This is a genomic window from Streptomyces dryopteridis, from assembly GCF_049606955.1.
Classification (GTDB): Bacteria; Actinomycetota; Actinomycetes; order Streptomycetales; family Streptomycetaceae; genus Streptomyces.
Window position 1 is genome coordinate 5,224,633 of the sequence record NZ_CP187113.1, and the last position, 55,833, is coordinate 5,280,465.

The 55,833-nt window shown below is 74.6% G+C and carries 54 protein-coding genes (1 of these 54 only partly in view); 39 read left to right on the forward strand and 15 right to left on the reverse strand.

Going from position 1 to position 55,833, the window contains the following annotated elements:
* From pafA to ACN20G_RS22435, 11 genes are all read left to right on the forward strand, one after another.
* Window positions 1–20, forward strand: the 3' end of a protein-coding gene (gene pafA / locus ACN20G_RS22385; RefSeq protein WP_424214594.1) for a Pup--protein ligase. It extends 1,342 nt beyond the left edge of the window; 20 of the gene's 1,362 nt are visible here — the last part of the coding sequence; its start codon lies off the left edge, out of view; its stop codon occupies window positions 18–20.
* Window positions 21–238: 218 nt separating this feature from the next.
* Window positions 239–1,183 carry an FKBP-type peptidyl-prolyl cis-trans isomerase gene (locus ACN20G_RS22390; protein WP_424214595.1) on the forward strand — a complete coding sequence of 315 codons (945 nt, stop codon included), beginning with the start codon at window positions 239–241 and terminating at the stop codon, window positions 1,181–1,183.
* Window positions 1,184–1,241: 58 nt separating this feature from the next.
* Window positions 1,242–1,619, forward strand: a complete 378-nt coding sequence (locus ACN20G_RS22395) for an FKBP-type peptidyl-prolyl cis-trans isomerase (protein WP_424214596.1) — start codon at window positions 1,242–1,244, stop codon at window positions 1,617–1,619.
* Window positions 1,620–1,819: 200 nt separating this feature from the next.
* A complete protein-coding gene (locus tag ACN20G_RS22400) occupies window positions 1,820–2,788 on the forward strand; it encodes a helix-turn-helix transcriptional regulator (RefSeq protein ID WP_424214597.1) in 969 nt (322 codons plus the stop codon).
* Between the two features lie 32 nt (window positions 2,789–2,820).
* Complete coding sequence (locus ACN20G_RS22405; RefSeq protein ID WP_424214598.1) at window positions 2,821–3,789, forward strand: helix-turn-helix transcriptional regulator; 969 nt, start codon at window positions 2,821–2,823, stop codon at window positions 3,787–3,789.
* A 94-nt stretch (window positions 3,790–3,883) separates the two neighbouring features.
* Window positions 3,884–4,132: a hypothetical protein gene (locus ACN20G_RS22410; RefSeq protein ID WP_424215638.1), complete on the forward strand. Its 249-nt coding sequence runs from the start codon at window positions 3,884–3,886 to the stop codon at window positions 4,130–4,132.
* A gap of 36 nt (window positions 4,133–4,168) precedes the next feature.
* Window positions 4,169–4,378, forward strand: a complete 210-nt coding sequence (locus ACN20G_RS22415; protein ID WP_424214599.1) for a hypothetical protein — start codon at window positions 4,169–4,171, stop codon at window positions 4,376–4,378.
* Window positions 4,379–4,531: 153 nt separating this feature from the next.
* The gene (gene tatA / locus ACN20G_RS22420; RefSeq protein WP_424214600.1) at window positions 4,532–4,822 is read left to right on the forward strand and encodes a Sec-independent protein translocase subunit TatA; all 291 of its coding nucleotides are present in this window, start codon (window positions 4,532–4,534) and stop codon (window positions 4,820–4,822) included.
* Between the two features lie 82 nt (window positions 4,823–4,904).
* Window positions 4,905–5,879, forward strand: coding sequence for a twin-arginine translocase subunit TatC (tatC, locus tag ACN20G_RS22425; RefSeq protein ID WP_424214601.1), 975 nt, complete (start codon window positions 4,905–4,907; stop codon window positions 5,877–5,879).
* Between the two features lie 218 nt (window positions 5,880–6,097).
* Window positions 6,098–8,935, forward strand: a complete 2,838-nt coding sequence (locus ACN20G_RS22430; RefSeq protein ID WP_424214602.1) for a DEAD/DEAH box helicase — start codon at window positions 6,098–6,100, stop codon at window positions 8,933–8,935.
* 108 nt (window positions 8,936–9,043) lie between these two features.
* Window positions 9,044–9,736: a TetR/AcrR family transcriptional regulator gene (locus tag ACN20G_RS22435; protein WP_424214603.1), complete on the forward strand. Its 693-nt coding sequence runs from the start codon at window positions 9,044–9,046 to the stop codon at window positions 9,734–9,736.
* Here the strand turns inward: ACN20G_RS22435 and ACN20G_RS22440 are convergent.
* From ACN20G_RS22440 to ACN20G_RS22455, 4 genes are read right to left on the reverse strand one after another with little or no spacing between them, the layout of a single operon-like run.
* Window positions 9,720–10,751, reverse strand: a complete 1,032-nt coding sequence (locus tag ACN20G_RS22440; RefSeq protein WP_424214604.1) for a pseudouridine synthase — start codon at window positions 10,749–10,751, stop codon at window positions 9,720–9,722. The two genes, ACN20G_RS22435 and ACN20G_RS22440, sit on opposite strands and share 17 nt — an antisense overlap.
* 42 nt (window positions 10,752–10,793) lie before the next feature.
* Window positions 10,794–12,377: a serine hydrolase gene (locus ACN20G_RS22445; RefSeq protein ID WP_424214605.1), complete on the reverse strand. Its 1,584-nt coding sequence runs from the start codon at window positions 12,375–12,377 to the stop codon at window positions 10,794–10,796.
* Window positions 12,378–12,437: 60 nt separating this feature from the next.
* On the reverse strand, window positions 12,438–13,295 hold the full coding sequence (locus ACN20G_RS22450; protein WP_424214606.1) for a siderophore-interacting protein: 858 nt from the start codon (window positions 13,293–13,295) through the stop codon (window positions 12,438–12,440).
* A gap of 43 nt (window positions 13,296–13,338) precedes the next feature.
* Entirely contained in the window at window positions 13,339–14,256 is a 918-nt protein-coding gene (locus tag ACN20G_RS22455; RefSeq protein ID WP_424215639.1) for a 5'-3' exonuclease, read from the reverse strand.
* Between the two features lie 229 nt (window positions 14,257–14,485).
* Here ACN20G_RS22455 and ACN20G_RS22460 point away from each other — a divergent pair, with 229 nt between their 5' ends.
* Window positions 14,486–15,100 carry a helix-turn-helix domain-containing protein gene (locus ACN20G_RS22460; RefSeq protein ID WP_424215640.1) on the forward strand — a complete coding sequence of 205 codons (615 nt, stop codon included), beginning with the start codon at window positions 14,486–14,488 and terminating at the stop codon, window positions 15,098–15,100.
* The gene (locus ACN20G_RS22465) at window positions 15,097–15,882 is read left to right on the forward strand and encodes a helical backbone metal receptor (protein ID WP_424214607.1); all 786 of its coding nucleotides are present in this window, start codon (window positions 15,097–15,099) and stop codon (window positions 15,880–15,882) included. Before ACN20G_RS22460 ends, ACN20G_RS22465 begins: the two co-directional genes overlap by 4 nt.
* 33 nt (window positions 15,883–15,915) lie before the next feature.
* Here ACN20G_RS22465 and ACN20G_RS22470 read toward each other — a convergent pair whose 3' ends face one another.
* Window positions 15,916–17,094 carry a TDT family transporter gene (locus tag ACN20G_RS22470; protein WP_424214608.1) on the reverse strand — a complete coding sequence of 393 codons (1,179 nt, stop codon included), beginning with the start codon at window positions 17,092–17,094 and terminating at the stop codon, window positions 15,916–15,918.
* Between the two features lie 70 nt (window positions 17,095–17,164).
* Between ACN20G_RS22470 and ACN20G_RS22475 the strand changes: the two genes are divergently transcribed.
* Window positions 17,165–18,130 (forward strand): LysR family transcriptional regulator, encoded by a 966-nt coding sequence (locus ACN20G_RS22475; RefSeq protein WP_424214609.1) that lies wholly within the window; start codon window positions 17,165–17,167, stop codon window positions 18,128–18,130.
* 22 nt (window positions 18,131–18,152) lie between these two features.
* Here the strand turns inward: ACN20G_RS22475 and ACN20G_RS22480 are convergent, their stop codons facing one another.
* From ACN20G_RS22480 to ACN20G_RS22490, 3 genes are all read right to left on the reverse strand, one after another.
* Window positions 18,153–18,893 (reverse strand): gamma-glutamyl-gamma-aminobutyrate hydrolase family protein, encoded by a 741-nt coding sequence (locus tag ACN20G_RS22480; RefSeq protein WP_424214610.1) that lies wholly within the window; start codon window positions 18,891–18,893, stop codon window positions 18,153–18,155.
* Between the two features lie 40 nt (window positions 18,894–18,933).
* On the reverse strand, window positions 18,934–20,391 hold the full coding sequence (gene eat / locus ACN20G_RS22485) for an ethanolamine permease (RefSeq protein WP_424214611.1): 1,458 nt from the start codon (window positions 20,389–20,391) through the stop codon (window positions 18,934–18,936).
* Between the two features lie 202 nt (window positions 20,392–20,593).
* On the reverse strand, window positions 20,594–21,340 hold the full coding sequence (locus ACN20G_RS22490; protein ID WP_424214612.1) for a FadR/GntR family transcriptional regulator: 747 nt from the start codon (window positions 21,338–21,340) through the stop codon (window positions 20,594–20,596).
* 145 nt (window positions 21,341–21,485) lie between these two features.
* On the opposite strand from ACN20G_RS22490, the gene ACN20G_RS22495 reads away from it, so the two are divergent.
* The 4 genes from ACN20G_RS22495 (at window position 21,486) to ACN20G_RS22510 (ending at window position 26,559) form a co-directional block, all read left to right on the forward strand.
* Window positions 21,486–22,862 carry a glutamine synthetase family protein gene (locus ACN20G_RS22495; protein ID WP_424214613.1) on the forward strand — a complete coding sequence of 459 codons (1,377 nt, stop codon included), beginning with the start codon at window positions 21,486–21,488 and terminating at the stop codon, window positions 22,860–22,862.
* An 11-nt stretch (window positions 22,863–22,873) separates the two neighbouring features.
* Entirely contained in the window at window positions 22,874–24,280 is a 1,407-nt protein-coding gene (locus ACN20G_RS22500; RefSeq protein ID WP_424214614.1) for an aldehyde dehydrogenase family protein, read from the forward strand.
* A gap of 3 nt (window positions 24,281–24,283) precedes the next feature.
* Complete coding sequence (locus ACN20G_RS22505; RefSeq protein WP_424214615.1) at window positions 24,284–25,099, forward strand: 3-oxoacyl-ACP reductase; 816 nt, start codon at window positions 24,284–24,286, stop codon at window positions 25,097–25,099.
* Between the two features lie 134 nt (window positions 25,100–25,233).
* Window positions 25,234–26,559, forward strand: a complete 1,326-nt coding sequence (locus tag ACN20G_RS22510) for a haloacid dehalogenase-like hydrolase (protein WP_424214616.1) — start codon at window positions 25,234–25,236, stop codon at window positions 26,557–26,559.
* Between the two features lie 69 nt (window positions 26,560–26,628).
* Here ACN20G_RS22510 and ACN20G_RS22515 read toward each other — a convergent pair whose 3' ends face one another.
* Window positions 26,629–27,834 (reverse strand): amino acid deaminase/aldolase, encoded by a 1,206-nt coding sequence (locus ACN20G_RS22515; RefSeq protein WP_424214617.1) that lies wholly within the window; start codon window positions 27,832–27,834, stop codon window positions 26,629–26,631.
* Between the two features lie 190 nt (window positions 27,835–28,024).
* Here ACN20G_RS22515 and ACN20G_RS22520 point away from each other — a divergent pair, with 190 nt between their 5' ends.
* Genes ACN20G_RS22520 through ACN20G_RS22530 form a run of 3 tightly spaced genes read left to right on the forward strand, consistent with a single transcriptional unit; the run spans window position 28,025 to window position 30,918 of the window.
* Window positions 28,025–28,930, forward strand: coding sequence for a hypothetical protein (locus tag ACN20G_RS22520; RefSeq protein WP_424214618.1), 906 nt, complete (start codon window positions 28,025–28,027; stop codon window positions 28,928–28,930).
* On the forward strand, window positions 28,927–30,153 hold the full coding sequence (mycP, locus tag ACN20G_RS22525; protein WP_424214619.1) for a type VII secretion-associated serine protease mycosin: 1,227 nt from the start codon (window positions 28,927–28,929) through the stop codon (window positions 30,151–30,153). The genes ACN20G_RS22520 and mycP overlap by 4 nt, the downstream gene beginning before the upstream one ends.
* Before the next feature lie 12 nt (window positions 30,154–30,165).
* Window positions 30,166–30,918 (forward strand): SseB family protein, encoded by a 753-nt coding sequence (locus tag ACN20G_RS22530; protein ID WP_424214620.1) that lies wholly within the window; start codon window positions 30,166–30,168, stop codon window positions 30,916–30,918.
* Between the two features lie 81 nt (window positions 30,919–30,999).
* Here the strand turns inward: ACN20G_RS22530 and ACN20G_RS22535 are convergent, their stop codons facing one another.
* Entirely contained in the window at window positions 31,000–31,359 is a 360-nt protein-coding gene (locus tag ACN20G_RS22535) for a DUF1844 domain-containing protein (RefSeq protein ID WP_424214621.1), read from the reverse strand.
* Between the two features lie 338 nt (window positions 31,360–31,697).
* Between ACN20G_RS22535 and infC the strand changes: the two genes are divergently transcribed.
* The 9 genes from infC to ACN20G_RS22580 all read left to right on the forward strand — a co-directional run bounded on the left by infC (window position 31,698) and on the right by ACN20G_RS22580 (window position 42,466).
* Window positions 31,698–32,399 (forward strand): translation initiation factor IF-3, encoded by a 702-nt coding sequence (infC, locus tag ACN20G_RS22540; protein ID WP_424214622.1) that lies wholly within the window; start codon window positions 31,698–31,700, stop codon window positions 32,397–32,399.
* A 102-nt stretch (window positions 32,400–32,501) separates the two neighbouring features.
* Window positions 32,502–32,696, forward strand: a complete 195-nt coding sequence (gene rpmI, locus ACN20G_RS22545) for a 50S ribosomal protein L35 (RefSeq protein WP_424214623.1) — start codon at window positions 32,502–32,504, stop codon at window positions 32,694–32,696.
* Window positions 32,697–32,792: 96 nt separating this feature from the next.
* Window positions 32,793–33,179, forward strand: a complete 387-nt coding sequence (gene rplT / locus ACN20G_RS22550; RefSeq protein WP_424214624.1) for a 50S ribosomal protein L20 — start codon at window positions 32,793–32,795, stop codon at window positions 33,177–33,179.
* 125 nt (window positions 33,180–33,304) lie between these two features.
* A complete protein-coding gene (locus ACN20G_RS22555; RefSeq protein WP_424214625.1) occupies window positions 33,305–34,165 on the forward strand; it encodes a TrmH family RNA methyltransferase in 861 nt (286 codons plus the stop codon).
* Window positions 34,166–34,218: 53 nt separating this feature from the next.
* Window positions 34,219–35,412, forward strand: coding sequence for an ATP-binding protein (locus ACN20G_RS22560; RefSeq protein ID WP_424214626.1), 1,194 nt, complete (start codon window positions 34,219–34,221; stop codon window positions 35,410–35,412).
* A gap of 179 nt (window positions 35,413–35,591) precedes the next feature.
* On the forward strand, window positions 35,592–36,719 hold the full coding sequence (gene pheS / locus ACN20G_RS22565) for a phenylalanine--tRNA ligase subunit alpha (RefSeq protein ID WP_424214627.1): 1,128 nt from the start codon (window positions 35,592–35,594) through the stop codon (window positions 36,717–36,719).
* Window positions 36,719–39,250: a phenylalanine--tRNA ligase subunit beta gene (gene pheT, locus ACN20G_RS22570; RefSeq protein ID WP_424214628.1), complete on the forward strand. Its 2,532-nt coding sequence runs from the start codon at window positions 36,719–36,721 to the stop codon at window positions 39,248–39,250. Before pheS ends, pheT begins: the two co-directional genes overlap by 1 nt.
* 209 nt (window positions 39,251–39,459) lie before the next feature.
* The gene (locus ACN20G_RS22575; protein ID WP_424214629.1) at window positions 39,460–40,752 is read left to right on the forward strand and encodes a PP2C family protein-serine/threonine phosphatase; all 1,293 of its coding nucleotides are present in this window, start codon (window positions 39,460–39,462) and stop codon (window positions 40,750–40,752) included.
* A gap of 361 nt (window positions 40,753–41,113) precedes the next feature.
* Window positions 41,114–42,466 (forward strand): transcriptional regulator, encoded by a 1,353-nt coding sequence (locus ACN20G_RS22580; RefSeq protein WP_424214630.1) that lies wholly within the window; start codon window positions 41,114–41,116, stop codon window positions 42,464–42,466.
* Between the two features lie 73 nt (window positions 42,467–42,539).
* Here the strand turns inward: ACN20G_RS22580 and ACN20G_RS22585 are convergent, their stop codons facing one another.
* Window positions 42,540–43,409, reverse strand: a complete 870-nt coding sequence (locus ACN20G_RS22585; protein ID WP_424214631.1) for a 3-hydroxybutyryl-CoA dehydrogenase — start codon at window positions 43,407–43,409, stop codon at window positions 42,540–42,542.
* Window positions 43,410–43,583: 174 nt separating this feature from the next.
* Here ACN20G_RS22585 and ACN20G_RS22590 point away from each other — a divergent pair, with 174 nt between their 5' ends.
* A complete protein-coding gene (locus ACN20G_RS22590; RefSeq protein ID WP_424214632.1) occupies window positions 43,584–44,879 on the forward strand; it encodes a glycoside hydrolase family 10 protein in 1,296 nt (431 codons plus the stop codon).
* 87 nt (window positions 44,880–44,966) lie between these two features.
* Here the strand turns inward: ACN20G_RS22590 and ACN20G_RS22595 are convergent, their stop codons facing one another.
* Window positions 44,967–45,926, reverse strand: coding sequence for a DMT family transporter (locus ACN20G_RS22595; protein ID WP_424214633.1), 960 nt, complete (start codon window positions 45,924–45,926; stop codon window positions 44,967–44,969).
* Between ACN20G_RS22595 and ACN20G_RS22600 the strand changes: the two genes are divergently transcribed.
* On the forward strand, window positions 45,925–47,352 hold the full coding sequence (locus tag ACN20G_RS22600; RefSeq protein ID WP_424214634.1) for a PLP-dependent aminotransferase family protein: 1,428 nt from the start codon (window positions 45,925–45,927) through the stop codon (window positions 47,350–47,352). The genes ACN20G_RS22595 and ACN20G_RS22600 overlap by 2 nt on opposite strands.
* A 43-nt stretch (window positions 47,353–47,395) precedes the next feature.
* Window positions 47,396–48,190 (forward strand): N-acetyltransferase, encoded by a 795-nt coding sequence (locus ACN20G_RS22605; RefSeq protein ID WP_424214635.1) that lies wholly within the window; start codon window positions 47,396–47,398, stop codon window positions 48,188–48,190.
* Here ACN20G_RS22605 and ACN20G_RS22610 read toward each other — a convergent pair.
* Entirely contained in the window at window positions 48,180–48,611 is a 432-nt protein-coding gene (locus ACN20G_RS22610) for a YybH family protein (RefSeq protein ID WP_424214636.1), read from the reverse strand. The two genes, ACN20G_RS22605 and ACN20G_RS22610, sit on opposite strands and share 11 nt — an antisense overlap.
* Before the next feature lie 90 nt (window positions 48,612–48,701).
* On the opposite strand from ACN20G_RS22610, the gene ACN20G_RS22615 reads away from it, so the two are divergent.
* The gene (locus ACN20G_RS22615; RefSeq protein WP_424214637.1) at window positions 48,702–49,130 is read left to right on the forward strand and encodes a winged helix-turn-helix transcriptional regulator; all 429 of its coding nucleotides are present in this window, start codon (window positions 48,702–48,704) and stop codon (window positions 49,128–49,130) included.
* Here the strand turns inward: ACN20G_RS22615 and ACN20G_RS22620 are convergent.
* A complete protein-coding gene (locus tag ACN20G_RS22620; RefSeq protein ID WP_424214638.1) occupies window positions 49,088–49,693 on the reverse strand; it encodes a hypothetical protein in 606 nt (201 codons plus the stop codon). The genes ACN20G_RS22615 and ACN20G_RS22620 overlap by 43 nt on opposite strands.
* 307 nt (window positions 49,694–50,000) lie before the next feature.
* On the opposite strand from ACN20G_RS22620, the gene argC reads away from it, so the two are divergent.
* The 5 genes from argC to ACN20G_RS22645 all read left to right on the forward strand — a co-directional run bounded on the left by argC (window position 50,001) and on the right by ACN20G_RS22645 (window position 55,033).
* Window positions 50,001–51,029 carry an N-acetyl-gamma-glutamyl-phosphate reductase gene (gene argC, locus ACN20G_RS22625; protein WP_424214639.1) on the forward strand — a complete coding sequence of 343 codons (1,029 nt, stop codon included), beginning with the start codon at window positions 50,001–50,003 and terminating at the stop codon, window positions 51,027–51,029.
* A gap of 77 nt (window positions 51,030–51,106) precedes the next feature.
* Complete coding sequence (gene argJ / locus ACN20G_RS22630; protein ID WP_424214640.1) at window positions 51,107–52,264, forward strand: bifunctional glutamate N-acetyltransferase/amino-acid acetyltransferase ArgJ; 1,158 nt, start codon at window positions 51,107–51,109, stop codon at window positions 52,262–52,264.
* Window positions 52,265–52,292: 28 nt separating this feature from the next.
* Window positions 52,293–53,264 carry an acetylglutamate kinase gene (gene argB, locus ACN20G_RS22635; protein ID WP_424214641.1) on the forward strand — a complete coding sequence of 324 codons (972 nt, stop codon included), beginning with the start codon at window positions 52,293–52,295 and terminating at the stop codon, window positions 53,262–53,264.
* Between the two features lies 1 nt (window position 53,265).
* Window positions 53,266–54,486, forward strand: coding sequence for an acetylornithine transaminase (locus tag ACN20G_RS22640; RefSeq protein ID WP_424214642.1), 1,221 nt, complete (start codon window positions 53,266–53,268; stop codon window positions 54,484–54,486).
* Between the two features lie 7 nt (window positions 54,487–54,493).
* Window positions 54,494–55,033 carry an arginine repressor gene (locus ACN20G_RS22645; RefSeq protein WP_424214643.1) on the forward strand — a complete coding sequence of 180 codons (540 nt, stop codon included), beginning with the start codon at window positions 54,494–54,496 and terminating at the stop codon, window positions 55,031–55,033.
* A 49-nt stretch (window positions 55,034–55,082) separates the two neighbouring features.
* Here the strand turns inward: ACN20G_RS22645 and ACN20G_RS22650 are convergent, their stop codons facing one another.
* A complete protein-coding gene (locus tag ACN20G_RS22650; RefSeq protein WP_424215641.1) occupies window positions 55,083–55,763 on the reverse strand; it encodes a L,D-transpeptidase family protein in 681 nt (226 codons plus the stop codon).
* Window positions 55,764–55,833: the final 70 nt, after the last annotated feature.

The following is a 55,833-nucleotide window of genomic DNA, read 5'->3' on the forward strand; positions in this document are numbered from 1 at the left end:
AGTTGATCGCCGGCATGTGACCGGTCGCCGGCGTGTGACCGGGGTCGTGTGCGGGTGGTGACGGGCGCGGTGCCCGGGTGGGGTTGACGCCCCGTCCGGGTGCCGCGCCCGTTTCGTGTGACGGTGGGGGTGGAGGGGTGGTGGAGACGGGGCCGGGCCGGGTTGGTTTCTCGTGTGGCGCGGTGTGTACGCCGTAGAGTGGCGAGGTCCGATGTGCCGTCTGAGATCTGAGGAACACGTGCGCCGAATTGCCGGCCTGCTTGTCGTCCCGCTGCTGCTGTTGTCCACGGCGGCCTGCGGTGGCGGCGACAAGGGCTCCGACTCCGCCCAGTCCAAGAACGGGCTGCCCGCCGTGACGGCGGGTGCCAAGTTCGGTGAGAAGCCGACCCTGGCCGCAGGGAAGGGGGACCCGCCGAAGGAGCTGAAGGTCGAGGTCCTCAGCGAGGGCAAGGGTCCCGCGCTGAAGAAGGGCGACGTGGCCCAGGTCAACTACCTGGGGCAGGTCTGGGACGGCAAGGAGCCGTTCGACCAGAGTTACGACCGGGGTACGCCCTTCGACGTGAACCTGGGCGCGGGCGCGGTCATCAAGGGCTGGGACCAGGGCCTGGAGGGTCAGAAGGTCGGCAGTCGTGTGGAGCTGGTGATTCCGCCGGAGCTGGGTTACGGGGCGCAGGGTTCGCCGCCGAAGATCCCGGCGAACGCGACGCTGGTGTTCGTGGTGGACATCGTGAAGGCGACGACCGTGCCGGCTTCGGCGAAGGGCAAGGAGGTCGCGCAGGAGAACAAGGACCTGCCGAAGGTGGGGACGAACACCGACGGCAAGGAGGTGTCCGTCACCGTTCCGAAGGGTGTCGAGGCGCCGACGAAGCTGGTGTCGAACTACGTGTTGGAGGGTGACGGCGCGGTCGTCAAGGACTCGGACAACGTGGTGGTGAAGTTCCACGGGAAGACGTGGAAGGACGACAAGACCTTCGAGAGCACGTACACCACGAACCAGACGGTGACGTGGCCGATGTCGCAGCTGACGGTCAAGGGGCTGAAGGCGGGGCTGACGGGCAAGAAGGTCGGCAGTCGGATCCTGTTGGTGATCCCGCCGGACCAGGGGTTCGGTGACAAGGAGCAGGGCACGATCCCGGCGAAGTCGACGTTGACCTTCAGCCTGGACATCCTCGCGGTGATGTAAGACTGTCCGGGTTGACGAAAATGACCGGTTGTCCGGTTCGTGGTTTGAGGAGCGGTACGTGAGCAGGAACATCGAGAAGCCCGAGATCGACTTTCCCGAGGGCGAGGCGCCGAAGGATCTCGAGATCGTCGACATCTGGGAGGGTGACGGCGCGGAGGCGAAGGCCGGCGCCACGGTCTCGGTCCACTACGTGGGCGTGGCCTTCTCCACGGGTGAGGAGTTCGACGCCTCGTGGAACCGCGGTTCCGCGCTGCAGTTCAAGCTGGGTGCCGGTCAGGTCATCTCCGGCTGGGACCAGGGCATCCAGGGCATGAAGGTCGGTGGCCGGCGCAAGCTGACCATTCCGGCGCACCTGGCCTACGGTGACCGCGGCGCGGGTCGCGCGATCGCGCCGGGCGAGACGCTGATCTTCGTCTGTGACCTGATGGCCGTCTGAGTCGTCCGGTGATCGTGGGGCCCCCGTCGTTCGGCGGGGGCCCCACGGCGTGTCCGGGGGTGGGTGCGGGCCGGGTCGCACACCGGGACGGACCGGCTTTTGTGCTCGCGGTTCGGGGCGGTACGGTCAACGGTCAACGAGTGTGTTGAGGTGTGCGCGTGCCCGAGGGGGGTGCGCGAGGGATGCGGGGAAGGGCGTCGATGGCGATTGCCAAGGCCGAGCGGCTGATGAACCTGGCCTTGTGCCTGTTGGACACGCGGCGTCCGTTGAGCAAGCGCGAGTTGCGCGGGTCCATCGAGGCGTACCTGGCGGCGGGCAACGACGAGGCCTTCAATCGGATGTTCGAGCGCGACAAGGACGATCTGCGCGAGTTGGGTCTCGTGATCGAGACCGTGGAGAACCTGGACGGGGAGATCGGTTACCTGGCGCGACGGGACAGCAACACGCTGCCGCCGATCGCGCTGGACACCGAGGAGGCGGCGGCGCTGACGCTGGCGGCGAAGGTGTGGCAGCAGGCGCGGTTGGCGGGGGCGGCCAGCGGGGCGTTGCAGAAGCTGCGGGCCGGTGGGATGCCGGAGTCGCAGGCGCCGGTGGAGGGCGCGGATCCGGTGCGGCACAGTGTGATCGAGCCCCGGATTCCGGTGCACGAGGCGGCGTTCGAGCCGTTGATGTTGGCGTGTCGGGACCGGCGGCCGGTGGTGTTCGACTACCGGCGGTCGAACGCGGCGCGGCCGGAGACCCGGCAGGTGGAGCCGTGGGCCTTGGAGTGCTGGCGGGGTCACTGGTACCTGGCGGGGCACGACCGGGACCGGGGTGCGGAGCGGGTGTTCCGGTTGTCGCGGATCACGGGTCGGGTGCGGGCCCGGCAGGGCGCGTACACGGCGGAGGTGCCGGACGTGGTGACGGTGCGCGAGACGGTGGCGGGCTGGGCCGGTGAGGGCGGTGAGCGGACGGCGCGGATCCGGTTGCGGGCCGGGGCGGGGTATCCGTTGCGGGCGAAGGCGGTGTCGGAGAAACCGGCCGGTGAGGGCTGGGACGAGCTGGAGATCCGGTACGGGCACGGTCTGGACGCGTGGCTGGTGGAGTTCGGTCCGGACGTGGTCGTGGTGGAGCCCGCGGACCTGCGGGCCGATGTGATCGACCGGCTGCGCGCCGTGGCCCGGGACTGACGAGACCGCCGAGAAAGGCAGGAGGGGAGACCATGGCCGTGAACGCCATCGATCAGACCCGTCGGATGCTGTCCCTGGTGACGTATCTGCGGGAGCGGCCCGGGGCGCACGTGGAGGACGTGGCGCGGGCCTTCGGGATCACCGTGGACGAGTTGATCTCGGACCTGGACGTGTTGCCGATGTGTGGCACCAGTTTTCGGGGCGGGGATTTGTTGGACATCGACACCGACGGGGAGCGCATCTGGTGGCGCAATCCGGAGGCGTCGGGGGAGTCGACGGCGGAGCCGTTGAGGCTGGCGGCGGACGAGGCGACGGCGTTGTTGGTGGCGGCGCGGGCGGTGGCGACGCTGCCGGGGCTGCGCGAGAGCGACCGGGACGCGCTGCTGCGGGCCACCGCGAAGCTGGAGGCGGCGGCCGGTGAGGTGGCCGGGGCCAGTGCGCGGTTGTCGGTGACCTTCGAGTCCGAGGGCGGGGTGTTCGCGGACGTGGACCGGGCGATCGCGGAGCGGCGTCGGATCTGGTTGCGGTACTACTCGCCGGCGCGGGACGAGCTGACCGAGCGGGTCGTGGATCCGATCCGGTTGTTCGCGGTGGGGCACACCTACCTGGAGGGCTGGTGTCGGCTCTCGGAGGACCGGCGCACGTTCCGTTTGGACCGGGTCGCGGAGATCAGGTTGCTGGACGAGCGGTCGGAGCCGCCGGCGCTGGAGCCTCGGGACCTGTCGGTGGGGCTGGTGCAGCCGGCCGCGGAGGACCCGGAGGTGGTGGTCGAGGTGGGGCCCGGTGGCCGGTGGGTGGCCGAGTACTACCCGTACGACAGTGTGGAGGAGCTGCCGGAGGGTGGGCTGCGGGTCGTGCTGCGCACCCCGGATCCGGCGGGGCTGCGCAGGCTGGCGCTGCGGCTGGGGCGGGAGGGGCGGATCGTGGCCCCGGCGGCCCTGGCGGCCAGTGCGCGGGACGCGGCCCGTGAGGCCCTCGCCGGGTACGGCGAGGACGCGTAGGGGCGGGGGCGCGGGGATGTCGGGAACCTCGGGTCCTTTCGGGGCGGCGCCGCCGCGGGCCGGGGTCGGGCCCGTCGTGCTGCCGCTGGCGGAGATGCCGTCGGCGGGGTCCGTGGCGGGCGCGGTGGTCGGGCCGGTCGTGTTCAAGGCGGCGTGTCCCTCGTGCGCGGCTCGATTCGAGCTGGAGGCGGGATCGCTGCGGCTGGCGATCGGGGCCGGTCGCAGCTCCACTTTCTACTCGTTCACGTGCCCGGAGTGCGGGAGCGCGGTGCGCAAACCGGCCGGGGAGCGGATCGTGGAACTGTTGACCGGGGGCGGGGTCAGCACGCTGCGCAGCGTGTGAGGAAGGGGCGGGGCGCGGACCCCGTAGGCTCGGGGCATGTTCTGGCCGATGCTCGCAGTCGCCCTGGGTTTCACCGGGTTCGCCGTCCTCGCCTTCTTCGCGGTGCGGCTCTTCGTGGAGGTCCGGCGGTTGTCCCGGACGGTCGCCGAGGCGGGGTCGCGGCTGACGGCCGCGGCCTCCGATCTTGAGCGGGCGGGTCGTGATCTGGCCCGAACGGCGGGTGTTCACGAGTCAAATGGAGGGTGAAGGGGCATGAAGTCCCGGCACCTCACGCACCCCGGGGGATTGCCGCACGTTTACCCCAGGGGGTTACGATCGTGAGCAGAGAGCCACCGGACATCCGTCCGAGTGGTCCCCGCGGACCCCACCGGTCGCCTCGGTGAAGAAGGAAGTCAGACAATGATCGGCAATCTGAAGCCTCTCGAAATCATTCTGATCATCGCCGTGATCCTGCTCCTGTTCGGTGCCAAGAAGCTTCCCGAGATGGCGCGCTCGCTGGGCAAGTCCGCGCGGATCCTCAAGAGCGAGGCCAAGGCGATGAAGAAGGACGGCGAGGCCGACACCCCGGCCCCCGCCCCGTCCGAGGAGCCGGCCCCGCAGGCCGCCGCGCCGCGCACCATCCAGGCCGCGCCGGGCGACGTGACCAGCGCGCGTCCGGTGTCCGAGCCGAACCGCACCGCCCAGGGCTGATCGGGCGGGCCGGGATCCGGCCCGTTCGCCATCGGCCACACATCACCCAGCGCCACCGGTGCGACGAGACAAGGATCGTGGGTTGCTCAGGTCTGCCCGCAAGCAGGGGAAAGAGAAGCCGGCCAAGGACGCCGAGGGGCGGATGCCGCTCCTCGACCACTTGCGCGAGCTGCGGAACCGGCTGCTGAAGTCGGTTCTCGCGATCCTGGTCGTGACGATCGTCGCGGCCTTCTACTACCGGCCGATCATCGACTTCCTGCTGCACCCGGTGCTGTCGTCGGTCGGGTGCGTGAACGGCGCGGTGGTGCAGCACAACGGCAAGCCCTGCGCCGAGATGACCACCAACAGCCTGATCGGGCCCTTCTCGATCGCGTTGAAGGTGGGCCTGGCCTCCGGCATGGTGCTCTCCGCCCCGATCTGGCTGTACCAGCTGTGGGCGTTCGCCGCGCCCGGCCTGCACCGCAACGAGAAGAAGTACGCCCTGGGGTTCGTGGCGATCGGTGCCCCGCTCTTCTTCGCCGGTGCGGTCCTCGCGTACCAGATCCTGCCGCAGACCTCCGCGATCCTGCTCGACTTCACGCCGGACAACGTGAAGAACCTGATCCCGGTGGACACCTATCTGGACCTGATGACCCGCATGGTCGTCGTGTTCGGTCTGGCCTTCGAGCTGCCGCTGCTGTTGGTGCTGCTGAACTTCACCGGGGTGCTGACGGCGAAGCGGCTCGGGTCCTGGTGGCGCGGGATGGTCGTGGGCATCACGATCTTCTCCGCGTTCGCCACCCCCACCGGTGACCCGCTGACGATGCTGTCGCTGGCCTCGCCGATCGTGGCCCTGTACTTCCTGGCCCTGGGCGTGTGCTGGCTCAACGACCGGCGGCGCCGGCGCAAGAACCCCGACGCCGATCTCGACGACGACGAGGCCAGTGACCTTGACCTGACCCCGTCGACGATCGGGACCACCGGCGCTCCCGCGCCCCGGGCCGTCGAGGGCGGCACGGTGCCCGGACAGGGACCCGGCTCGGAACGGCGCAGCATCGGCTACGACGACGTCACCTGACGCGCCTCGGCCCCCGGAGGGCCCCCGCGGCCGGTCGCGCTCCCCGCGCGACCGGCCGCGGTCGTGTGTCCGGGAGCGTTTCGGGGGCGATCGGAGGACTGTTTCGGCCGGCGCGTGGAACACCACGGGTGACCGTCCGCGACGTGTCGCCGGCCCCCGCCGGCCCCGTGAAAAGATCACGCCAGGTGCCACACCCGGCGGGTAGGCTCGGAGGCAAGATGACCGAAGAAGAACTCTCCCCCGCCGAGCGGTACGCCGCTGCCCGTCGACGCGCCGCCGAGGAGGCCACCGCGCTGGCGCCCTTCCGGGACATGTACGCCTTCGGCCTGGACCCGTTCCAGATCGAGGCGTGCCGTGCCCTGGAGGCCGGCAAGGGCGTGTTGGTGGCGGCCCCCACGGGCTCGGGCAAGACCATCGTGGGCGAGTTCGCCGTCCACCTCGCCCTGTTGCAGGGCCGCAAGTGCTTCTACACCACGCCCATCAAGGCCCTCTCGAACCAGAAGTTCGCCGACCTCGTCAAGCGCTACGGCGCCGACAAGGTGGGTCTGCTCACCGGCGACAACAGCGTCAACTCCGACGCCCCGGTGGTCGTGATGACCACCGAGGTGCTCCGCAACATGCTCTACGCGGGGTCGAACGCGCTGAACGGCCTCGGGTACGTGGTGATGGACGAGGTGCACTACCTCTCCGACCGGTTCCGGGGCGCCGTCTGGGAAGAGGTGATCATCCACCTGCCGGAGTCGGTGACCCTGGTGTCGCTGTCGGCGACCGTGTCCAACGCGGAGGAGTTCGGCGACTGGCTGGACACCGTGCGCGGGGACACCGAGGTGATCGTCTCCGAGGAGCGGCCGGTGCCGCTGTGGCAGCACGTGATGGCGGGCCGCCGGGTGTACGACCTGTTCGAGGAGGGCACCGACCACGGCGGCCGGGGCTCGGCCCGCCGCGAGGTCAACCCGGACCTGGTGCGTCTGGCCCGGGACGAGAACAGTCGCGGCTACAACCCGCGGGAGCGGCGCCGGGGCAAGATGGTCCGCGAGGCCGACCGTGAGCGCGAGCGGCGCTCCCGCAACCGGATCTGGACCCCCGCCCGGCCCGAGGTGATCGCCCGCCTGGAGGGCGACGGGCTGCTGCCGGCCATCAACTTCATCTTCAGCCGCGCCGGCTGCGAGGCCGCCGTGCAGCAGTGCCTGTACGCGGGGCTGCGGCTCAACGACGACGCGGCCCGGGTGCGGGTGCGGGAACTGGTGGAGGCGCGGACCGCCGCGATCCCCGCCGAGGACCTGCACGTGCTGGGCTACTACGAGTGGCTGGAAGGGCTGGAGCGGGGCATCGCCGCGCACCACGCCGGGATGCTGCCCACCTTCAAGGAGGTGGTGGAGGAACTCTTCGTGCGGGGCCTGGTGAAGGTGGTCTTCGCCACCGAGACCCTGGCGCTGGGCATCAACATGCCCGCCCGCACGGTCATCCTGGAGAAGCTCGTCAAGTGGAACGGCGAACAGCACGCCGACATCACCCCCGGCGAGTACACGCAGCTCACCGGCCGGGCCGGGCGGCGCGGCATCGACGTCGAGGGCCACGCGGTGGTGCTGTGGCAGCGCGGCATGGACCCCTCGGCGCTGGCCGGCCTCGCCGGCACCCGCACCTACCCGCTGCGCTCCAGCTTCCGGCCCTCCTACAACATGGCCGTCAACCTGGTGCAGCAGTTCGGCCGGCACCGCTCGCGGGAACTCCTGGAGACCTCCTTCGCGCAGTTCCAGGCCGACCGCTCGGTGGTCGGGATCTCCCGGCAGGTCCAGCGCAACGAGGAGGGCCTGGAGGGCTACCGGGAGGGCATGACCTGCCACCTCGGGGACTTCGAGGAGTACGCGCGGCTGCGCCGTGAGCTCTCCGACCGCGAGACCGAACTCGCCAAGCAGGGCGCGGCCCAGCGCCGGGCGCAGGCGGCGGCCTCGCTGGAGCGGCTCAAGCCCGGCGACGTCATCCACGTGCCCACCGGCAAGTTCGCCGGCCTCGCCCTGGTCCTGGACCCGGGGGTGCCGGCCGGCCGGGCCAACGGGCACCGCGGCCAGGACTGGCACGAGGGCCCGCGCCCGCTGGTCCTCACCGCCGAACGGCAGGTCAAGCGGCTGGCCGGGATCGACTTCCCGGTGCCGGTGGAGCCCATCGAGCGGATGCGGATCCCGAAGACCTTCAACGCCCGCTCCCCGCAGTCCCGTCGCGACCTCGCCTCGGCCCTGCGGGTCAAGGCCGGGCACATCACCCCCGACCGGCACCGGCGGGGCCGGGCCGCGGCCGCCGACGACCGCGAGATCGCCCGGCTGCGCACCGCGCTGCGGGCCCACCCCTGCCACGGCTGCGACGAGCGCGAGGACCACGCCCGGTGGGCGGAGCGGTACCTGCGCCTCAAGCGGGACACCCGGGCGCTGGAGCAGCGCATCGAGGGCCGGACGAACACCATCGCCCGCACCTTCGACCGGATCCACGCCCTGCTGACCGAACTCGACTACCTGCGCGAGGACGAGGTCACCGAGCACGGCAAGCGACTGGCCCGGCTCTACGGCGAACTGGACCTGCTGGCCTCCGAGTGCCTGCGGGCCGGGGTCTGGGAGGGCCTGGACCCGGCGGAGTTGGCCGCGTGCGTCTCCGCGCTGGTCTTCGAGTCGCGGCAGGCCGACGACGCGGTCGCCCCCAAGACCCCGGCGGGCGCGGCGAAGGAGGCGCTGGGGGAGATGGTGCGGATCTGGGGCCGGCTCGACGCCCTGGAGGAGGAGCACCGGATCAACCAGGCCGAGGGCGTGGGGCAGCGCGAACCGGACCTCGGGTTCGCGTGGGCGGCCTACCAGTGGGCCTCGGACAAGGGCCTGGACCAGGTGCTGCGCGAGGCGGAGATGCCGGCCGGCGACTTCGTGCGCTGGTGCAAGCAGGTGATCGACGTGCTGGGGCAGATCGCGGCGGCGGCGCCGCCCGCGAGCAGCGGCTCCACGGTCGCCCGCAACGCGCGCAAGGCGGTGGAGGCCATGCTGCGCGGCGTGGTCGCCTACAGTTCGCTCGGCTGATCGACGCAGGTCACGGGCCCGTTCTCGGAGGAAGCTCCGAGAACGGGCCCGTGGCGTTTTGGTCTCTTGCCATGATCGGTTCCGGCCGTGGTGTGGGACGATCACGCCATGACCGGGGGAGAAAGACGTGTGGGGCGCCCGCGGGCCGACCGTGACTGGGCGGACACCGGACGCACCCCCCGTGAGGAACTGCTGGACGCCGCGGCCGAGTTGTTCACCACCCTGGGGTACGGGGCGACCACCACCAGGGCCGTCGCCGAGCGGGCCGGGATGCGCCAGGCCACGATGTACCACTACTTCGGGGGCAAGGAGAGCCTGTTCGCGGAGCTGCTGGAGGCGACGGTGCGGCCCACCGCGGAGCTGGCCCGCCGGCTGCTCGCGGAGCACGCCCGGCCCGCCGAGCGCCGGCTGTGGGAGCTGTGCCGGGCCGAGGTGGTCGCCCTGTGCGGGGGGCCCCACGACCTCGGCGCGCTGTTCCTGCTGCCCGAGACCCGGGGGGAGCGCTTCGGGGTCTTCCGGCGGCTGCGGGCCGAACTGCGGTCGGGCTACGGCGGGTTGCTGGCCGAGGCCGACCGTGCGGTGGGCCGGCACGGGCCGGGTCTCATGGGCGGCGCGGGCGTGGCGGGGGAGGGCGAGCGGCGGGAGCTGCGGTTGGACCTGGTGGTGGGGCTGATCGAGGGGGTCGCCCTCGCCTACCGGGCCCCGGGTCGGGGGGAGCGTCCGATCGGCGAGTTCGCGGGGGCCACGGCCGACGCGGTGCTGCGGGTCGCGGGGCTGGGCACGGTCACGGTCCGGGACTGAGCTCGGGCGCGGGCCCGGTCCGCTGGTCCAGGGCCCAGCCGGTCGGGTCGGTCCAGGCGCGCAGGGTGCGGGCGGAGCGGAACACGTGCCGCTCCCCGGTCCGCGGGTCGGTGAACTCCAGTGACCGGGCCAGGAGTTGCAGGGGCCGGCGGAAGTCGTCGGGGTCGGGGTCGGTGACCTCCGGGTAGATCGGGTCGCCGAGGATCGGCAGGCCCAGCCGGTTCATGTGGACGCGCAACTGGTGGGTGCGGCCGGTGTGCGGGGTCAGTCGGTAGCGGGCCAGGCCGGTCTCGGGGCGGGCCTCGACGAGTTCGACCAGGCTCTCCGCGTTGGGTTCGGCGTCCGGGAGTTCCACCGCCGCGATCACCCCCGGGGTCTTCTCGATGTGGCTGCGGACCGTCACCGGCAGTTCCGCCGCGCGGGCCGGGTCGTACGGGGCCACGGCCTCGTACGTCTTGTGGATCCGGCGGTCCCGGAACAGGCCCTGGTAGGCGCCCCGGTCCTCGGGGCGGACGGTGAACATCAGCACCCCGGCCGTCAGTCGGTCCAGCCGGTGGGCGGGGGCGAGTTCGGGCAGGTCCAGGGTGTGCCGGAGCCGGGCCAGGGCCGTCTGGACCACGTGCCCGCCGCGCGGGGTGCCGGCCAGGAAGTGCGGCTTGTCGACCACGAGGAGACGCTCGTCGCGGTGGAGCACGGGGATCTCGAAGGGGACGGGCACCTCGGGCGGCAGCTCGCGGTGGAACCACAGGTGGGCGCCGGCCCGGTAGGGGTCGCCGGCCGCGACCGGCCGTCCGTCCGCGTCCACGATCGCGCCCTCGGCCAGCAGCCGGACCACGGCCGCCGCCCCCGCGCCGTGCGCGTACCGCCGGCGCAGCCACTCGCCCACGGTGGCGGGGGCGGGCTCCGCCGGGTCGGGCTCGGGCAGCCGCAGGTGCACGGGGTCGATGCCGAGCCGCTGCGGGAGCGGGGCGGGGGGCACGGCGGCGCGCCGCCGGCGCCGGATGCTGCTGCTCATCCGGCCCAGGGTACGCGGCCCCGGTGGGGCGCGGTCGCGGGCTCAGGAGCGGGTGAAGGTGCCCAGGTGGTCGGCGTCCAGCCACTCCACCCGGACGGTGCCCCGGTCGGTGAAGGTGACGGCGGCCCGGCCGATGGCGTTCTCGCCCCGGGTGTCCATGCCGAACACGTCCCCGTCCCGGTGGGTGAGGGCGAAGCGGTGGGGGCGTTCGGCGGGGCCGAGGGTGAGGGTCAGCGCGCCGTCGGGGCCGGCGGAGGTGACGGTGAGGGTGCCGTAGTAGGGGTTGGTGTAGGTGCCGAGGTAGGCGGAGTCGGGGCGGGCCGGGGCCGGGTCGGCGGGTGGCCGGGACCAGTCGATCGCGGAGTGGCCTTGGTCCAGGGCCTGGGAGTAGGCGTAGGCGGCGACGGCGAGCCAGTCGGCGGTGGGCCGGCCGTGCTCGGCCACGTCGGTGAAGTCCAGGGCGATGGCGTCGGCGAGGCCGACGGGCGCGGAGTTGGTGAGGACGACGATGCCGAGGCGTTCCAGCGGCAGCAGGGTCACGGTGGTGTTCGCGCCGAGTTCGAAGGCCCCGGAGTGGCTCAGGCGCAGTCGGCCGGCGTCGTCGTAGGAGACGTTCCAGCCCAGTCCGTAGAAGCCGGCGCCGCCGTCGGGGGTCATCGGGGGGCGGGAGACGATCTCGGGGAGGTGGGTGCGGGCGAGGGTGTCGGCGGGGATGATCCGGCGGCCGTCGAGGGTGCCGCCGTTCAGTTGCAGGCGCATCCAGCGGGCCAGGTCGCGGGCGTTGGAGTTGGCGCCGCCGGCGGGGGCCTGGGCGTCGGGGTCGCGCACGTCGTCGGGGACCCAGCGGCCGTCGGCTCCCCGGACGTGCGGCAGGGCCCGGTCGGCCTCGGCGCGGAAGGCGGGGGTGGTGACGGTGGTGTGGGTCATGCCGGCGGGGGTGAACAGGGTGTCGGCGGCGAGTTTCTCCCAGCTCGCGCCGTGCTCGCGGGCCACGGCCTCGGCGGCGGCGGTGAGGCCGAAGTTGGTGTAGGCGTAGCTCGCGCGGAACGGGGCGAGGGGCAGGTGTCTCAGCCGGTCCAGGATCTGGCCCTGGTCGTAGCCGATGTCCTCCAGCAGGTCCCCGGCGTGGTCGGGCAGGCCGCTGCGGTGGGAGAAGAGGTCGGCGGTGGTGACGTGCTCGGAGACCCAGGGGTCCTTCAGGCCGAAGCCGGGGAGGTCCACGTGCTCGTCCCAGCGCTCGGGCTTGTCGAGGACGCCGGCGACGACGGTGGAGGAGAGGGGTTTGGAGAGGGAGGCGAGGCGGAAGACGGTGTCCGCGTCCACCTTCTCGGGGCGGCCGGCCGCGCGGACCCCGTAGCCCGTGATCCGGACCACCTCGTCGTCGTGGACCACCGCCACGGCCACCCCGGGCACGCCCGTCTTCGCCATGGCGGCCGTGACGTAGGCGTCGAGCCGGTCCAGGGCGCGGTTCACGTCGGCGTCGGTCAGTCGGGCCTTGGGGGCCGGGGGTGGGGCCGGTGGCGGCGAGGGGGCCGCCGAGATCGGCCCGCCGACCGCGATGGCGATCACGAGCCCGAGGACACCCCCGACGGCGGTGGTCCGGCACGACGTGCGCATGCGGCCCATTCTCGCCCCGCGCACGCCGGGGCGCGCGGGGAGGAGGGGGCGTGCGGGAGGGGAGTGGGATCAGGCGTTGGTGGTGGCGCCGGCGGTCGGGACGACCTCCTGCTCGGCCTCCACGGCCGCGTTCCAGTCCCGCTTGATGGCGCGCCAGCCCTCGTCGGTGTGACCGTGGCGCCAGTACCCGGAGATGGACATGGACTCGCGGCCGATGCCGCGCTCCAGGCGCAGGTGCCGGCGCAGTTCCTTCACCACGCCCGCCTCGCCGTGCACGAAGGCGTGCACGCTGCCGGCGGGGAAGCGCAGGGCGCGGACGGCCTCCAGGAGCGGGGCGCCGACCGGGCGCCCGGCGCGGTGCAGCCAGATCGGGGTGACCCCGTCGGGGGTGCCGATCGGCTGCTGGTCGGCGGGGGAGTCCACCTCGACCAGGGCCAGCACGCGCGCGCCGCGCGGCATCCGCTCCATGGTGGCGGCGATGGCGGGCAGGGCGCTCTCGTCGCCGATCAGCAGGTGCCAGTCGGCGGCGGGGGAGGGGGCGTAGGCGCCGCCGGGGCCCAGGAAGCGGACCTTCTCGCCGGGGGTGACCCGGGCCGCCCACGGGCCGGCCAGGCCCTCGTCGCCGTGGACGACGAAGTCGATGGTCAGCTCCAGGGCGACCGGGTCCCAGTGCCGCACGGTGTAGGCGCGCTGGCGGGGCCATTCCTCGCGGGGGTGGTCGGCGCGGATCCGGGCCAGGTCCCAGGGCTCGGCGTACCGGGCGCCGGGGGCGGGGAAGAGGATCTTCACATAGTGGTCGGTGAACTCGCCCGCGCCGAATCCGGCCAGACTGTCCCCCCCCAGCACCACGCGCACCATGTGCGGCGTCAGCCGCTCGGTGCGCACGACGGTGGCGGTACCGACGCTACGGGCAGGTCCTTGTGCCACGGCGTGTCTCCCCTGACTCCCCTGAAACTTAGGATTGCCTAAGTTAACTTAGCAGCTTCGGGGTCAAAGCGCTGCCCAGTCGCGCGACCGCTCCGCCCAGACCCCACCGATGGGCGAGCGCGTTCACCATCTCGGGGTGCGCCGGCGCGGTCGGGAGCGCCGGATCGAACTCCGGCAGCGGCACGTCGTCGGCCACCCGCACCACCTTCGGCGCCACCGCCACGTACGGACGCGCCTCGTCCAGCCGCTTGCGCTGCGAGGGGGTCAGCTTCGAGGCCGGATCGTCCACGGCCGCCATGATCCCGGCCAGGTCCCCGAACGCGTCGAGGAGCTTGGCCGCCGTCTTCTCCCCGATCCCCGGCACCCCGGGCAGCCCGTCGCTCGGGTCCCCGCGCAGCAGCGCCAGCGCCGCGTACCCCGGCCCGTCCACCCCGTACTTCTCCCGCAGCACCGCCTCGTCGGTGATCTGGAGGGTGCCCACGCCCTTGAGCGGGTACAGCACCCGCCGTGCCTTGGCGTCGTCCACCAACTGGTACAGGTCGCGGTCGCCGGTGACGATGTCCACCGGGCCCTCGGCCCGCGCGGTCAGGGTGCCGATCACGTCGTCCGCCTCGTATCCGGCCACGCCCACCCGGGCGATCCCGAACGCGTCCAGCGCCGACTCGATGATCGGCACCTGCGGGGCCAGGGTGTCCGGGGTCTCCTCCACGTCCGGCCCCGTCGCGGTCTCCACCGCCACCCGGTGCGCCTTGTAGGAGGGGATGAGCGACACCCGCCACTCGGGCCGCCAGTCCGCGTCCATACAGGCCACGAGGTGGTCCGGGCGGTGGTCCTGGACCAGCCGGGCGATGAAGTCCAAGAGCCCGCGCACCGCGTTCACCGGGGTCCCGTCCGGGGCGCGGACCGAGTCCGGCACCCCGAAGTAGGCGCGATAGTAGAGGGAGGCGGTGTCGAGGAGCATCAGTCGTGGCGTCGTCATGGCCGAATGATGCCGCAAGCGCGGCGGCGGACCGGACACGTCACCGCGACCGGTCCCGCCGTGCACGCGAAACCCGGGCCGGTTGCCGCTTATGGTGCTTACAGCACACCGAGGTGCCACCGGAGCGTGGGAGGGCAGCCCCGCCATGGATGAACACGAGGAGTCGTCGGTGCCCCAGGGTCGACCCGAGGACGAAGGGCGGCGGCAGGGCATGGACGGGCGAGAACGGACCCGCGACGAGAAGGAACGCGACCGGGACGCCAAGGAGCCCCTGCGGGTCGGCGTCGCCGTCCGCAAGCGCCGTCGGGCCCTGAAGCTGACCCTGGCGGCCGTCTCCGCCCGCAGCGGACTGTCGGTGCCCTTCCTCAGCCAGATAGAGAACGAACGCGCCCGCCCCAGCATGCGCTCCCTGGAACGCGTCGCCGACGCCCTCCAGACCACCGCCGTGGAACTCCTCGCGGCCTCCGACACCGCCCGCACCGTGGACCTCGTGCGCGCCGACGACACCGGCGGCCTGCCCCCGCTGCCCGGGGTGCGGCCCCTGGTGCGCGGCCACCACCAACTCCACGCCCTGGAGTTCACCGGGGACCAGGACGCCGGCCGCGAATACCAGCACCGCAACGACGAGCTGATGTACGTGGTGGAGGGCGCCTGCCAGGTCGAGGCCGAGGGCACCGCGCACCGGCTGGAGGCCGGCGACGCGCTGTTCCTCTCCGGCGGGGTCCGGCACCGCTGGCGGGCCGCCGGCGAGGACACCCGGATCCTGATCGTGGCCGTCGCCGACCACATCCACGCCACCGCCGAACCCCCCGCCCCCGGCCGGTGAGCCCGGCCCGGTCGGGCGGGCGGCCCCGCGTGGTCTCGCTGGTGCCCTCGCTGACCGAGGCGGTGGCCGAGACCGGGCCGGGGCTGCTGGTCGGCGTCACCGACTGGTGCTCCCACCCCGCCGACCTCGGCGCCGGGGTCCGGCGGATCGGCGGCACGAAGAACCCCGACGTGCCGGCCGTGCTCGCGCTGCGGCCCGACCTGGTGATCGCCAACGAGGAGGAGAATCGGGCCGTCGACCTCGACGCGCTGCGGGCCGCCGGGGCCCGGGTGCTGGTCACCGAGGTCCGCACGCTGCCCCAGGCCCTGACCGAACTCGACCGGCTGCTCACCCACGCCCTGCGACTGCCCCGCCCCGCCTGGTTGGACGAGGCCGCACGGGCCTGGGAGCGCGCGGACGCCCGGGCCGAGCGGACCCGGCGACCGACGCGGACCGCGCTGGTGCCGATCTGGCGCCGGCCGTGGATGGCCCTGGGACGGGACACCTTCGCCGGGGACCTGCTCGCCCGCCTCGGCGTCCGCAACGCCCTGGCCGGGCACCCCGAACGCTACCCGCGGCTGCCCTCCGGCCCCGGACAGCCCCTGGCCGCCGCGCGGGCCGCCGGCTGCGAGCTGGTGGTACTGCCCGACGAGCCCTACCGGTTCAGCGCCCAGGACGGCCCCGAGGCCTTCCCCGGACTGCCCGCCGCCCTCGTCGACGGCCGGGCCCTCACCTGGTACGGGCCCTCGCTGCGAGAGGCCCCGGCGGTGTTGGCCGGGGCCCTGGACGCCGCCCGGCCGTAGCGGGGCGCTGTGCGGGGGCGACGCGCGTGCGGGTCAGGACGCGGGACGCAGCAGCCGGCCCGCGCACAGGCCGTGCAGGGTGCGGGTCGCGGCGGCCGCCCAGGCCACCAGCAGCCAGACGAAGAGGGCCGCGGCCAGCCACGAGAACGCCGTCAGACCGGTGTGCCGGGCCAGACCGGCGGCCCCGGTCACGCAGGTCCCCACCGGGAAGGTCAGCGCCCACCAGGTCATCGCGAAGCCCATGCCGCCCCGCACCGCCCGCACCAGCATCGCCAGCGACAGGGCCAGCCACAGCAGGGCGAAGCCCATCACGGGCACCCCGTAGACCACGGCGAAGGCCGCGAAGGCGCCCGCGTAGGGCGCGGGGACCGCCCCGCCCGCGCCGTCGGCCAGCGCGTTCACGGCGGTGGTCGACTGGCCCAGCGGGCCCAGCACGAGGAACAGGGTGGGGGTCAGGGCCAGGGGCAGCGGCCCGGCCACGATCAGCCGGCCCAGTATCAGCGGCAGCATCACCAGGGTGGCCAGCAGGCTGATCCCGAACATCGCGTAGCAGCCCAGCAGCAGCGCCTCCCGGGCCTGCCCGGCGGGCAGGTGGGGCAGGAACAGGGGGCCCAGCGCCGCCGAGACCATCGGCGCGACCAAGGGCAGCAGCCAGACCGGCCCGGCCTGGTCGGCGGTCAGCGAGTGCCGCACCACCATCAGGTAGAGCACGACCACGGCCATCACCAGGCCGACCACCGTGCCGGCCGTGAACAACACCGCGCCCAGCGCGGTGGCCGCCCCCTCGCCGACCAGGTCCCGGCCCACGATCAGGGACCCGCCGCCGACGGCCAGCAGTGCCATCGACAGACAGCCGTAGAAGGGGGCCACGGCCGGATCGAGGAGGTGGGCGCGGGCCTGGTCGCGGTGATGGACCCAGTGCCCGGCCCGGGCCGTCAGCAGCACCGCCAGGGCCACCAGGGCGGCCACCCAGAACACCTGGCAGAACACCCGCTGCCCGGGCAGCCCCAAGGGCAGGCCCGCGCCCGCGTTGGCGACGATCGCGGTGCCCATCACGGCCGCGTACCAGTTGGGGCCCAGGTCCCGCAGGGCGCCGAAGGGCCGGCCCGTCGGCCTCGTGCCCGCCGCGAGGACCGGCCGGGGGCGGCGGGGGCGGAGGGAGCCGACGGGGGCGACGGCGCCGGGGGCGGGGGAGGTGTCGACGGTGACCATGACCCCAGCCTGGCCCCGGCGCCCGGCCCCCACCAGGGACCATTCCCTTGTGAACCCATAAGCTGGACTGATGAGCGACACACCGCCGCCGGTCGGGGGCCTGGCCCACCGGGTGCCCGAGCTGGGCGCCCTGGAACTCCTGCTCGCCGTGGCCCGGCTGGGCAGCCTGGGCGCGGCGGCCCGCGAACTGGGCATCACCCAACCGGCCGCGAGCAGTCGGATCCGGGCCATGGAGACCCGGCTCGGGGTGGCGCTGGTGGACCGGGGGCCGCGCGGCTCCACCCTGACCCCCGAAGGGGCGCTGGTCACGGACTGGGCCCGGCCGGTGCTGGCCGCGGCCGAGGCCTTCGACGCGGGCGCGCAGGCGCTGCGGGCCCGCCGGGACTCGCGGCTGCGGGTCGCGGCCAGCATGACCATCGCCGAATACCTGCTGCCGGGCTGGCTGATCGCGCTGCGGGCCGAGCTGCCGGACACGGCGGTGTCGCTGTCGGCCGGGAACTCGACGACGGTGGCCGCGCGGGTGCTCGCGCACGAGGCGGACCTGGGCTTCGTGGAGGGCACCTCGGTGCCCGAGGGCCTGGACTCGACGGTCATCGCCCGGGACCGGCTGGTGCTGGCCGTGGCCCCCGGCCACCGCTGGGCGCGACGCCGGGCGCCGGTGCCGGCCGCCGAGGTGGCGGCCACCCCGCTGATCCTGCGCGAGCACGGCTCGGGCACCCGGCAGGTGCTGGACGCCGCGCTGCGCGCCGGCGGCGGACCGGCCGCGCCGCTGCTGGAGCTGGCCTCGACCACGGCGGTGAAGGCGGCGGCCGCCAGCGGGGCCGGGGCCTGCGTGCTCTCCGAGCTGGCGCTGACCGAGGAGCTGGCCGGGCGCCGGCTGATCGCCGTGCCGGTGGCGGACATGGCCCTGGACCGGGCGCTGCGCGCGGTGTGGCCGGCCGGCACCCGTCCGGCCGGCCCGGCCCGGGTGCTGCTGGGCCTGACCCGCCCCGGGGCGACCGGCCGCCGGCCCGGCCGAGCGGGCGGGGCGGGCTGATCGGGCGGGGCGGGCGGGCGGGTCAGCGCAGGGCCGCGACCGGTTCCCGCGCCGCGCGCCGGCGGCCCGCCGCGTGCTCCCCGGCCGCCTCGACCAGACCGGTCATCACCCGGGTGTCCCGGTCCCGCTCCGGATGCCACTGCACGCCCAGCACCCACTGCTCTCCCGGCAGCTCGGCGGCCTCCGGGGTGCCGTCCCGGACGGCGTGCGCCGAGATCACCAGGCCGCGTCCGGGCCGGTCCACGGCCTGGTGATGGTAGGTGGGCACGTCGGCCTCCTCCGGGACCAGGGCCGCGTAGCGGGTGCCGGGCACTGGGCGCACGGGGTGCCAGGAGAGCACCCCGGGGGCGGCCACGTGCCCGTCCAGGTGCTGCACGAGGGTGCCGCCGAGGGCCACGTTGAGCACCTGAAGGCCCCGGCAGATGCCGAGCAGCGGGATCCGGCCGTCGGCCAGGGCCGCCTCGATCAGCGCCAGCTCCCACGCGTCGCGCACCGGCGCGGGCGGGCCCGTGCGCGGATCGCGGGGGGCGCCGTAGCGGGCCGGGTCCACGTCCGGTCCGCCCGCGATGACCAGGCCGTCGAGCCGGGCCACGAGGGCGGTCGCGGCCGCCGGGTCGTCGGGCGGGAGCAGCACGGCCGTGCCCCCGGCCGCCCGGACCAGCGCCGGGTAGTCGGCGGGGGTGAGGACGGCGGGCACGTTCCACACGCCGTAGCGGGTGGACTCCTCCACGTAGGTGGAGATGCCGATCAGGGGCCTGGGCACGGGGTTCGCCTCCGGTGTGCGGTGGTGCGGGCGGTGCGGGCTAGTCGCGGTCGAGTTCGGCCTCGGCGGCGGCCAGCGCCGCGAACTCCTCCTCCGGCGCCGAGGCCACCAGGTGGTGCCGACTGTAGAACGCGAACCAGGCCAGTGCCGCGGCGTACACGGCCAGGGCGATGAACGCGGCCTCGCGGTCCACCAGGAAGGTGGCCACCAGGGCACCCAGGGCCAGCACCAGGGCCAGCCCGGAGGTCATGGCCCCACCCGGGGTGCGGTAGGGCCGGTGCAGGTGCGGTTCGCGGCGGCGCAGCACGAGGTGGGACAGGGCCATCAGGGCGTAGCTGATGGTGGCGCCGAAGACCGCGACGTTGAGCATCCGGGCGCCGCTGCCGGTGCCGGCGGCCAGCGCGAAGCCGATCGCGCCGGGGATCACCAGGCCGAGCCAGGGGGCCTTGCGGCGGCTGGTCAGCGACAGGACGCGGGGCAGGTAGCCGGCGCGGGAGAGGGCGAAGAGCTGGCGGGAACCGGCGTAGATGAGGGAGAAGAAGGAGGCGACCAGGCCGGCCAGGCCCGCGTAGTTGACGAAGCGGCTCAGCGCGGTGGGCGCGCCGTCCGGCTCCAGGGCCTTCACCAGCGGGTCGCCGACGGTGCGCAGGGCCTCGGAGCCGCGGGCGCCGGTGGCGGCGAGGAAGGTCAGCAGGGCGAGCACGAGGAGCACGGCCAGCGAGATCGCGAGCGCCTTGGGCATGGAGCGGACCGGGTCCTTGGCCTCCTCGGCGGCCAGCGGCACGCCCTCGACCCCGAGGAAGAACCACATGCCGAAGGGGAACGCGGCCCAGATGCCGATCACCCCGAACGGCAGCCAGGACGAGGACCCGACGGCGGTGGGGTCGGCCGGGATGTCGGTGAGGCGGGACGCGTCGAACTCGGTGAACGCGGCGACGGCGAAGACCAGCAGGGCGATCACGGCGATGCCGGTGACGACGAAGCTGAAGCGCAGGGCCTCGCCCACGCCCCACAGGTGCACCCCGATGAAGATCACGAAGCAGGCGAGGTAGACCGGCCAGCCGGAGCTGAGGCCGAACAGGCGCAGCGAGGCCACGTAGTCGCCGATGAAGATGACGATGGCGGCGGGCGCGAGCACGTACTCGATGAGGATGGCGGTGCCGGTCAGGAACCCGCCCCAGGGGCCGAGGGCGCGGCGGGCGAAGCCGTAGCCGCCGCCGGCGGTGGGCAGGATCGTGGAGAGCTCGGCCAGCGAGAACACCAGGCACGCGTACATCACGCCCATCAGGGCGGTGGCGATGGCGAGTCCGCCGAAGCCGCCCTTGTCCAGGCCGACGTTCCAGCCGGAGAAGTCCCCGGAGACCACGTAGGCCACGCCGAGGCCGACGAGCAGCAGCGGGCCGGCGCTGCCCCGGCGCAGGGTGCGGCGTCGCAGGTAGTCGGCGTCGGTCGAGCCGCCGCCGGTGGTCTCGGGCGGGCTCGCTGTGTCCTTCGCCATGGTGAACTCCTGCCTCGGGCCGCAATGGTTGTGGGCGGTACCTTTGCGGGCCGCGACCGGGGTGTGCAACCCCCGTGCGAAAAAACGGTGTTACGGAAAGCTCACGGGAGCCGCAAGAACGCGAATCGGCCGGCCCCTCGCGCGGGCCGGCCGGATCCCGGATGCGGAAAGGATTCCGCTCACCTCCTCACCGATCGCGGGCTCAGGAGAGGAACCCGCGCAGCAGGGCCGCGGTGCCCGCGCAGTGCTCGCGCATCACCTCCCGCGCCCCGTCGGCGTCCCCCTCCAACACCGCCTCCACCAGCACGGCGTGCTGGTGCTGGGAGTGCTCCAGATTGCGGACCAGCAGCGGTATGCAGTCCAGCAGGTCGTTCACCCGGGCCCGCACGGCCGCGTACTGCGCGGTCAGGGTGGGGGAGCCGGCCAGTTCGCTCAGGGCCAGGTGGAACAGGGTGTCGCGGCGCCGGTAGTCGGTCAGGGGCGCGTCGTGGGTGGCGGCCAGCGCCGCCCGCAACCGGGCCGCCGCCGCGCCCGTCGGCCGCTGCCCCGCGCACAGCCCGGCCGCGCCGACCTCCAGCACCTCCCGGAACCGCAGCACGTCCTCCAGGTCCACCTCCCGCACCCGGCGCCGCAGCTCCTCCTCGGCCCCGCCCGCCGGCGGATCGGGGCGCGGCAGCACGAAGGTGCCGCCGTAGCGCCCGCGCCGGGCCTCCACCAGCCCCTGGTCCTGGAGCACCTTGAGCACCTCGCGCAGGGTGACCCGGCTGATCCCGAGCCGCTCGGCCAACTCGCGCTCCGCCGGCAGCCGTTCCCCGGCCGCCACCAGGCCCAGGCGGACCACCTGCAACACCTGCTCCAGGGCCTCCTCGAAGCCGTTCCCCGCCCGCACCGGTCTGAGCACCGGGTCCAGGCGTCCGATCGCGTCGTCCTCGTCGGCGATCCGCGTCATCTTCCCTCCTCCCCTTCCCAAGCAATGGTCTTCTTCAATACCTTAGGCCGTGCCTTCCGGATCTTGTCCGGGCCCGCCGCCCTGCCGTGCGCGACGCCCGGGACCGACGCCCCCGCGCGCACCCCGCGCCCGAAGGAGACATCCCGTGGCAGACCGCACACCGCCGCTCGCCGTGGAGGAGCTTCGCGCCCTCGTCGCGAGCGGGGAGATCGACACCGTCGTCCTCGCCTTCCCCGACATGCAGGGCCGCCTCCAGGGCAAGCGCTTCGCCGCCCGCTTCTTCCTCGACGAGGTGCTGGCCCACGGCACCGAGGGCTGCAACTACCTCCTCGCCGTCGACACCGACATGAACACGGTGGACGGCTTCGCCATGAGCTCCTGGGAGACCGGCTACGGGGACTTCGCGATGCGCCCCGACCCCACCACCCTGCGCCGGATCCCCTGGCACGAGGGCACCGCCCTGCTCCTGGCCGACCTCGTCTGGCACGACGCGAGCCCCGTCACCGCCTCCCCCCGGCACATCCTGCGCCGCCAGCTCGACCGACTCGCCGACCGGGGCTGGACCGCCCAGGTCGGCACCGAGCTGGAGTTCATGGTCTTCAAGGACACCTACGAATCGGCCTGGAACGCGCACTACCGCGACCTGACCCCGGCCAACCAGTACAACGTGGACTACTCCGTCCTCGGCAGCGGCCGCGTCGAACCCCTGCTGCGCCGGATCCGCAACGAGATGGCCGGCGCCGGCCTCACCGTGGAGTCCTCCAAGGGCGAGTGCAACCTCGGACAGCACGAGATCGCCTTCCGCTACGACGAGGCCATGGTCACCTGCGACCAGCACGGCCTGTACAAGACGGGCGCCAAGGAGATCGCCGCCCAAGAGGGCCACTCGCTGACCTTCATGGCCAAGTTCGACCAACGCGAGGGCAACTCCTGCCACATCCACCTCTCCCTCACCGACGCCGAGGGCACCAACATCATGGCCGGCGACGGCACCGGCCCCCACGGCGGCGGCATGTCCCCCGTCATGCGGCATTTCCTCGCCGGCCAGCTCGCCGCCCTGCGCGACTTCTCCCTGCTCTACGCCCCCAACATCAACTCCTACAAGCGGTTCCGCCCCGGCTCCTTCGCCCCCACCGCCGTCGCCTGGGGCCACGACAACCGCACCTGCGCCCTGCGCGTGGTCGGCCACGGCCGCTCCACCCGCTTCGAGAACCGCCTCCCCGGCGGCGACGTCAACCCCCACCTCGCCGTCGCCGGCCTGATCGCCGCCGGCCTCCACGGCGTCGAACAGGGCCTCGAACTGCCCGAACCCTGCGTCGGCAACGCCTACACCGCCGACTACGCGCACGTCCCCGGCACCCTGCGCGAGGCCGCCGAACTCTGGGAGAACAGCGAGATCGCCAAGGCCGCCTTCGGCCCCGAGGTCGTCGCCCACTACCTCAACGCCGCCCGCGTCGAACTCGACGCCTACGACTCCGCCGTGACCGACTGGGAACTGCGCCGCTCCTTCGAACGACTGTGAGGCCCCCCGAAGTGACCGCCACGCCCACCGACGCGTCCGCCGACGCGCTGGACGTCCTGAACCCGGCCACCGCGACCCGCGTCGCCCTCGTCCCGGCCGCCACACGGGACGACGTCGACCGAGCCGTCACCCTGGCCGCCGCCGCCCAACAGCGCTGGGCCGCGCTCGCCCCCGCCGACCGCGCCCGCCTGCTGCGCCGCTTCGCCGCCGTCGTCGACTCCCACGTGGAGGAACTCGCCGACCTGGAGGTCGAGGAGGCCGGCCACACCCTCGGCAACGCCCGCTGGGAGGCCGGCAACGTCCGCGACCTCCTCGACTACGCCGCCGGCGGAGTCGAACGCCTCGCCGGCCGACAGATCCCCGTGGCCGGCGGCCTCGACGTCACCTTCCACGAACCCCTCGGCGTGGTCGGCGTCATCGCCCCCTGGAACTTCCCCCTCCCCATCGCCGGCTGGGGCCTGGCCCCCGCCCTCGCCGCCGGCAACGCCGTGGTCCTCAAACCCGCCGAGACCACCCCCCTCACCGCCCTGCGGCTGGCCGAACTCGCCCGCGAGGCCGACCTGCCCGAACACCTCTTCCAGGTACTGCCCGGTCGGGGCCCGGTCGCCGGCGACGCCCTGGTCCGCCACCCCGGCGTCGCCAAGATCGTCTTCACCGGCTCCACCCGCGTCGGCCAGGGCATCATGGCCGCCTGCGCCGGCGACGTGAAACGCCTCACCCTCGAACTCGGCGGCAAGAGCCCCAACCTCGTCTTCGCCGACGCCGACCTCGAACGTGCCGCCGCGAGCGCCCCCATGGCCTTCCTCGACAACTCCGGCCAGGACTGCTGCGCCCGCACCCGGATCCTCGTCCAACGCGAGGTGTACGACGAGTTCCTCGCCCTCCTCGTGCCCGCCCTCAAGGAGGTCGTCGTCGGCGACCCCCGCGACCCGCGCACCCAGATGGGCCCGCTCATCTCCGCCGCCCAACTCGACCGGGTCCGCGGCTACGCCGACGACGAGGCCCTCGCCCCGCACGGCGCCCGCGTCGTGCGCGGCGCCGCCCCCGACGGCCCCGGCTTCTGGTACCCGCCCACCCTCGTGCACGACGTGTCCCCCGACGCGCCCGTCGCCCGCGAGGAGGTCTTCGGGCCCGTCGCCGTCGTCCTGCCCTTCACCGACGAGGAGGACGCCGTCCGCCAGGCCAACGCCACCGACTACGGCCTCGCCGGCTCCCTGTGGACCCGCGACCTCGGCCGCGCCCTGCGCGTCAGCCGCGCCGTCGCCGCCGGCAACCTCTCCGTCAACTCGCACAGCAGCGTCCGCTACAGCACCCCCTTCGGCGGCATGAAACGCTCCGGCCTCGGCCGGGAACTCGGCCCCGACGCCCTCACCGCCTTCACCGAGACCAAGAACGTCTTCCTGAGCACGGAGGTCTGACCGATGTCCCCCACCGAGAACACCCCGGCCGACACCCCGGCCGAGCCGCCCGTCTGCCGCCGCCTGGTCGGCCGCACCGCCGTGGTCACCGGGGCCGGCAGCGGCATCGGCCTGGCCACCGCCCGTCGCCTCGCCTCCGAAGGCGCCCACGTGGTCTGCGCCGACGTGGACGAGACCGCCGGCAAGGCCGCCGCCGAAGCCGTCGGCGGGATCTTCGTCAAGGTCGACGTCACCGACCCCGAGGAGGTCGAGGCCCTCTTCAAGACCGCCTACGACACCTACGGCTCCGTCGACATCGCCTTCAACAACGCCGGCATCTCGCCCCCCGACGACGACTCCATCCTCACCACCGGACTGGAGGCATGGAAGCGGGTCCAGGAGGTCAACCTCACCTCCGTCTACCTCTGCTGCAAGGCCGCCCTGCCCTACATGCGCCGCCAGGGCCGCGGCTCCATCATCAACACCGCCTCCTTCGTCGCCCGGATGGGCGCCGCCACCTCCCAGATCTCCTACACCGCCTCCAAGGGCGGCGTGCTCGCCATGTCCCGCGAACTCGGCGTGCAGTTCGCCCGCGAGGGCATCCGCGTCAACGCCCTGTGCCCCGGCCCCGTCAACACCCCCCTGCTGCGCGAACTCTTCGCCAAGGACCCCGAGCGCGCCGCCCGCCGCCTCGTCCACATCCCCCTCGGCCGCTTCGCCGAGGCCGACGAGATCGCCGCCGCCGTCGCCTTCCTCGCCAGCGACGACTCCTCCTTCGTCAACGCCACCGACTTCCTCGTCGACGGCGGCATCAGCGGCGCCTACGTCACCCCCCTGTAGCCGGCCCCCCCCCGGGGCCCCACCCAAGGGTTCATCCACACGGCACCCCCACGACGGCCGGACGTCGCCCGACGCCCGGCCGTCGTCCCATACGGTCCGCGACGATCAACCGTACGAATGGAGCCCCACCCGCAGTGAACAGACCCACCCGACTCACCGCCCGCCTCACCGCCCTGGCCTCCGCCGGAGCCGCCGTCCTCGGCACCCTCGCGGTCGCCGCCCCGAACGCCGCCGCCGGCCCCGCCCCCGAGCGGACCGACCGCCGCCCCTCCTGCACCACCCCCGTCCTCGACGCCGGCTGGTACGGCGCCAACCGCACCCGCCTCCAGGAACTCCTCGACCGGTACGGCGCCTGCGCCCCGCACCGCCGACACGAGCCCAAGCCCGTCGCCGTCTTCGACTGGGACAACACCGTCGTCAAGAACGACGTCGGCGACGCCACCATGTTCTGGCTGCTGCGCAACGGCAGGATCAAGCGCCCCGCCCCCGCCCAGGGCGGCTGGGCCGGCACCAGCCGCGCCCTCACCCCGGCGGCCGCCCGCGCCCTGTCCGACGCGTGCGACGCCCTCGCCCGCCCCGGCGCCCCGTTGCCCACCGGCACCCCCGCCGGCGCCCCCTGCGCCGACGAGATAGCCGCCGTGTACGGCACCGCCGCCACCCGCGCCGGCGCCGCCGCCTTCACCGGCTGGGACCGCCGCACCATGGAGCCCTCCTACGCCTGGCTCCCGCAGCTCACCCAGGGGTACACCGCCCGCGAGATCCGCCGCTTCGCCGCCGCCGCCCGCGCCGAGAACCTCGCCGCCCCCATCGGCGCCGTGCAGACCGTCGGCACCGGCACCGCCACCGGCTGGGTCCGCTACTACGACCAGCAGAAGGACCTGATCGAGAAGCTGCGGGAGTCCGGCTTCGACGTCTGGATCAGCTCCGCCTCCCCCCAGCCCGTGGTCGAGGTCTGGGCCGAGGGCGTCGGGGTCCGCGCCGACCACGTCATCGGCATCCGCAACGTCACCACCCGCGCCGGGGTCACCACCTCCCGGCTGCGCGGCTGCGGCACCGTCCCCGACGGCGCCGACCGCATGATCACCTACATCGACGGCAAGCGCTGCTGGATCAACCAGGAGATCTTCGGAGTCCGCGGCCCCGCCGCCGAACGCGTCCAACCCGCGGGCCGCCGCGCCGTGTTCGCCGCCGGCGACTCCGACACCGACATCTCCTTCCTGCGCGACGCCACCGCCCTGCGCCTGGTGATCAACCGCAACAAGAACGAGCTCATGTGCCGCGCCTACGACAACGGCGACGGCAAGTGGATCGTGAACCCGATGTTCATCGAACCCAAGAAGGCCAAGGCCACCCCCTACCCCTGCGCCACCACCGGCTACATCGACCACGACGGCACCCCCTCCCCGGTCCGCCGGAGCGACGGCAGCGTGATCGCCGACCAGCTCGACACCGTGCACTGACCCGGCGCCGACAGGCCGACGGGCCGGCCGGGGCACCCGCCCCGACCGGCCCGTCGGCCGTCCGCGCTCCTAGAGGAACGTGCGGCCCTCGCCCCGGTACGTGGGCACCGTCGCCGTCACCCGGTCGCCCTCGACCAGGTGCAACGCGTCGAACCGCTCGCACAACTCGCCCGCCTTCGCGTGCCGGAACCACACCCGGTCACCGATCAGCAGATCGTCCGCCGCCGTCCCCAACAACGGCGTCTGCACCTCGCCCGCACCCTCCTGCGGGTCGTAGCGCAGCCCCCGCGGCAGCCACGGCACCGGCGAACGATCCGCGCCCGCCGCCCCCGACGCCGGATACCCGCCGCCCAGCACCGTCACCACGCCCACCCCGGGCCGGCGCACCACCGGCAGCCCGAACAGGGCCGCCGGACGCCCCCGGAACGCCGTGTAGTTGTCGAACAGCCGCGGCACGAACAGGCCCGACCCGGCCGCGATCTCCGTCACCGCCGGCTCCGCCGCCGTGTGCTGCACGCTGCCCGTGCCCCCGCCGTTGACGAACTCCAGCCCGTCCCCGACCACCGACCGCACCGCCGCGACCACCGCCGCCCGCCGCCCCGCCAACTCCGCGCGCGCCGCCCGCTGCATCAACCGGACCGCCCGCGAACGCACCGGACGCCCCCGCACCGCGTCCCCCACCCCCGCCACGTGCCCCTCGTAGCCCATCAGCCCCACCACCCGGAACCCGGGCCGGGCCGCGATCCGCTCCGCCAACCCCGCCAGCTCCTCCGGGGTCCGCAGCGGCGAACGACGCGCCCCCACCCGCACCCGGCCGCCCAACAGGTGCAGCGCCGTGTCCAGTTCCAGACAGACCCGGACCACCTCGGCCCCACCGGCCCGCGCCCCGTCGATCAGGTCGAGCTGCGCCGGATCGTCCACCATCACCGTCACGGCCGCCGCGAGCTTCGGATCGCCCGCCAACTCCGCGAAACCGGCCCGGTCCGCCGACGGGTACGCCAACAACACGTCCTCGAAACCCGACCGCGCCAACCAGATCGACTCCGCCAGGGTGAACGACATCACCCCCGCGAACCCCGGCCGCGCCAGCACACGCTCCAACAGGGCCCGCGAACGCACGGACTTGCTCGCGACCCGGATCGGCTTGCCCCCCGCCCGGCGCACCAGGTCATCGGCGTTCGCGTCGAACGCCTCCAGGTCCACGATCGCCAGCGGGGCGTCGAGATGAGCGGTGGCCCGGTCGTAGCGGGCCCGATCGGCGGCGGGGGAAGTCATGGCCCGCAGCTTGCCAGAACCCCGTACCCGTGGGTAGGTCCCCACCCGCACACCCGGCCGGCCCCATGATCGCGGACCCCGCCGTGCGCGGCCTTGGGCGAGCCGTAGAGTTACGCCTCAGCACGCCGCGGGCACGGAACGGGGGCAGGACCGCCGGATGACCACCTCACACCCAGAGGACCCGCCAGCCGTGCCCCGAACCACCCCCGCACCGCCCGCGCCCGACGCCGCCCCCGACCTCCCGGCGCCCCGCCCCGACGGGGACGGGCCGCCCGCCCCGGACGGGTCCGCCGCCCCGCAGGCGCCCCCGGCCCCCGCCCCGCGCGGCCCCGGCCGGGTCCTCGCCGCCACGCTCTGCGCCCTGACCGGCGCCGGGCTCCTCGTCGGCGCCGGCGTGACCAAGTGGACCGAACACCGCGAGGCCGAACGCCCCCGAGGCGCCGCCGAGAGCTACCGGGCCGGCGCCGAGCTCTGGCACGAGGCCCCCGTCGACGCACTGCTGCCCCCGGTCGTCGCGGCCCCCGACGCCGGACTCGGCGGCGCCGACCGCACCTGGACCCGGGTGGCCCTGGTGCCCGACGCCGACTGCCCGGCCGCCCTGTCCCCGGGCTGGACCACCGCCCTCGCCCGCGCCGGCGGCTGCGAACGCGTCCTGCGCGCCTCCTACACCGACGCCACCCGCAGCTTCGTCATCACCGTCGGACTCGTCTTCACCCCCGGCGACGACGCCGGGGCCCTCGCGGCCCTGCCCGGCAACCTGCCGATCCCCCCGGGCCTCGGCTTCGCCGACGAACAGCGCGCCACCTGGACCGTGACCGCCGTCCCCGAGGCCCCCGTCCTCGTCTACACCGTCTCCGCCCACACCGACGGCCGCACCGTCAACCGGCCCCGGCCCGCCCCCCAGGCCGGGCGGGAATCGGCGTCCCCCGAGGACGCCGAGGCCCCGGACACCTCCGCCCTGGCCCAGTCCGGCCTCGGCCACGACAGCCGCGCCCTCGCCGACCGGATCACCCGCGCCGTCCGCCTCCTCGCGACCACCACCCCCGAGCCCGCGTCCGAGTCCGAGTCCGCCCCCACCCCGGAGCAGAGCCGATGACGGCCGCCGCGACCCCCCGCCCGCGCCGCGCCCCGCGCCGCCGGCCCGTGCGCACCCTCCTCACCGGCCTCGCCGGCGCCCTCCTGGTGACCGCCGGCGGCGGGGTGCTCGTGCCCCCCACCGCCCACGCGGACCCGATCCGCGACCGCCAGTGGGGGCTGCGGACCCTGCGCGCCCAGGAGGCATGGGGCATCACCCGGGGCGAGGGGATCACCGTCGCCGTCCTCGACACCGGGGTCGACGCCGACCATCCCGACCTCGCCGGCAACGTGCTGCCCGGCAAGGACCTCATCGGCATGGGCGCCGGCCCCGGCGACCGGGCCTGGGCCCGGCACGGCACCGCCATGGCCGGGATCGTCGCCGGCCACGGCCACGGCGCCGACCGGGGCGAAGGGGTCCTCGGCATGGCCCCCGGCGCCCGGATCCTGCCCGTCCGCGTCATCCTCGAAGAAGGGGACCCGGGCCGCGCCAAGGCTCGCGAGAGCAAGGGCGGCGCCCTCGCCGAGGGCATCCGCTGGGCCGCCGACAACGGCGCCGACGTCATCAACCTCTCCCTCGGCGACGACTCCTCCTCCGCCCACCACGAGGCCGCCGAGGACGAGGCCGTGGCCTACGCCCTCGCCAAGGGCGTCGTGGTCGTGGCCTCCGCCGGCAACAGCGGCACCGACGGCTCGCCCGTCTCCTACCCGGCCGCCTACCCCGGGGTGATCGCCGTCACGGCCGTGGACCGCGACGGCGCCCGGGCCCCGTTCTCCACCCGCCGCTGGTACGCCGACGTCAGCGCCCCCGGCGTGGACGTGGTCATCGCCGACCCCGACCGCGCCTACTACGAGGGCTGGGGCACCAGCGCCGCCGCCGCCTTCGTCTCCGGCGCCGTCGCCCTGATCCGCGCCGCCCACCCCGACCTGTCCCCGGCCCAGATCGAACGGCTGCTGGAGAGCACCGCGACCGACGCCCCCGAGGGCGGCCGGGACGACTCCCGGGGCCACGGCCTCATCGACCCCGTGGCCGCCCTGAACGCCGCCGCCGCGCTGCGCCCCGAGCCCGCCGCCCCGGTCGCCGTCCGCTACCCCGCCCGCCACTTCGGCCCCGGCCCGACCCCGGCCCCCGTCCCCGGGGCCCGGGACCGGCTGCTGGTGCCCGGCGCCGCCGCCGGGGGCGTGGTGCTGCTCGGCCTGGCCGCCGCCCTGGCCCGGCGGCCGCGCACCCGCCCGACCGGATAGGGTCGGGTGATTGTGGCGAACAAGAACATCCCGGACCCCGGTTTCTCCAATGACGACGGCACCGCCGACCCGCGCCTGAGCGCGGCGCTCGCGGCCTGGGCCGAGGACAGGAGCGAGGAGCGCCGCACGGCCGTCCTCGCCCTGCTCCGCGAGGCCCGCTACCTGGTGCCCGTGGTCGCCGTGCTCGGCGAGGTCGAGATCGACCCCGAGACCGGCCTCAAGCGCGAGAAGACCAGCGACATGGCCGTGCCCACCCTGGTCGCGGGGGAGCGCCGGGCCCTGCCCGCGTTCACCTCGATCGCCTCCCTGGCGCTGTGGGACCCCAAGGCCCGCCCCGTGGCCGTGCCGCTGGCCCAGGCCCTGCGCGCCGCCGCGCACGAGAAGGCCGACACGATCGTGCTCGACATGGCCGGCCCCGTCCCCTTCGAGATCGGCGGTCGCGCCCTGCTCGCGCTGGCCGAGGGCCGAGGCGAGGCCGCCCCGCTCGCGGACCCGGCCGTCACCGACGCCGTGCGGGCCTTGGTCGAGGCGGAGCCCGCCGTGCTCCGCGCCCACCTCGGCGCCGGGGACGCGCAGGCCGACGGCACCCTCGCGGTGGTCCTCGCGGGCGCCGACCGGGAGGCCGTCGCGGGCGCCGCCCGCCGGCTGGCCGGGGCGCTGGCCGCCGACGAGACCCTGCGGGCCCGGCTGGTCCGGGGCCTGGCCCTGGCGCTGCTGCCGGCCGACGCCCCGGCCCCGCCCGGCGAGGCCCTGTTCACCCGCTGACCGGCGGGACAGGACACGGAGAAGGGGGCGGCCCGAGCGGGCCGCCCCCTTCTCTTCGCGTGTCGCGTCGCCGCCGGTGGATCAGGCGTAGACCGGGCCCGTGAACTTCTCGCCCGGGCCCTGCCCCGGCTCGTCCTGCACGAGGGACGCCTCGCGGAAGGCGAGCTGGAGGGACTTCAGGCCGTCGCGCAGCGGGGCGGCGTGGAAGGAGCTGATCTCGGTGGCGCTCGCGGTCACCAGACCGGCCAGCGCGGTGATCAGCTTGCGGGCCTCGTCGAGGTCCTTGTGCTCGGAGTCCGGCTTGTCCAGCCCCAGGTTGACGGCCGCGGCGCTCAGCAGGTGCACGGCCACCGTCGTGATCACCTCGACCGCCGGCACGTCCGCGATGTCGCGGGTGAGGTCGTCGTAGTCGGGGGCGGTGTTCTGGGTCGCGTCAGTCATGGGGCCCACGATAGGCCGTGCGCCGGCCATGTCCGGAAGCTGGTAGTGTGGGGTACGACCGGTCGGTGCCGCACGCCCCCAGGGGTGACGCGCCGGCCACAAGTGGAGGCTCCGACTTCCCACCCGACCACCCTCACGGGAGGCGGGTCACCGGTCAGGTGACATCCATCGTTCCGTACGGACGATGGAACGTCTCCCGATGTGCGCCCCGCGGACCCCGCGGCGGTGCTCCGGTTTCATTGGAGCTCCCGCCTGTGTCCGATCGGGGCATTTTTTGTGCCTCCCGTCGGTTGGTCGACACAGATGTACAGACGTCCGCGGCTGTCTGCCAGGCAGCCGTGTGGTGCTACCGAGGAGGATCCATCAGCGCCGAGCCCCGCATCAACGACCGGATTCGCGTACCTGAGGTGCGACTTGTCGGTCCCAGTGGCGAGCAGGTCGGAATCGTTCCGCTTGCGAAGGCCCTGGAGCTTGCGCAGGAGTACGACCTCGACCTCGTCGAGGTGGCCGCCACCGCGCGACCGCCGGTCTGCAAGCTCATGGACTACGGGAAGTTCAAGTACGAGTCGGCCATGAAGGCCCGTGAGGCGCGCAAGAACCAGGCGCACACGGTCATCAAGGAGATGAAGCTCCGGCCGAAGATCGACCCGCACGACTATGACACGAAGAAGGGTCACGTCGTCCGGTTCCTCAAGCAGGGCGACAAGGTCAAGATCACGATCATGTTCCGCGGTCGTGAGCAGTCCCGCCCCGAACTGGGCTACCGACTGCTGCAGCGTCTGGCGGAGGACGTCCAGGACCTCGGGTTCATCGAGTCGAACCCGAAGCAGGACGGCCGAAACATGATCATGGTCCTCGGTCCGCACAAGAAGAAGACCGAGGCGATGGCCGAAGCCCGTGAGGCCCAGGCGGCCCGCAAGGCCGAGCGCCAGGGCCTGACCGAGGCGCCGGTGGCCGACGAGGCGGAGACCGAGGCCCCAGTGGCCGAGGTCGAGCCGGCCGAGGCAGCGCCCGCGGCGGAGGAATCCGCCCAGGCCTGATCCCGGGACCACCGTTCCGGGATCACCGACAACAGACGCTCCCGCAGTAGCCGGTCCGGCGACGGACCGGCGGGGGCGCCACCGACGAGGAGAAAACGGCGCATGCCGAAGAACAAGACCCACAGCGGTTCCAAGAAGCGCTTCAAGATCACCGCCACCGGCAAGGTGCTCCACGAGCGCACCGGCAAGCGCCACCTGATGGAGCACAAGTCGTCCCGGGTGAAGCGTCGCCTCTCCAGCACCCCCTCGCTGGCCCCGGGCGACACCGCGAAGATCAAGAAGCTTCTCGGCATCTGACGTCCCGCCGCTCACGCGGCGCGAGACGTACCCCAGGACCCATCGAACTTTGGGTCGCGTGACGACAACCGCGACCCCGCTACAAGGAGTTAACACGTGGCACGCGTCAAGCGGGCGGTAAACGCCCACAAGAAGCGCCGGGCGATCCTCGAGGCTGCCTCGGGCTACCGCGGTCAGCGCTCCCGCCTGTACCGCAAGGCCAAGGAGCAGGTCACCCACTCGCTGGTCTACAACTACAACGACCGCAAGAAGCGCAAGGGCGACTTCCGTCAGCTGTGGATCCAGCGCATCAACGCCGCTGCCCGCCAGAACGGCATGACCTACAACCGCCTCATCCAGGGTCTGAAGGCCGCCAACATCGAGGTGGACCGCAAGATCCTGGCCGAGCTGGCCGTCAACGACGCCAACGCGTTCGCCGCGCTGGTCGAGGTCGCGCAGAAGGCCCTCCCGGCCGACGTGAACGCGCCCAAGGTCGCCGCCTGATCCAGGCCGTGAACCCCGCGGCCCCGGCCGCACCGCCCGGACCCGCATGCCTCGTGCCTGCGGGTCCGGTGCTTTCCGCCCCTCCCCGCACCACCAGCACCGACCGGAAGCGAGCCGCGCACACCATGGGCACCCCCGACGAGCTGATCTCCCCCCGGTCCCCCCGGGTGGCCGCCGCCAGGCGCCTGGCCCGCCGGAACTTCCGCACCAAGGAGCGCAGGTTCCTCGCCGAGGGCCCGCAGGCCGTCCGCGAGGCCGTCGCCCACCGGGGCGCGCAGGGGCCGACCCTGATCGAGCTGTTCGCGACCGTCGAGGCCGCCGAGCGCTACGCCGACATCGTGACCGAGGCCGCCGCCGGCGGCGCCCGCGTGCACCTGGCCTCCGACGAGGTGCTCGCCGAGGTCTCGCAGACCGTCACCCCGCAGGGACTCGTCGGCGTCTGCCACTTCCTCGACTCCCCGTTCGCCGAGATCATCGCGGCCCGCCCCCGGCTCGTCGCCGTCCTCGCCCACGTCCGCGACCCCGGGAACGCCGGCACCGTGCTGCGCTGCGCCGACGCCGCCGGCGCCGACGCCGTCGTCCTCACCGACGCCTCCGTGGACCTCTACAACCCCAAGTCCGTGCGCGCCTCCGTCGGCTCCCTCTTCCACCTGCCGGTGGCCGTGGGCGTGCCCGTCGAGGAGGCCGTCGCCGGACTGCGCGGCGCCGGCGTGCGGATCCTCGCCGCCGACGGGGCCGGCACCGAGGACCTCGACGCCGAACTCGACGCGGGCACCATGGGCGGCCCCTCCGCCTGGGTCTTCGGCAACGAGGCATGGGGCCTGCCCGAGGAGACCCGGGCGCTGGCCGACGCCGTCGTGCGGGTCCCGATCCACGGCAAGGCCGAGAGCCTGAACCTGGCCACGGCCGCCGCCGTCTGCCTGTACGCCTCCGCCCGTGCACAGCGGGCGAACGGAGGGTGCCGCTCCGTGACGTCCAGCCAGTAAGGTGGGCCCTCCGGGGCCCCTCGCCGAGCCCCGGAGAGGTGGGGTACGGGGACATGACCGTCGGCACGAACGAATCCCTGCGGGGAGAACCGGTGGAGCGGCGCCAGGACGCCGCCCTCGGAGAGCTCCCCGGGGGGCCGGACGTGCGCACCCTGCCCGGGGTCCCCGCGCCCCCGCGCTCCCCGGAGGACCGGTACGCGCCCGACCCCGACGACCTGCCCGACGGGCTCGTCGTCGCCGACGCCGAGGGCCGCGTGGTCTGCTTCAACCGGGCCGCCGCCCGGATCACCGGCCTGGACCCCGCCGAGGTGCTCGGCGCCCGCCTGGAGCCGGCCCTGCCGCTGGAGGACCTCGACGGCCGCCGCTGGTGGACCCTCACCGACCCCTACGGCGGCCTCGCCATCCGCACCGGCCAGCCCGAACGCAACCTGCTGCTGCCCGGCGGCCGCGAGGTCCTCGTCTCCGCCCGCTACGTGCGCCGCGCCCCCGGCGGCCCCCTGCACCGGCTCGTGATCAGCCTGCGGGGCACCGAGGCCCGCCGGCGCACCGAACGCAGCCACGCCGAACTCATCGCCACCGTCGCCCACGAGCTGCGCTCCCCCCTCACCTCCGTGAAGGGGTTCACCGCCACCCTGCTGGCCAAGTGGGAACGGTTCACCGACGACCAGAAGCGGCTCATGCTGGAGACCGTCGACGCCGACGCCGGCCGGATCAGCCGGCTGATCGCCGAACTCCTCGACATCTCCCGCATCGACTCCGGCCGGCTGGAGATCCGCCGCCAGCCCGTCGACCTCGCCGGCGCCGTCGGCCGGCACGTCCAGGCCCTCACCGCCGGCGGCCACGCCCCCGAACGCTTCCTGGTCCGCGTCAGCCGCCCGCTGCCCCAGTTGTGGGCCGACCCCGACAAGATCGACCAGGTCCTGGGCAACCTGCTGGAAAACGCGGTGCGCCACGGCGAGGGAACCGTCACCATCGAGGTGGCGCCCGCGACCGGCGGCGCCGCGACCGAGCAGGCCACCGAGGTCACCGTGACCGACGAGGGGCCGGGCATCCCGGAGGAGTCCATGAACCGCGTCTTCACCCGCTTCTGGCGGGGCAGCAAGCGGGGCGGCACCGGACTCGGCCTGTACATCGTCAAGGGCATCGTGGAGGCCCACGGCGGGGCCATCGAGGTCGGCCGGGCCCCCGCCGGCGGGGCGGAGTTCCGATTCACCCTGCCCGTGGCCACCCCGGCGTTCCTCCGCTGACCCGCCGATCCACCCCGGATCCGCCCCCGCGAGAGCCGCCCCGGACCGCCCACGGGCTCCTTCACCGCGCGCGACCTTTAGACTCGTCCCTTGGCACCTTTGTGTCCCATGACGCGGACGAGACGCCCGCCCGGGTCGCGCGGGGACCAGCCAGCCACCCATCGGAAGTACGGGAAGAGATGTCGGCACCCAACAAGTCCTACGACCCTGTCGAGGTCGAGGCACTGAAACCGGAAGAGATCGAGCGGATGCGGGACGAGGCGCTCGCCGCCTTCGCCGCCGCGCGCGACCTCGACGAACTCGCCTCGGCGAAGACCGCCCACGCGGGCGGCACCTCGCCCCTGGCGCTCGCCAACCGCGAGATCGGCGCCCTGCCGCCCCAGGCCAAGGCCGAGGCGGGCAAGCGGGTCGGTCAGGCCCGCGGCGCCGTCAACAAGGCGTTCGCCGAGCGGCTCGCCGCCCTCGAGGCCGAGCGTGACGAGCGGGTCCTGGTCGAGGAGGCGGTGGACGTCACGCTGCCCTACGACCGCGTGCCCGCCGGCGCCCGCCACCCCCTGACCACGCTGATGGACCGCATCGCGGACATCTTCGTCGCCATGGGCTACGAGGTGGCCGAGGGTCCCGAGGCCGAGGCGGAGTGGTTCAACTTCGACGCCCTGAACTTCACCCCGGACCACCCGGCCCGGCAGACCCAGGACACCTTCTTCGTCAAGGGCCCCGAGGGCACCGCCGACGACGAGTCCGGCGTGGTCATGCGCACCCACACCTCCCCGGTGCAGGCCCGCTCCCTCCTCGACCGGGAACCCCCGGTCTACGTGGTCTGCCCCGGCCGCGTGTACCGCACCGACGAGCTCGACGCCACGCACACCCCGGTCTTCCACCAGGTCGAGCTGCTCGCCGTGGACAAGGGCCTGACCATGGCCGACCTCAAGGGCACCCTCGACCACATGGTGGCCGAGCTGTTCGGCGAGGGCACCACCACCCGCTTCCGCCCGCACTACTTCCCGTTCACCGAGCCCTCGGCCGAGATGGACATGCAGTGCTACGTGTGCCGCGGCGCCTCGGTCGGCGACCCCGAGCGCCCGTGCCGCACCTGCTCCAGCGAGGGCTGGATCGAACTCGGCGGCTGCGGCATGGTCAACCCCAACGTGCTCGTCGCGTGCGGGGTGGACCCGGAGGTCTACAGCGGCTTCGCCTTCGGGTTCGGGATCGAGCGGATGCTGATGTTCCGCCACAACGTCGAAGACATGCGAGACATGGTCGAGGGTGACGTCCGGTTCACCCGACCGTTCGGGATGGAGATCTGATGCGGGTCCCGCTTTCTTGGCTGCGGGAGTACGTCGACCTGCCCGCGGGCACCACCGGTCGTGACGTGGCTGCCAAGCTCATCGACGCCGGCCTGGAGGTCGAGACCGTCGAACGCCTCGGCGCCGGGCTCCAGGGCCCCCTCGTCGTCGGCAAGGTCCTCACCATCGAGGAGCTGGAGGGCTTCAAGAAGCCCATCCGCTTCTGCACCGTGGACGTCGGCGCCGCCAACGGCACCGGCGAGCCCCAGGAGATCGTCTGCGGCGCCCGCAACTTCTCCGTCGGCGACAAGGTGGTCGTGGTCCTCCCCGGCGCCGTCCTGCCCGGGGACTTCGCGATCGCCTCGCGCAAGACCTACGGCCGCACCTCGCACGGCATGATCTGCTCCGGCGACGAGCTGGGCATGGGCGACGACGGCACCCACGGCATCATCGTGCTCCCCCCGGAGTACGAGCCCGGCACCGACGCCATCGAGCTGCTCCAGCTCGTGGACGAGGTCCTGCACGTGGACGTCACCCCCGACCGCGGCTACTGCATGTCGATGCGCGGCATCGCCCGCGAGATCGCCATCGGGTACGGCCTGCCGCTGCGCGACCCGGCCCTCCTCGACGTGCCCGCCCCCAACGCCTACGGCCACCCCGTGCACGTGGCGGACCCGGCCGGCTGCGACCGCTTCACCGCGCGCACCGTCACCGGCCTCGACCCCGAGGCCCGCTCCCCGATCTGGCTCACCCGCCGCCTCCAGAAGGCCGGCATGCGCCCGATCTCGCTCGCCGTGGACATCACCAACTACGTGATGCTCGAACTCGGCCAGCCGCTGCACGCCTACGACCGCACCCGGATCGACGGCGCCATCGGCGTCCGCCGCGCCGAGGCCGGCGAGCTGTTCACCACCCTCGACGGGGTCAAGCGCGTCCTGGACGCCGAGGACCTCGTCATCACCGACGCCTCCGGCCCCATCGGCCTGGCCGGCGTCATGGGCGGCGCCAACACCGAGATCGCCGACGCCGTCACCGACCCCGAGACCGGGGCCGTCACCGGCACCACCGAGGTGGTCGTGGAGGCCGCGCACTTCGACTCCGTGTCGATCTCGCGCACCGCCCGCCGGCTGAAGCTGTCCTCCGAGGCGTCCAAGCGCTTCGAGCGCGGCGTGGACCCGAAGGCCGCGGCCGCCGCCGCCCAGCGCACCGTCGACCTCCTCGTGCTGCTCGCCGGCGGCACCGCCGAGGCCGGCGTCACCGAGGTGGCCGCCCCCGAGGTCCCGCGCACCGTCGCGATGGCCGCCGACCACCCCGACCGGGTGGCCGGCATGGCCTACGGCCGCGAGACCGTGGTCCGCCGGCTCCAGGAGATCGGCTGCGACGTGTACGGGCAGGACGAGCTCGTCGTCACCGTCCCGTCCTGGCGCCCCGACCTCCAGGCCCCCAACGACCTCGCCGAAGAGGTCATCCGCCTGGAGGGCTACGCCAACCTGCCCTCCACCCTCCCGCAGGTGCCCTCCGGCGGCGGTCTGACCGCCCGCCAGGAGCTGCACCGCCGGGTCGGCCGCGCGCTGGCCGGCGCCGGCTACGTGGAGAGCCCGAACTACCCCTTCCTCGGCGAGGAGGTCTTCGACCGCCTCCAGCTCGCCGCCGAGGACCCGACCCGTCGGGTCGCGAAGCTGGCCAACCCGCTCTCCGAGGAGGAGCCGGCGCTGCGCACCACGCTGCTGCCCGGCCTGCTCGGCGCGCTGCGCCGCAACGACAGCCGGGGCGCGCACGACCTGGCCCTCTTCGAGACCGGCACCGTCTTCCGGCCGCGCACCGCCGAGCCCGTCGTGGCCGGTCGCCTGGCCGTGGACCGTCGGCCCACCGAGGCCGAGCTCGCCACGCTCGACGCGGCCCTGCCCGCCCAGCCGCGGTACGCCGCGGTCGTGCTGGCCGGTGCCCGCGAGCAGGCCGGCTGGTGGGGCAAGGGCCGGCCCTCGGACTGGGCGGACGCGGTCGAGGCCGCGCGCTCCCTGGCCCGCGAGGCCGGGGCCGAGCTGATCGTGCGCGGCGGGCGGTACGGCCCGTGGCACCCCGGTCGGTGCGCGGAGCTGGCCGTGGTCGTCGACGGCGCCGAGACCGTGATCGGGCACGCGGGCGAGCTGCACCCCCGCGTGGTCAAGGGCTTCGGTCTGCCGGCCCGGTCCTGCGCCATGGAGCTGGACCTGGACCTGCTGTTCGCGGCGGGCACCGGCCCGGTCAAGGCGCCCCGGATCTCCTCGTTCCCGGTGGCCACCCAGGACGTGGCCCTGATCGTGGACGCCGGCGTGCCGGCGGCCGAGGTCGAGGCGGCCCTGCGTTCGGGCGGCGGTGAACTCCTCGAATCGCTGCGGCTGTTCGACGTGTTCACCGGCGAGCAGGTCGGCGAGGGCAAGAAGTCCCTGGCGTACGCGCTGCGCTTCCGCGCGGCCGACCGCACGCTGAAGGCCGAGGAGGCCGCCGGTGCCCGCGACGCGGCGGTGGCCGCGGCCGCCGAGCGCACCGGGGCGGTGCTGCGCGGGGCCTGACCCGCCGGCACGAGCCGATCGACCGGGGCCCGGTCGGTGGATCCACGCGATCCGCCGGCCGGGCCCCGGCGCGTTCCGGGCCTCCTTCGCCCGGGTGGCGTCGACGCGGGCCCGCGTCACCTCACTCGTTCGGGTGCAATCTCCGGCCTGCCGTGTCCCCGGGCCCCCTCGCGTGGCCAGAATCGATCCGGCCGAGGGGAGGCCGAAGGATGAGCACGCGCGGGGAGACACCCCGAACGCACCGCACGGACCGGGTCGGGCAGGGCCGCCGGATGTGCGAGGGCCTGCCCTGGCAGCGGGCGCGGGCCCGGGTGGGCATCGGCGCCGGGGTCGGCGCGGGCCCGCTGACCTGGAGTTCCGTCGGGGCCGAGCCGGTGGGCTCGCTGGAGGCGGCCGGGGTCGCCGGCTGTGTGGCCCTGCTGTTGATGGCCGGCGGCCGGGTGTTGCGCCGGCGTCGGGACCGGGCCCCCGGATCCGGCCGGCCGCTGCCGGTGGGGGTTTCGGGCACGGCCGCGTCGGCCTCCGCCGTGACGGCCTCCGCCGTGCCCCTGCCGGCGCCCGTGTCGGCGGCCGTCGCCGGGCCGGTGCCGCCGCGGGCGCTGGTGGGCCGGCCCGCCGGTTTCACGGTGGCGGCGGGGCAGCTCGTCGAGGCCGGGGACTGGTACGCGGCGGTGCCGTTCGCGGGCGGGGTGCGGGTGGTGATCGGGGACGCGCGCGGGCACGGGGCGCGGGCCCGGGCGGTGGCCGGGGCGCTGCTGGCGGAGTTCCGGCGCGCGGCCCGCGAGGAGGCGGGCCTGGGCGGGGTCGCGCTGCGGATGGAAGGGGCCCTGGAGCGCTGGGTGCGGGCGCGGGGCGGCGGCGGGGCGGAGGACGCGGAGGAGTTCGCGACCGTGCTGCTGCTGGAGGTCGCGGTCGACGGCGTGGTCCGGGCCGTGAACTGCGGGCACCCGTGGCCGCTGTGGCTGCCGGCCGGTCCGGGGGCGCGGGCCCGGGCGCGCCGGGTGCCGGTGCCCGTCGGCTCGGGGCCGGGCGGTTCGGCGCCGGCGGTGGTGATCCCCAGACCCCGGGACGGGGAGCGTCCGTGGGCGGGCGCCTCGGTGGTGCCCGGGGCGCTGTCGGAACGGGACCGGCGGGTCCTGGAGCAGGCGGGGGAGCGGGTGGTGACCCGGCCCGGGGCGGGGTCCGGGGGTCCGTGGCGTCGGGAGGGCGGCGAGCCCCTGCCGCCGCTGGGGGTGGCGCCGCTGCCGGCCTCGGTGGGGGCGGTGGACTGCGGTCGGATCGGGCCGGGGGAGGGTTTGTTGCTGCACACGGACGGGGTGGTGGACGCGCGGGACGGGGCGGGCCGGCCCTTCGCGTTGGACGCGGTCGTGGCCCGGCTCGCCGCCCCGTCCGTGACCCCGGCCCGGCTGGTGGCGGGGGTGCACGCCGCCCTGCTCCGGCACACCGGCGGCCGGCCGGGGGACGACGTGGCCCTGTTGGTGCTCCGCGACGACCGGCCCTGATCCGGTCGGGCGGTGCGGTGGGCCGGTCGGCCGGCCGCGGTGCGCTCGGGCGGGCCGGCGCCGGGGGAGGAGGGGAAGCCCCGGCGCCGGCCCGCACCCGGGAGCCCGGGCGAGGGGGGCGTCGCCCGGCCCGCCGCGGAGTGTCGGGCAGACGGACGGGACGGGCGACGCGCGGGCGGGCCGTCGTGCTGTACGAGGGGGAGCCGACGACCCGCGTCTCCTGGGGGAGACAAGGACAGTGAAGCGCCCGGCGCCGTCACTCCGGCAGGGCACGTGGCGCATTTATGCGCGTATTCGGTTCACACCCCGTGTGAACCGCGCACCCGTTAGCCTGAGCCCCGACGAGCCCTTTGGAGCGCCCATGCAGCCCAACGCCCTGCTCGACGCCCTGCTCATCGAGGCGGGCATGTCCCACGCGGGTTTCGCCGAACGCGTGAACCAGGCCGGCCGCGGTCGGGGGATCGCGCTGCGTTACGAACACACCGCCGTGGCCCGCTGGTTGAAGGGCCAGCGACCGCGCGGTCCGGTGCCGGAGCTGATCTGCGAGGTGCTCCGCGACCGGCTCGGGCGGGCCGTGGGCCCCGAGGACGTGGGACTGGTCGACGCGGGCGCGCCCGCGCCGGGCGGGGAGGCGCCCGGGGGGCTGAGCGGGTTCGTGGACCGGACCACCGCGCTGTGGCGGGCGGACGAGCGGCTGCGCCCTCGGCAACCGGCGGAGCCCGCGTTGACCGGGACCCGGGCGGTGATCCCCGTGTGGGAATGGGAGAACCCGCCGGAGGACATCGATGTCTCGCGGGCCGGGACGGTGCGGACGGGGCCGGAGCACGTGGCCGTGCTGCGGGCGGCGCGGGCGCACTACGAGGCGATGTACCGGCGCACCGGCGGCCTGGTGACCCGGCCCCGGATCACCCGGTTCCTGGGCCGGGAGGCGGCCCCGCTGCTGCGCGCCGGCCACTCCGACGCGGTGGGGCGCAGCCTGCACCGGGCGGCGGGTTCGCTGGTCGCGGTGGCCGGGATCTGCGCCTACGACTCCGACGCGCACGGCCAGGCACAGCGCTCCTTCCACCAGGCGCTGCGGTTGGCGAAGGCATCGGGGGACCGGGGGTTGGGGGCGTACGTGATCGCCCTCCTGGTCAACCAGTGCCTGCACCTGGGCGAGCCCCGGCAGGCGGTGGCCTTCGCGGAGGCGGCGCTGCGCACGGCGGGACGCGCGGTCAGCCCGGCCCTCGCCGCCGATCTGCACGCGATGCAGGCGAAGGCGTACGCGGCGCTCGGCGACCCGGGCGCGGCCCTGGCCCGGGTGCGGCAGGCGGAGGCGGCGGCGGAACGGATCGACCGGGGCGCGGAGCCGGCGGAGACCGGGTACGTGCAGCCGGGGCTGGTCAACGTGCAGGTCGCGGCGGCCCTGTTGGGGATCGGGGATCTGCGCGGGGCGCGGGAGCAGGCGGCGCGGGCGGTGTCCGCGCCGGCCCACGACCGGGGGCTGGTGCACCGGTTGGGGGTTTTGTGCGAGGTGCAGTTCCGGCAGGGGGAACGGGAGGCGGCGGCGGCCACGGCGGCCCGGATGGTCGGGCCGGCGCGCGGGATGGAGTCCCGCCGGCTGCTCGAACGGCTGCGCACGGTACGGGAGTTGCTGGCCGAGGGCGCGCCCCGGTCGGGGGCGGTGCGGGCCGGCGTGGACCTGCTCGACGAGGCGCTGCGGGTGCCGCTGTGAGCCGGCGGCCGTCCCGGGGCGGGTCGTGGACCCGCCCCGGCAGGGCGCGGCGCGCGCTTCCGGAAGAGACGGCCTAGTACGGGTAGAAGCCGGCGCCGGTCTTGCGCCCGAGGCGGCCCGCGTCGACCATCCGCTGGAGCAGCGGCGGGGCGGCGTACAGGGGCTCCTTGAACTCGGCGTACATGGAGTCGGCGACCGAGGCCACGGTGTCCAGGCCGATCAGGTCGGCGAGCTTGAGCGGGCCCATCGGGTGGGCGCAGCCGAGCTCCATGCCGTTGTCGATGTCCTCGCGCCCGGCGATGCCGGATTCGAACATCCGGATCGCGGAGAGCAGGTACGGGATCAGCAGGGCGTTGACGACGAACCCGGAGCGGTCCTGGGCGTGGATCGGGTGCTTGCCGAGCACGTCGCGGACCAGGGCCTCGGCCCGCTTGACGGTCTCCTCGCCGGTGGTGAGCGCGGGGATGATCTCGACGAGCTTCTGCACCGGCGCCGGGTTGAAGAAGTGGATGCCGATGACCTGGTCCGGGCGGGAGGTCGCGACGGCCAGCTTGACCAGCGGGATGGAGGAGGTGTTGGAGGCGAGGATGGCGTCCGGACGGGTCACGACCTGGTCGAGGATCTGGAAGATCTCGGTCTTGACCTGCTCGTTCTCGACCACCGCCTCGATCACGAGGTCGCGGTCGGCGAGTTCGCCGAGGTCGGTGGTGAAGGTGAGCCGGGCCAGGGTCTCGTCCCGCTCCTCCTCACTGATCTTCCCGCGTTCGGCGGCCTTGATGAGGGAGTTGTGCAGCCGGGTGCGGCCGATCTCCAGCGCCTCGCCGGTGGTCTCGGCCACCAGCACGTCGAGACCGCTGCGGGCGCACACCTCCGCGATGCCCGCGCCCATCTGGCCACAGCCCACTACGCCGACGCGTGCGATGTCGGTAGGGAGGTCCGTCACATCGTGCCTTTCGCTGCTGATCCGTCCGACGGGTCCCCCGTTTGGTTCCGGCGCCCGCCGCCACGCCCCCCGACGTTACTCCCGCCGAAGCACGGACAGATCGTGCGCTCCGGGCATCCTGGGCGCGGGAGAGCAATCTCACTCCCCGGACATCGAGGGCGACGGAGGGTTCACATGGCGGGGATCGGTCGGCGTGGGCTGTTGGCGGGCGCGGCGGGCGCGGTGGCGGGGGCGTGGGCGGGGGGCGGCGCGGCGCGGGCGGAACCGGGGCCGGAGCCGGGTCCCGGGCCGGGGGCGGGCGGTGAGTTGGAACGGCCGACGGAGCCGGCGCCGCCGACGGGTCCGAGACCGGAGTTGCGGGCGATGTGGGTGGCGACGGTGGCGGGGGTGGACTGGCCGGGGCGGGCGGGGGCGCCGGCGGCGGAGCAGCGGGCCGAGTTGCTGGAGCTGCTGGACCGGGCGGTGGCGTGCCGGCTGAACGCCGTGATCCTCCAGGTGCGTCCGACGGCCGACACCCTGTGGCCCTCGGAGTGCGAGCCCTGGTCGCAGTGGTTGACGGGGGAACAGGGCAAGGACCCGGGGTGGGACCCGCTGGGGACGGCGGTGGCCGAGGCGCACGCGCGGGGGCTGGAGCTGCACGCCTGGTTCAACCCGTACCGGATCGCGCACCACGCGGACCGGGCGCGGCTGGTGGCGCGGCACCCGGCGAGGCTGCACCCGGAGTGGACGGTGGTGCACGGGGGCCGGCTGTACTACGACCCGGGGGTCCCGGAGGTGCGGGAGCTGGTGCGGCGTGTGGTGTTGGAGGCGGTGGGGCGCTACCCGCTGGACGCGGTGCACTTCGACGACTACTTCTACCCGTACCCGATCGTCGGGGAGCGGTTCGCGGACGACGCGAGCTTCCTGCGCCACGGGGCCGGGCACCCCACGCGGGCGGACTGGCGGCGGGCGAACACCGACGCGCTGGTGGGGGATCTGGGGGAGCGGGTCCGGGCGGTGCGGCCCGGGACCCGGTTCGGGGTGAGCCCGTTCGGGATCTGGCGGCACGCGACGAGCGATCCCGCGGGTTCGGCGACCCGGGCCGGGGTGCAGTCCTACGACGACCTGTACGCGGACACCCTGGGCTGGGCGCGGCGCGGCTGGGTGGACTACCTGGCCCCGCAGCTGTACTGGCACCTGGGGCACCCGACGGCGGACTACGCGGTGTTGGCCCGGTGGTGGGCGGCGGCCCTGCGGGAGACGCCGGCCGCGCTGTACGTGGGGGAGGCCCTGTACAAGGCGGACCCGAAGAGCCCGGTCCCGCGGTGGCGGGACCCGGCCGAACTCTCGCGGCACCTGGACCTGACGCGGGGCCTGCCGGAGGTGCGCGGGCACGCGTACTTCTCGGCCCGGCAGGTGGCCTCGGACGCGAACGGGGCGATGAGCCGGCTGCTGGCCGACCACTATCGGGAGCCGGCGCCCGCGCGGTGAGGGGGCACGGGGGCCGAACGGGGGGTGCGGGAGCACGTGCCCACCCGGGCGCGCGCCCGCGTGCGCCCGCCGTTCGGCCGCACCGGATCAGCGGCGTTGGGTGACGGCGATGCAGACCAGCACCCCGCAGGCCACCAGCGGCACCGCCGGGCTCGGGCTCTCCCCGAGCAGCAGTACCGACCACCCCACCGTCAGCAGCGGTTGGGCCAGCTGGAACTGGCCGGCGCGGGCGGGCCCGATCTCGGCCATGCCCCGGTACCAGACCCACAGGCCCAGGAAGGTGGAGCCGGCGGCGGCCCACAGCAGGCCCAGCACCCCGTGCGCGTTCCAGGAGACCGGCTCGACCGAGAGGGCGAGCACCGCGCCGAGGGCGGAGAGCGGCAGGCAGGCCACCAGGGCCCAGCCGATGACCTGCCATCCGGGCATCAGCCGGGCCAGCCGGCCGCCCTCGGTGTAGCCGAAGGCGCACAGCAGCAGGGCGGCGAAGAGCAGCCCGTCGGCGCCGGTCGGGGCCCCGCCGCCCTGGGCCAGGGCGAGGGCCAGCACGAGGGCGGCGCCGACCAGGGCGGCGGTCCAGAAGGTCCGCGACGGGCGCACCCCGGTGCGCCAGGCCGCGCAGGCGGCCGTGGTCAGGGGCAGCAGGCCGACCACGACGGCCGCGTGCGAGGTGGTGGTGGAGCGCAGGGCCAGGGTGGTGAGCAGCGGGAAGCCCACCACGACGCCCGCGGCCACCGCCAGCAGCCCGAACCGGTGCTCGCGGGCCGGCGGCGCCACTCGGGCGGCGGCCAGGCAGCCGGCCGCGAGGACCCCGGCCAGCAGGGAACGCAGCGCGATCAGGGACCAGGGGCCGAAGCCCTCCAGGCCCCAGACGGTGGAGGGGAAGGTGAGGGAGAAGGCGAGGACGCCGGCGGCGGCGCACAGCACCCCGCCGCGCCCGCGTCGCGGGGCCGGGGCGGTGCCGGCCGGGGAGGTGGCTCCCGGGATGACGGCTCCCGGGGTGGGGATCGCTATCGTCTGCGGGATCGTAGCGCTATTGTTCTCTCTCATGATCCAGCGTAGCAGTGTGGCCGAACTCGTGGAATACCTGCGGTCGGAAGTCAACCGCTACTCTCCTGGCGAGAAGCTGCCGGGGAGCAGGGAATGGGTGGAGCGGTACCGGGTCAGCCCCGTCACCGTCTCGCGGGCCGTCGCCCGCCTCGTCGCCGAGGGCCTCGTCACCACCCGCCCCGGCGCCGGCGCCTACCGTGCGGAGCCCCGTGACCCGGCCGGCGGCCCCGCCGCCCTCGGCGACACCTCCTGGCAGGAGGTCGCCCTCAGCTCCGGGGTCACCCCCGACGCCTCCGGACTCCTCGCCGCCGTCGCCGGCCGGCCCGCCGGGGTCACCGAACTCAACAGCGGCTACCTGCACTCCTCCCTCCAACCCGAACGGGCCCTGGCCGCCGCCCTCGCCCGCGCCGGCCGCCGCCCCGGCGCCTGGGCCCGCCCGCCCCTGGAGGGCCTGCCCGACCTGCGCGCCTGGTTCGCCCGCGAGATCGGCGGCCCGCTCACCGCCGACGACGTCCTGATCACCGCCGGCGGCCAGAGCGCCCTGTCCACCGTCGTCCGGGCCCTCGCCCCGCCCGGCGCCCCCGTCCTCGTGGAATCCCCCACCTACCCCGGCCTGTTGGCCATCGTCCGGGGCGCCGACCGGCGACCGCTCCCGGTCCCCGTCGACGCGGGCGGCCTGCGCGTGGAACTCCTCGACCGGGCCTTCCGCGCCACCGGCGCCCGCCTCCTGGTCTGCCAACCCCTCTTCCACAACCCCACCGGCGCCGTCCTCGCCGCCGACCGCCGCCCCGAGGTCCTGCGGATCGCCCGCGCCGCCGGCGCCTTCGTCGTCGAGGACGACTACGCCCGCCACCTCGGGCACTCCGACGGCCCCGCCCTGCCGCCCACCCTGGCCGCCGAGGACCCCGACGGGGTGGTCGTGCACCTGCGCTCCCTGACCAAACCCGCCTCCCCGAACCTGCGGGTCGCCGCCCTCGCCGCGCGCGGGGCGGTCCGCGAACGGCTGCGCGCCACCCAGGTCGTGGACAGCTTCTTCGTCTCCCGCCCGCTCCAGGAGGCCGCCCTCGACCTCGTCGCCTCCCCGGCCTGGGCCCGCCACCTGCGCACGGTCGGCGAGGAACTGCGCCTGCGCCGCCGGGCCCTCGCCGACGCCGTCGCCCGCCACCTGCCGGAGCTCGCCCTCACCGCCGAACCGCGCGGCGGCTACCACCTCTGGCTGCGCGTGGAGACCGGCGCCGACGGGGACGCCGAGGCCGCGTTCACCGCGCGGGCCCTGCGCGCCGGGGTCGCCGTCGCCCCCGGCCGGCCCTACTTCTGCGCCGACCCGCCCGGCCCGCACGTCCGCCTCGGGTTCGCGGCCGCGCCCCGGATCGAGGACCTCACCGAGGCCCCGGCCCGGATCGGGGCCTCGCGCCCCACCGACTGAAAACCGGTGGAGCCCCCTCCGGTCCCGTCCGTAGGGTCGGACCATGAACGAGCCCACCCCCCGCCCCACCCCGGTCGACCTCGTCGTCACCACCCTCGCCGAACGGCCCGAACTGGCCTCCCGGCTCTGGGAGATGACCGACAACTGGCCCGCGTTCTCCGAACACGACAGCCTGGCCTGGCTGCTCTACCCGCGGATGGTCGCCGAACTCCCCGAGTACGTGCTGGTGGCCACCGACGGCCCCGAAGGGCCGGTGGTGGCACGGGGGTTCAGCGTCCCCTTCGCCCTGCGCCGACCCGACCGGGGCGGGGAGGCGGGCGAACTGCCCGCGCGCGGCTGGGACCAGGCCCTCCTGTGGGCCTTCTCCGACCTGCGCACCGGCGCCCCCACCGACACCGTCAGCGCCATCGAGATCACGGTCGCCACCGAGCACCTCGGCCGGGGCCTGTCCGGCGTGATGCTCGCCGCGATGCGGGAGAACGCCGTCCGCCGGGGCGCCCGCGAGCTCGTCGCCCCGGTCCGCCCCAACGGCAAGCCCGCCGAACCCGAGACCCCGATCGAGGAGTACGCGGCCCGACTGCGGCCCGACGGGCTGCCCCACGACGCCTGGCTGCGGGTGCACGTCCGCGCCGGCGGGGTCGTGGACCGGATCGCCCCGCTCTCCATGACCATCAGCGCCACCCTCGCCGAATGGCGGGAATGGACCGGCCTGCCCTTCGACGAGCCCGGCCCGGTCCGGGTGCCCGGCGCGCTCGTGCCCGTGCACTGCGCGCCCGAACGCGACCACGCCGTCTACGTGGAACCCAACGTGTGGGTCCGACACGCGCTCACCGACTGAACCGGGCCCGGGCCCGGTTCGGCCGGATGTCGCCGTCGGACTCCGGGGCGGTGCCGAACGGGTTGTCGATCGCGTAGCGCCACAGCCCGTCCGGGCCGCGCCGGGCCACGTCCGTGGCGGTGCCCCCGATCCGCAGCGGGCTGCCGTCCGGGCCCGCGCCCTCGATCGACCAGTCCGCGATCAGCAGGGCCAGGTCCCCGGCCCGATGGCAGTGCCGCACCGAGATCGCGATCGGCAGGCCCACCCCCATGAACTCCGCGTTGGCCGCCGCCAGGGCGCTCCCGGTCACCGCCGGGGCCCCCGGCGCGGGCACGAAGACGGCCCCCGGGGCGTAGCAGGCGGCGACGGCCGCCGGGTCCCCGGAGTTGAAGGCGGCGGCGAAGACCGGCGGGAGTTGCCTTGGATCGGTCGGCGGGGTCATGGTGGCCCGGCGACCGGGGGGTCGCACGGGGATCGAAGGGGAAGTGGGGCCGGAGTGCTCGCTCATGGGGACAGCCAAGCCGAGGCCGACGTGGCTCACCGAACGGGAAGCGACGCGGACCGGGCCGCCGGCTGGGACGAGGAACTCGTGCCGGACCCGGCCGGGCGCACCGACCGGCCCGACCCCGACTGCCCCGTGGAGGTGGCCTTGGCCGCCGTGTCGGGCCGGTGGACCACCCTGGTGCTGCGCGAGCTGATGCACGGCCCGCTCTCCTTCGGGCTGCTCGCCGGACGGCTGCCCGGGATCAGCCCGAAGGTGCTCACCGAGCGGCTCACGACCCTGCGGGAGCGGGGGCTGGTGGCCCGGGAGGCGCGGACCGGGTTCCCGGTCCGCGTCACCTGGAGCCTGACACCCGCCGGGCGCGCGCTGCGGCCCCTGCTGATCGAGCTGTACCGCACCGGGGCGGAGCTGCGGGATCAGAGCAGGCGGACCGCGCCGGTGCCCGCCGAGGGGGTGTAGACCGCGCCCTGGCCCGCGTACTGCGCCCGGTAGCCGCGCAGCAGCTCGTCCAGCGGCAGGTTCAGCCCGGTCGGGCTGGAGCAGCGGGCGGCGCCGAACTGATCGGTGACCGCCGTGCACAGGGTGCGGCCGCCGACCGTGGTGAAGGTGACGGTGACCCCGTCGAGCCCGGGTTCGCCGTCGGCCTTGCGGACCGTGGCCGACAGGTCCTTCACTCCGAAGAGCAGCCCGTTCAGCCGGGCCGGGCCGCCGGTCGCGGTGACGGTGGCGCGGGCCGGGCCCGTGGGCGCCCCGCAGGCGGCGAGGGCGGGCAGGAAGACGAGGTCGGCCGGACAGGCCACGACGGTGGCCAGCGGGCCCGCGCACTGCACGTAGAACCGGTCGTCCTGCGGGCGCGGCAGTCGCTCCTGCCCCGAACACCCGGCGAAGGCGCGCGGGGCGGGGCCGGCGGCCCCGGCCGGGCCGGCGAGGGCGAGCGGCAGGCCGAGGGCGGCCACGGCGGCCAGGGCGAGGGGCTTGGCGGAGCGCGCGGCGGAGCGGGCGGCGCGGCGGAACAGGGACACGGATCCCCCTTGAGGGAGTGAGGGTGGCCAGGGTGGTGGGACGCGGGGACTGTAGGGACGCCCCGAGGGGGCCCACAATGCCGCCCTTTCGGCCGGCCCCGCCGGGGTTCCCCGGTGTTCGAGCGGTGTTCGTGCGCGGTCTCGCCGATGCAACCGGGAGTCCGAGTTGTGGGCGCGGGGGGCGGGCCCGGCGCGCGCTCGGGTACGTTCCGTGAGGTGGATCCCGTGATGACGGAAGACCTTTGCATAAAAGTGCAGCGGTACGTATAGTCATGCCATCAATGTCAGGGGTCGTCCGGAGGAACCGATGGTGGTAAAGGCAGCAATCGCGGGCGCGAGCGGATACGCGGGGGGAGAGCTCCTGCGCCTCCTCCTCGACCACCCCGAGATCGAGATCGGCACCCTCACCGGCCACTCCAACGCCGGCCAGGCCCTGGGCGCCGTCCACCCGCACCTGGCCCCGCTGGCCGACCGCGTCCTGGCCCCCACCACCGCCGCCGAACTCGCCGGCCACGACGTGGTCTTCCTGGCCCTGCCGCACGGCCAGTCCGCCGCCGTCGCCGCCGAACTCGGCGACGAGGTCCTCGTGGTCGACCTCGCCGCCGACCACCGACTGCGCTCCGCCGCCGACTGGGAGACCTTCTACGGCTCCGAGCACGCCGGCACCTGGCCCTACGGCCTGCCGGAACTGCCCGGCGCCCGCGCCGCCCTCGCCGGGACCAAGCGGATCGCCGTCCCCGGCTGCTACCCCACCGCCGTCTCGCTCGCCCTCTTCCCCGCCCACCAGGCCCGCCTGGTCGAACCCGAGGTCGTCGTGGTCGCCGCCACCGGCACCTCCGGCGCGGGCAAGGCCCTCAAGCCGCACCTGCTCGGCGCCGAGGTCATGGGCTCCATGAGCCCCTACGGCGTGGGCGGCGGACACCGGCACACCCCCGAGATGAGCCAGAACCTCGCCCCGCTCGCCGGCGCCCCGGTCTCCGTCTCCTTCACCCCGATGCTCGCCCCCATGTCCCGGGGCATCCTCGCCACGTGCAGCGCCAAGGCCCTGCCCGGGGTCACCGCCGAGGCCGTTCGCGACGCGTACGCCAAGGCGTACGCCGACGAGCCCTTCGTGCGCCTGCTGCCCGAGGGCCAGTGGCCCACCACCGGCGCCGTGAACGGCTCCAACACCGCGCAGGTCCAGGTCGTCCTCGACCCCGCCGCCGGCCGCGTCATCGCGGTGGCGGCCATCGACAACCTCACCAAGGGCACCGCCGGCGGCGCGATCCAGAGCACCAACCTGGCCCTGGGCCTGCCCGAGACCCTCGGCCTGCCCCGCACCGGCCTGGCGCCCTGACCAAAAGGCCCCGACCGGGCCCGCAGCACCGCACCATCCGCACCACCCGCACCAGACCCAGCCCCAAGGAGCACTCCGTGAGCGTCACGGCCGCACAGGGATTCACCGCCGCCGGCATCGCCGCCGGCATCAAGGAGAACGGCAACCCGGACCTGGCCCTCGTGGTCAACCAGGGGCCCCGCCTGGCCGCCGCCGGCGTGTTCACCTCCAACCGGGTCCAGGCCGCGCCCGTGCAGTGGTCCCGTCAGGTGCTGCGCGGCGGCACGGTGAGCGCCGTGGTCCTCAACTCGGGCGGCGCCAACGCCTGCACCGGCCCCAAGGGCTTCCAGGACACCCACGCCACGGCCGAGAAGGTGGCCGCCGTCCTCGGCGGCGGGCACAACGCGGGCGAGGTCGCCGTGGCCTCCACCGGCCTCATCGGCATCACCCTGCCCATGGACAAGCTGCTCCCGGGCATCGAGACGGCCGCCGCCGCCCTCGACGCGGACGGCGGCGAGGCCGCCGCCATCGCGATCAAGACCACCGACACCGTCCACAAGACCTCCGTCCACCACGGCACCGGCTTCACCGTCGGCGGCATGGCCAAGGGCGCCGGCATGCTCGCCCCGGGCCTGGCCACCATGCTCGTGGTCCTCACCACCGACGCCGACCTCGGCCCCGAGGTCCTCGACACCGCACTGCGCGACGCCACCCGCACCACCTTCGACCGGGTCGACTCCGACGGCTGCATGTCCACCAACGACACCGTGCTGCTGCTGGCCTCCGGGGCGAGCGGCACCGTCCCCGACCACGCCGAGTTCGCCGAGGCCGTCCGACTGGTCTGCGACGACCTCGGCCGGCAGCTCATCGGCGACGCCGAGGGCGCCTCCAAGGAGATCCGGATCGAGGTGATCGGCGCGGCCGACGAGGACGACGCCGTCGAGGTGGGCCGCACCATCGCCCGCAACAACCTCCTCAAGTGCGCCCTGCACGGCGAGGACCCGAACTGGGGCCGGGTGCTCTCGGCCATCGGCACCACCCGCGCCGCCTTCGACCCGGACCGGCTCAACGTGGCCATCAACGACGTGTGGGTCTGCAAGAACGGCTCCGTCGGCGAGGACCGCGACCTGGTCGACATGAAGGGCCGCGAGATCCGGATCACCGCGGACCTCGCGACCGGCTCCGCCTCCGCCGTCATCTGGACCAACGACCTCACGGCCGAGTACGTCCACGAGAACAGCGCCTACAGCTCCTGAAGCCGCCCGTCCCTCACGGAAGAGTCCGATGACCGACACCCCCGCCGGCGCCGCGCCCGAGAAGTCCGCGCAGAAGGCCGCCCGCCGGCACACCGCGCAACCCAAGGCAGAACACCTCATCGAGGCCCTGCCCTGGCTGACCCGGCACAACGGCAAGATCGTCGTGATCAAGTTCGGCGGCAACGCCATGATCGACGAGGAGCTGAAGGCCGCCTTCGCCCAGGACGTGGTCTTCCTGCGGCACGCCGGCCTCAGGCCCGTGGTCGTGCACGGCGGCGGTCCGCAGATCAACGCGGCCCTCGACCGGCACGGCATCGTCAGCGAGTTCAAGGCGGGGCTGCGCGTCACCACCGAAGAGGCCATGGACGTGGTCCGCATGGTCCTCGCCGGGCAGGTGCAGCGCGAACTCGTCGGCCTGCTCAACCAGCACGGGCCCTTCGCCGTCGGCCTCACCGGGGAGGACGCCCACACCCTCAGCGCCCGCCGGCACACCCCCGAGATCGACGGCACCCTCGTGGACATCGGCCGCGTCGGCGAGATCACCGCGATCGACACCGGCGCCATCGAGGCCCTCCTCGCCGACGGCCGGATCCCCGTGGTCTCCTCCATCGCCCGCAGCGCCGACGACGGCCACGTGTACAACGTGAACGCCGACACCGCCGCCGCCGCGCTGGCCGCCGCCCTCGGCGCCGAGACCCTGATGGTCCTCACCGACGTGGAGGGCCTGTACGCGGACTGGCCCGCCAGCGACGAGGTCATCAGCCGGCTCACGGTGGGCGAACTGGAGAAGCTGCTGCCCGAGCTGTCGGCCGGCATGGTGCCCAAGATGGAGGGCTGCGTGCACGCCGTGCGCGGCGGGGTGAACACGGCCCGCGTCATCGACGGCCGGATCCGCCACTCCATCCTGCTGGAGATCTTCACCGACGAGGGCGTGGGCACGATGGTCGTGCCCGACCCGCCCGCCGACACCGCCGCCCACACCGAACCGACGGGGGAATGACATGAGCGAGACCACGCCGGCCGGCGCGCCCGGAGGCAACGCCGGCCACGCGGCCCGCTGGAGCGCCGCACTCACCGACAACTACGGCACCCCCCGGCTCGCCCTGGTGGCCGGCTCGGGCGCCGAGGTCGAGGACGCCGACGGCAACCGCTACACCGACTTCGTCGGCGGCATCGCCGTCAACGCCCTCGGCCACGGACACCCCGCGATCGTCACGGCCGTCTCCGAGCAGGTCGCCACCCTCGCGCACGTCTCCAACCTCTACGCCTCGGGCCCCGTCCTCGCCCTCGGCGAGCGGCTCCTGGGCCTCTTCGACCGCCCCGACGGCCGGGTCTTCTTCTGCAACTCCGGCACCGAGGCCAACGAGGCCGTCTTCAAGATCGGCCGGCTCACCGGCCGCACCCACATGGTCGCCACCACCGGCGGCTTCCACGGCCGCACCATGGGCGCCCTCGCCCTCACCGGCCAGCCCGGCAAGCAGGAGCCCTTCCTGCCGCTGCCCGGGGACGTGACCCACGTGCCCTACGGCGACGTCGAGGCCCTGCGCGCCGCCGTCACCGAGGACACCGCCCTCGTCCTGATCGAACCGATCCAGGGCGAGAACGGCGTGGTCGTGCCCCCGTCCGACTACCTCACCGCGGCCCGCGAGATCACTCGCGCCACCGGCACCCTCCTCGCCCTCGACGAGGTGCAGACCGGCATCGGCCGCTGCGGCCACTGGTTCGAGCACCAGGCCCACGAGGCCGTGGAACCCGACCTGGTCTCCCTCGCCAAGGGCCTGGGCGGCGGACTGCCCCTCGGCGCCGTCGTCGCCTTCGGCCCCGCCGCCGACCTGCTGCGGCCCGGCCACCACGGCACCACCTTCGGCGGGAACCCGGTCGCCTGCGCCGCCGGCCTCGCCGTGATCGACACCATCGCCGCCGACGGACTCCTCGACCGGGTCAAGTCCCTCGGCGAGCGGCTGCGCGCCGGAATCGAGGGGCTCGGGCACCCGTCCGTCTCCCACGTCCGCGGCGCGGGCCTGCTGCTGGGTATCGTGCTGACAGAGCCGATCGCGCCGCAGGCGCAGCAGGCGGCTCAGGACGCCGGCTTCCTGGTCAACGCGCCCGCCCCCGACGTGATCCGGCTGATGCCGGCCTTCGTGATCACCGAGGAGCAGGTGGACGCGTTCGTTCGGGCCCTGCCCGACGTCCTCGACGCAGCGGGACGAGCCGGAGAATGAGACGACGATGAGCCAGGCACAGGATCAGGAACCCAGCGGGGGGTTCTCGGTGCCCCAGACCCGCACCGCCCGCCACCGGCGGATCGTCGACATCCTCAACCGGCAGCCGGTGCGCTCGCAGAGCCAGCTCGCCAAACTGCTGGCCGACGACGGTCTGAGCGTCACCCAGGCCACCCTCAGCCGCGACCTCGACGAACTCGGGGCCGTCAAGATCCGCAACACCGGCGGGGAGCTGATCTACGCCGTGCCCAGCGAGGGCGGCTTCCGCACCCCGCAGGCCCCCCTCGGCGAATCCGCCAAGGAGGAGCGGATGCGCCGGCTCTCCGGGGAACTGCTGATCTCCGCCGAGGCGTCCGCGAACCTCGTGGTCCTGCGCACTCCGCCCGGGGCCGCCCAGTTCCTGGCCTCCGCCATCGACCAGGCGGAACTGAGCGCCATCCTCGGCACCATCGCCGGCGACGACACGCTCATGCTCATCAGCCGCGACCCGGCCGGCGGCCAGGCCCTCGCCGACCACCTGCTGCGCCTGGCGCAGAAGGAGAGCTGACCCCACCCCGGGCCCGGCACGCGCCGGGCCCGGGCCGTGCGGGAGCCGATCAGTAACGGGTCACGGCCAGCGGGCCCGAGACGGTGCCGATCGCCAGGTGCGGCCGGCGCCCCGGGTCCGCCCAGCGCAGCAGCTCCCGCATCACCGGCTCCGCCACCGACACGCAGCCCGCCGTCGCACCCCGCCCGTCGACGTGCAGGAAGATCCCGGCGCCCCGGCCGCGCACCGGCCGCTCGTAGTTGTAGTCCACCACCAGCGCGTGCGCGTACTGCCCGACGTAGTCCGCCAGCCGCTCCGCCTCCCCGGGCGCGCAGTCCGCCGGCAGCGGCTCCACCCACCGGTTGTACGAGGACGAGGCGTTGTCCTGGCACCACCAGGAGTCGGGCGTCACCCTCCGGTACGGGTGCGAGGTGCCGGGCGGCGCCGGCCGCAGCCCGAAGGCCCACGGCAGCCCGAACAGCCCGGTCGGCGTGGTCGAGGTGCCCTGCGTCCGGGTCGAACCCTCCGTCAGCCCGCCCGCCCCGAACCGGGCCGGCGCCGAGCCCACCTGCCACCACCGCCCGTTCCGACGCTCCCACCAGCTCAGCCGGCCGGTGGTCGAGGCGGCGTCCGGGGCGAGGGCCACCAGCAGCTGGGAGCCGCCCCCGGTGTCCGCGAGCCGGTCCGGCAGGCTCGGCGGGGGACCGGCGGAGGCCGGGGCGGGCAGGGACGCGAACAGCAGGGACCCCATCAGGGCGAGGGCGCGCAGCACCCTTCGGACGGTACGGGCCGGCAACGGCGACGGCAGCGCGGACGGGGCC

Excerpts from the sequence above, each read along its gene's own strand:
- ACN20G_RS22400 (WP_424214597.1), top strand. The coding sequence starts at position 1,820 with ATGGCGATTGCCAAGGCCGAGCGGCTGATGAACCTGGCCTTGTGCCTG.
- ACN20G_RS22405 (WP_424214598.1), top strand. The coding sequence starts at position 2,821 with ATGGCCGTGAACGCCATCGATCAGACCCGTCGGATGCTGTCCCTGGTG.
- ACN20G_RS22410 (WP_424215638.1), top strand. The coding sequence starts at position 3,884 with ATGCCGTCGGCGGGGTCCGTGGCGGGCGCGGTGGTCGGGCCGGTCGTG.
- ACN20G_RS22415 (WP_424214599.1), top strand. The coding sequence starts at position 4,169 with ATGTTCTGGCCGATGCTCGCAGTCGCCCTGGGTTTCACCGGGTTCGCC.
- tatA (WP_424214600.1), top strand. The coding sequence starts at position 4,532 with ATGATCGGCAATCTGAAGCCTCTCGAAATCATTCTGATCATCGCCGTG.
- ACN20G_RS22430 (WP_424214602.1), top strand. The coding sequence starts at position 6,098 with ATGACCGAAGAAGAACTCTCCCCCGCCGAGCGGTACGCCGCTGCCCGT.
- ACN20G_RS22435 (WP_424214603.1), top strand. The coding sequence starts at position 9,044 with ATGACCGGGGGAGAAAGACGTGTGGGGCGCCCGCGGGCCGACCGTGAC.
- ACN20G_RS22440 (WP_424214604.1), bottom strand. The coding sequence starts at position 10,751 with ATGAGCAGCAGCATCCGGCGCCGGCGGCGCGCCGCCGTGCCCCCCGCC.
- ACN20G_RS22445 (WP_424214605.1), bottom strand. The coding sequence starts at position 12,377 with ATGGGCCGCATGCGCACGTCGTGCCGGACCACCGCCGTCGGGGGTGTC.
- ACN20G_RS22455 (WP_424215639.1), bottom strand. The coding sequence starts at position 14,256 with ATGCTCCTCGACACCGCCTCCCTCTACTATCGCGCCTACTTCGGGGTG.
- ACN20G_RS22460 (WP_424215640.1), top strand. The coding sequence starts at position 14,486 with ATGGACGGGCGAGAACGGACCCGCGACGAGAAGGAACGCGACCGGGAC.
- ACN20G_RS22470 (WP_424214608.1), bottom strand. The coding sequence starts at position 17,094 with ATGGTCACCGTCGACACCTCCCCCGCCCCCGGCGCCGTCGCCCCCGTC.
- ACN20G_RS22475 (WP_424214609.1), top strand. The coding sequence starts at position 17,165 with ATGAGCGACACACCGCCGCCGGTCGGGGGCCTGGCCCACCGGGTGCCC.
- eat (WP_424214611.1), bottom strand. The coding sequence starts at position 20,391 with ATGGCGAAGGACACAGCGAGCCCGCCCGAGACCACCGGCGGCGGCTCG.
- ACN20G_RS22490 (WP_424214612.1), bottom strand. The coding sequence starts at position 21,340 with ATGACGCGGATCGCCGACGAGGACGACGCGATCGGACGCCTGGACCCG.
- ACN20G_RS22505 (WP_424214615.1), top strand. The coding sequence starts at position 24,284 with ATGTCCCCCACCGAGAACACCCCGGCCGACACCCCGGCCGAGCCGCCC.
- ACN20G_RS22515 (WP_424214617.1), bottom strand. The coding sequence starts at position 27,834 with ATGACTTCCCCCGCCGCCGATCGGGCCCGCTACGACCGGGCCACCGCT.
- mycP (WP_424214619.1), top strand. The coding sequence starts at position 28,927 with ATGACGGCCGCCGCGACCCCCCGCCCGCGCCGCGCCCCGCGCCGCCGG.
- ACN20G_RS22535 (WP_424214621.1), bottom strand. The coding sequence starts at position 31,359 with ATGACTGACGCGACCCAGAACACCGCCCCCGACTACGACGACCTCACC.
- rpmI (WP_424214623.1), top strand. The coding sequence starts at position 32,502 with ATGCCGAAGAACAAGACCCACAGCGGTTCCAAGAAGCGCTTCAAGATC.
- ACN20G_RS22555 (WP_424214625.1), top strand. The coding sequence starts at position 33,305 with ATGGGCACCCCCGACGAGCTGATCTCCCCCCGGTCCCCCCGGGTGGCC.
- ACN20G_RS22560 (WP_424214626.1), top strand. The coding sequence starts at position 34,219 with ATGACCGTCGGCACGAACGAATCCCTGCGGGGAGAACCGGTGGAGCGG.
- pheS (WP_424214627.1), top strand. The coding sequence starts at position 35,592 with ATGTCGGCACCCAACAAGTCCTACGACCCTGTCGAGGTCGAGGCACTG.
- pheT (WP_424214628.1), top strand. The coding sequence starts at position 36,719 with ATGCGGGTCCCGCTTTCTTGGCTGCGGGAGTACGTCGACCTGCCCGCG.
- ACN20G_RS22575 (WP_424214629.1), top strand. The coding sequence starts at position 39,460 with ATGAGCACGCGCGGGGAGACACCCCGAACGCACCGCACGGACCGGGTC.
- ACN20G_RS22580 (WP_424214630.1), top strand. The coding sequence starts at position 41,114 with ATGCAGCCCAACGCCCTGCTCGACGCCCTGCTCATCGAGGCGGGCATG.
- ACN20G_RS22590 (WP_424214632.1), top strand. The coding sequence starts at position 43,584 with ATGGCGGGGATCGGTCGGCGTGGGCTGTTGGCGGGCGCGGCGGGCGCG.
- ACN20G_RS22600 (WP_424214634.1), top strand. The coding sequence starts at position 45,925 with ATGATCCAGCGTAGCAGTGTGGCCGAACTCGTGGAATACCTGCGGTCG.
- ACN20G_RS22595 (WP_424214633.1), bottom strand. The coding sequence starts at position 45,926 with ATGAGAGAGAACAATAGCGCTACGATCCCGCAGACGATAGCGATCCCC.
- ACN20G_RS22605 (WP_424214635.1), top strand. The coding sequence starts at position 47,396 with ATGAACGAGCCCACCCCCCGCCCCACCCCGGTCGACCTCGTCGTCACC.
- ACN20G_RS22610 (WP_424214636.1), bottom strand. The coding sequence starts at position 48,611 with ATGACCCCGCCGACCGATCCAAGGCAACTCCCGCCGGTCTTCGCCGCC.
- argC (WP_424214639.1), top strand. The coding sequence starts at position 50,001 with ATGGTGGTAAAGGCAGCAATCGCGGGCGCGAGCGGATACGCGGGGGGA.
- argB (WP_424214641.1), top strand. The coding sequence starts at position 52,293 with ATGACCGACACCCCCGCCGGCGCCGCGCCCGAGAAGTCCGCGCAGAAG.
- ACN20G_RS22640 (WP_424214642.1), top strand. The coding sequence starts at position 53,266 with ATGAGCGAGACCACGCCGGCCGGCGCGCCCGGAGGCAACGCCGGCCAC.
- ACN20G_RS22645 (WP_424214643.1), top strand. The coding sequence starts at position 54,494 with ATGAGCCAGGCACAGGATCAGGAACCCAGCGGGGGGTTCTCGGTGCCC.
- ACN20G_RS22650 (WP_424215641.1), bottom strand. The coding sequence starts at position 55,763 with ATGGGGTCCCTGCTGTTCGCGTCCCTGCCCGCCCCGGCCTCCGCCGGT.